The organism is Variovorax multivorans (assembly GCF_051216835.1).
Lineage (GTDB): Bacteria > Pseudomonadota > Gammaproteobacteria > Burkholderiales > Burkholderiaceae_C > Variovorax.
Genome location: NZ_JBPJZL010000004.1, coordinates 445433 through 499806, shown reverse-complemented (window position 1 = coordinate 499806; position 54374 = coordinate 445433). Strand labels below are relative to the sequence as shown.

General features: G+C 63.9%; 60 protein-coding genes and 2 tRNA genes (2 of these 62 running past the window's edge). 14 read left to right on the top strand and 48 right to left on the bottom strand.

Annotation, left to right across the window (positions count from 1 at the left end; all coding sequences use genetic code 11):
* Together ACSFCA_RS12740 and ACSFCA_RS12735 are read right to left on the bottom strand one after the other, a co-directional pair.
* Positions 1 to 232, bottom strand: partial view of a UvrD-helicase domain-containing protein gene (locus ACSFCA_RS12740; protein WP_435459767.1) — the 5' portion only. The gene continues 3029 nt to the left of window position 1, outside the view; only the first 232 of its 3261 coding nucleotides appear in the window; its start codon is at positions 230 to 232; the stop codon falls past the left edge of the window.
* Positions 229 to 2784 (bottom strand): PD-(D/E)XK nuclease family protein, encoded by a 2556-nt coding sequence (locus ACSFCA_RS12735; RefSeq protein ID WP_435459766.1) that lies wholly within the window; start codon positions 2782 to 2784, stop codon positions 229 to 231. The genes ACSFCA_RS12740 and ACSFCA_RS12735 overlap by 4 nt, the downstream gene beginning before the upstream one ends.
* Before the next feature lie 157 nt (positions 2785 to 2941).
* Between ACSFCA_RS12735 and trxA the strand changes: the two genes are divergently transcribed.
* Positions 2942 to 3274, top strand: a complete 333-nt coding sequence (gene trxA, locus ACSFCA_RS12730) for a thioredoxin TrxA (RefSeq protein ID WP_042578306.1) — start codon at positions 2942 to 2944, stop codon at positions 3272 to 3274.
* Positions 3275 to 3459: 185 nt separating this feature from the next.
* Positions 3460 to 4725, top strand: a complete 1266-nt coding sequence (gene rho / locus ACSFCA_RS12725; RefSeq protein WP_013540932.1) for a transcription termination factor Rho — start codon at positions 3460 to 3462, stop codon at positions 4723 to 4725.
* A 54-nt stretch (positions 4726 to 4779) separates the two neighbouring features.
* Here rho and ACSFCA_RS12720 read toward each other — a convergent pair whose 3' ends face one another.
* A complete protein-coding gene (locus tag ACSFCA_RS12720; RefSeq protein WP_435459765.1) occupies positions 4780 to 5847 on the bottom strand; it encodes an oxidoreductase in 1068 nt (355 codons plus the stop codon).
* Between the two features lie 139 nt (positions 5848 to 5986).
* Here ACSFCA_RS12720 and ACSFCA_RS12715 point away from each other — a divergent pair, with 139 nt between their 5' ends.
* The 3 genes from ACSFCA_RS12715 (at position 5987) to ACSFCA_RS12705 (ending at position 9415) form a co-directional block, all read left to right on the top strand.
* Complete coding sequence (locus ACSFCA_RS12715; RefSeq protein WP_019653042.1) at positions 5987 to 6256, top strand: type B 50S ribosomal protein L31; 270 nt, start codon at positions 5987 to 5989, stop codon at positions 6254 to 6256.
* Positions 6257 to 6335: 79 nt separating this feature from the next.
* Complete coding sequence (locus ACSFCA_RS12710; RefSeq protein WP_435459764.1) at positions 6336 to 8075, top strand: DUF2339 domain-containing protein; 1740 nt, start codon at positions 6336 to 6338, stop codon at positions 8073 to 8075.
* On the top strand, positions 8072 to 9415 hold the full coding sequence (locus tag ACSFCA_RS12705) for an MATE family efflux transporter (RefSeq protein WP_435459763.1): 1344 nt from the start codon (positions 8072 to 8074) through the stop codon (positions 9413 to 9415). Before ACSFCA_RS12710 ends, ACSFCA_RS12705 begins: the two co-directional genes overlap by 4 nt.
* 7 nt (positions 9416 to 9422) lie before the next feature.
* Here ACSFCA_RS12705 and phoR read toward each other — a convergent pair whose 3' ends face one another.
* Genes phoR through pstS form a run of 7 tightly spaced genes read right to left on the bottom strand, consistent with a single transcriptional unit; the run spans position 9423 to position 16071 of the window.
* Complete coding sequence (gene phoR / locus ACSFCA_RS12700; protein WP_258349621.1) at positions 9423 to 10760, bottom strand: phosphate regulon sensor histidine kinase PhoR; 1338 nt, start codon at positions 10758 to 10760, stop codon at positions 9423 to 9425.
* Positions 10761 to 10804: 44 nt separating this feature from the next.
* Positions 10805 to 11497, bottom strand: a complete 693-nt coding sequence (gene phoB, locus ACSFCA_RS12695) for a phosphate regulon transcriptional regulator PhoB (RefSeq protein ID WP_007836652.1) — start codon at positions 11495 to 11497, stop codon at positions 10805 to 10807.
* A gap of 27 nt (positions 11498 to 11524) precedes the next feature.
* Positions 11525 to 12226 carry a phosphate signaling complex protein PhoU gene (gene phoU / locus ACSFCA_RS12690; RefSeq protein ID WP_093054321.1) on the bottom strand — a complete coding sequence of 234 codons (702 nt, stop codon included), beginning with the start codon at positions 12224 to 12226 and terminating at the stop codon, positions 11525 to 11527.
* 16 nt (positions 12227 to 12242) lie between these two features.
* Positions 12243 to 13022: a phosphate ABC transporter ATP-binding protein PstB gene (gene pstB / locus ACSFCA_RS12685; protein ID WP_021007056.1), complete on the bottom strand. Its 780-nt coding sequence runs from the start codon at positions 13020 to 13022 to the stop codon at positions 12243 to 12245.
* Between the two features lie 20 nt (positions 13023 to 13042).
* Positions 13043 to 13927 carry a phosphate ABC transporter permease PstA gene (pstA, locus tag ACSFCA_RS12680; RefSeq protein WP_258349622.1) on the bottom strand — a complete coding sequence of 295 codons (885 nt, stop codon included), beginning with the start codon at positions 13925 to 13927 and terminating at the stop codon, positions 13043 to 13045.
* A complete protein-coding gene (gene pstC, locus ACSFCA_RS12675) occupies positions 13924 to 15006 on the bottom strand; it encodes a phosphate ABC transporter permease subunit PstC (RefSeq protein WP_093054317.1) in 1083 nt (360 codons plus the stop codon). The genes pstA and pstC overlap by 4 nt, the downstream gene beginning before the upstream one ends.
* A gap of 30 nt (positions 15007 to 15036) precedes the next feature.
* Complete coding sequence (gene pstS / locus ACSFCA_RS12670; RefSeq protein WP_093054315.1) at positions 15037 to 16071, bottom strand: phosphate ABC transporter substrate-binding protein PstS; 1035 nt, start codon at positions 16069 to 16071, stop codon at positions 15037 to 15039.
* 261 nt (positions 16072 to 16332) lie between these two features.
* On the opposite strand from pstS, the gene ACSFCA_RS12665 reads away from it, so the two are divergent.
* On the top strand, positions 16333 to 17853 hold the full coding sequence (locus tag ACSFCA_RS12665) for a Ppx/GppA phosphatase family protein (RefSeq protein WP_258349623.1): 1521 nt from the start codon (positions 16333 to 16335) through the stop codon (positions 17851 to 17853).
* Positions 17854 to 17870: 17 nt separating this feature from the next.
* Here ACSFCA_RS12665 and ACSFCA_RS12660 read toward each other — a convergent pair whose 3' ends face one another.
* From ACSFCA_RS12660 to ACSFCA_RS12650, 3 genes are read right to left on the bottom strand one after another with little or no spacing between them, the layout of a single operon-like run.
* Positions 17871 to 18332: a SixA phosphatase family protein gene (locus ACSFCA_RS12660; RefSeq protein WP_435459836.1), complete on the bottom strand. Its 462-nt coding sequence runs from the start codon at positions 18330 to 18332 to the stop codon at positions 17871 to 17873.
* A gap of 19 nt (positions 18333 to 18351) precedes the next feature.
* Positions 18352 to 20673 carry a polyphosphate kinase 1 gene (ppk1, locus tag ACSFCA_RS12655; protein WP_435459762.1) on the bottom strand — a complete coding sequence of 774 codons (2322 nt, stop codon included), beginning with the start codon at positions 20671 to 20673 and terminating at the stop codon, positions 18352 to 18354.
* A complete protein-coding gene (locus tag ACSFCA_RS12650) occupies positions 20670 to 21557 on the bottom strand; it encodes a GNAT family N-acetyltransferase (protein WP_093075064.1) in 888 nt (295 codons plus the stop codon). The genes ppk1 and ACSFCA_RS12650 overlap by 4 nt, the downstream gene beginning before the upstream one ends.
* Before the next feature lie 173 nt (positions 21558 to 21730).
* On the opposite strand from ACSFCA_RS12650, the gene ACSFCA_RS12645 reads away from it, so the two are divergent.
* The 6 genes from ACSFCA_RS12645 to ACSFCA_RS12620 all read left to right on the top strand — a co-directional run bounded on the left by ACSFCA_RS12645 (position 21731) and on the right by ACSFCA_RS12620 (position 26320).
* Entirely contained in the window at positions 21731 to 23413 is a 1683-nt protein-coding gene (locus ACSFCA_RS12645; protein WP_258349625.1) for an FAD-dependent oxidoreductase, read from the top strand.
* A 43-nt stretch (positions 23414 to 23456) separates the two neighbouring features.
* On the top strand, positions 23457 to 23729 hold the full coding sequence (locus ACSFCA_RS12640; RefSeq protein WP_375338385.1) for a UBP-type zinc finger domain-containing protein: 273 nt from the start codon (positions 23457 to 23459) through the stop codon (positions 23727 to 23729).
* Positions 23730 to 23833: 104 nt separating this feature from the next.
* A complete protein-coding gene (locus ACSFCA_RS12635; protein ID WP_435459761.1) occupies positions 23834 to 24538 on the top strand; it encodes a glutathione binding-like protein in 705 nt (234 codons plus the stop codon).
* 51 nt (positions 24539 to 24589) lie between these two features.
* Positions 24590 to 24666 (top strand) — tRNA-Pro (locus ACSFCA_RS12630).
* Between the two features lie 164 nt (positions 24667 to 24830).
* Positions 24831 to 24907: transfer RNA gene (locus ACSFCA_RS12625), tRNA-Arg, on the top strand.
* A 174-nt stretch (positions 24908 to 25081) separates the two neighbouring features.
* The gene (locus ACSFCA_RS12620; RefSeq protein ID WP_435459760.1) at positions 25082 to 26320 is read left to right on the top strand and encodes a tyrosine-type recombinase/integrase; all 1239 of its coding nucleotides are present in this window, start codon (positions 25082 to 25084) and stop codon (positions 26318 to 26320) included.
* A gap of 350 nt (positions 26321 to 26670) precedes the next feature.
* Here the strand turns inward: ACSFCA_RS12620 and ACSFCA_RS12615 are convergent, their stop codons facing one another.
* The 28 genes from ACSFCA_RS12615 to ACSFCA_RS12480 form a co-directional block, all read right to left on the bottom strand.
* Positions 26671 to 27438: a hypothetical protein gene (locus ACSFCA_RS12615; RefSeq protein WP_435459759.1), complete on the bottom strand. Its 768-nt coding sequence runs from the start codon at positions 27436 to 27438 to the stop codon at positions 26671 to 26673.
* 167 nt (positions 27439 to 27605) lie between these two features.
* A complete protein-coding gene (locus tag ACSFCA_RS12610; protein ID WP_435459758.1) occupies positions 27606 to 28136 on the bottom strand; it encodes a hypothetical protein in 531 nt (176 codons plus the stop codon).
* Entirely contained in the window at positions 28133 to 28663 is a 531-nt protein-coding gene (locus ACSFCA_RS12605) for a hypothetical protein (RefSeq protein ID WP_435459757.1), read from the bottom strand. The genes ACSFCA_RS12610 and ACSFCA_RS12605 overlap by 4 nt, the downstream gene beginning before the upstream one ends.
* Complete coding sequence (locus ACSFCA_RS12600; protein ID WP_435459756.1) at positions 28660 to 28980, bottom strand: hypothetical protein; 321 nt, start codon at positions 28978 to 28980, stop codon at positions 28660 to 28662. Before ACSFCA_RS12600 ends, ACSFCA_RS12605 begins: the two co-directional genes overlap by 4 nt.
* Positions 28977 to 29390 carry a hypothetical protein gene (locus ACSFCA_RS12595; RefSeq protein WP_435459755.1) on the bottom strand — a complete coding sequence of 138 codons (414 nt, stop codon included), beginning with the start codon at positions 29388 to 29390 and terminating at the stop codon, positions 28977 to 28979. Before ACSFCA_RS12595 ends, ACSFCA_RS12600 begins: the two co-directional genes overlap by 4 nt.
* A 7-nt stretch (positions 29391 to 29397) precedes the next feature.
* Positions 29398 to 29814 (bottom strand): hypothetical protein, encoded by a 417-nt coding sequence (locus ACSFCA_RS12590; RefSeq protein ID WP_258349634.1) that lies wholly within the window; start codon positions 29812 to 29814, stop codon positions 29398 to 29400.
* A gap of 2 nt (positions 29815 to 29816) precedes the next feature.
* Complete coding sequence (locus ACSFCA_RS12585) at positions 29817 to 30683, bottom strand: hypothetical protein (protein ID WP_435459754.1); 867 nt, start codon at positions 30681 to 30683, stop codon at positions 29817 to 29819.
* A 63-nt stretch (positions 30684 to 30746) separates the two neighbouring features.
* Entirely contained in the window at positions 30747 to 33785 is a 3039-nt protein-coding gene (locus ACSFCA_RS12580; protein WP_435459753.1) for a phage tail protein, read from the bottom strand.
* Positions 33785 to 34180: a DUF6950 family protein gene (locus tag ACSFCA_RS12575; protein WP_435459752.1), complete on the bottom strand. Its 396-nt coding sequence runs from the start codon at positions 34178 to 34180 to the stop codon at positions 33785 to 33787. The genes ACSFCA_RS12580 and ACSFCA_RS12575 overlap by 1 nt, the downstream gene beginning before the upstream one ends.
* Positions 34180 to 34731, bottom strand: a complete 552-nt coding sequence (locus ACSFCA_RS12570; RefSeq protein WP_435476800.1) for a hypothetical protein — start codon at positions 34729 to 34731, stop codon at positions 34180 to 34182. The genes ACSFCA_RS12575 and ACSFCA_RS12570 overlap by 1 nt, the downstream gene beginning before the upstream one ends.
* 20 nt (positions 34732 to 34751) lie before the next feature.
* On the bottom strand, positions 34752 to 35291 hold the full coding sequence (locus ACSFCA_RS12565) for a hypothetical protein (RefSeq protein WP_435459750.1): 540 nt from the start codon (positions 35289 to 35291) through the stop codon (positions 34752 to 34754).
* A gap of 44 nt (positions 35292 to 35335) precedes the next feature.
* Entirely contained in the window at positions 35336 to 38200 is a 2865-nt protein-coding gene (locus ACSFCA_RS12560) for a phage tail tape measure protein (protein WP_435459749.1), read from the bottom strand.
* A gap of 36 nt (positions 38201 to 38236) precedes the next feature.
* Positions 38237 to 38461, bottom strand: coding sequence for a DUF1799 domain-containing protein (locus tag ACSFCA_RS12555; RefSeq protein WP_435459748.1), 225 nt, complete (start codon positions 38459 to 38461; stop codon positions 38237 to 38239).
* An 89-nt stretch (positions 38462 to 38550) separates the two neighbouring features.
* A complete protein-coding gene (locus ACSFCA_RS12550) occupies positions 38551 to 38862 on the bottom strand; it encodes a phage tail assembly chaperone (protein ID WP_426391964.1) in 312 nt (103 codons plus the stop codon).
* Position 38863: 1 nt separating this feature from the next.
* Positions 38864 to 39436, bottom strand: a complete 573-nt coding sequence (locus tag ACSFCA_RS12545; protein WP_435459747.1) for a phage tail protein — start codon at positions 39434 to 39436, stop codon at positions 38864 to 38866.
* A gap of 230 nt (positions 39437 to 39666) precedes the next feature.
* The gene (locus ACSFCA_RS12540; protein ID WP_435459746.1) at positions 39667 to 40179 is read right to left on the bottom strand and encodes an HNH endonuclease; all 513 of its coding nucleotides are present in this window, start codon (positions 40177 to 40179) and stop codon (positions 39667 to 39669) included.
* A 15-nt stretch (positions 40180 to 40194) separates the two neighbouring features.
* Positions 40195 to 40551, bottom strand: a complete 357-nt coding sequence (locus ACSFCA_RS12535; protein ID WP_435459745.1) for a DUF3168 domain-containing protein — start codon at positions 40549 to 40551, stop codon at positions 40195 to 40197.
* Positions 40548 to 41027, bottom strand: a complete 480-nt coding sequence (locus ACSFCA_RS12530) for an HK97-gp10 family putative phage morphogenesis protein (protein ID WP_258349646.1) — start codon at positions 41025 to 41027, stop codon at positions 40548 to 40550. The genes ACSFCA_RS12535 and ACSFCA_RS12530 overlap by 4 nt, the downstream gene beginning before the upstream one ends.
* Positions 41020 to 41349, bottom strand: a complete 330-nt coding sequence (locus ACSFCA_RS12525) for a phage head closure protein (protein WP_258349647.1) — start codon at positions 41347 to 41349, stop codon at positions 41020 to 41022. Before ACSFCA_RS12525 ends, ACSFCA_RS12530 begins: the two co-directional genes overlap by 8 nt.
* Positions 41346 to 41825: a head-tail connector protein gene (locus ACSFCA_RS12520; RefSeq protein WP_435459744.1), complete on the bottom strand. Its 480-nt coding sequence runs from the start codon at positions 41823 to 41825 to the stop codon at positions 41346 to 41348. Before ACSFCA_RS12520 ends, ACSFCA_RS12525 begins: the two co-directional genes overlap by 4 nt.
* A 2-nt stretch (positions 41826 to 41827) precedes the next feature.
* Positions 41828 to 41992: a hypothetical protein gene (locus tag ACSFCA_RS12515; RefSeq protein WP_258349649.1), complete on the bottom strand. Its 165-nt coding sequence runs from the start codon at positions 41990 to 41992 to the stop codon at positions 41828 to 41830.
* A gap of 13 nt (positions 41993 to 42005) precedes the next feature.
* Positions 42006 to 43340, bottom strand: a complete 1335-nt coding sequence (locus ACSFCA_RS12510; RefSeq protein ID WP_435459743.1) for a phage major capsid protein — start codon at positions 43338 to 43340, stop codon at positions 42006 to 42008.
* Positions 43337 to 44179: a head maturation protease, ClpP-related gene (locus tag ACSFCA_RS12505; RefSeq protein WP_435459742.1), complete on the bottom strand. Its 843-nt coding sequence runs from the start codon at positions 44177 to 44179 to the stop codon at positions 43337 to 43339. Before ACSFCA_RS12505 ends, ACSFCA_RS12510 begins: the two co-directional genes overlap by 4 nt.
* Positions 44157 to 45431, bottom strand: coding sequence for a phage portal protein (locus ACSFCA_RS12500; RefSeq protein ID WP_258349652.1), 1275 nt, complete (start codon positions 45429 to 45431; stop codon positions 44157 to 44159). The genes ACSFCA_RS12505 and ACSFCA_RS12500 overlap by 23 nt, the downstream gene beginning before the upstream one ends.
* A gap of 11 nt (positions 45432 to 45442) precedes the next feature.
* The gene (locus tag ACSFCA_RS12495) at positions 45443 to 47191 is read right to left on the bottom strand and encodes a terminase large subunit (protein ID WP_435459741.1); all 1749 of its coding nucleotides are present in this window, start codon (positions 47189 to 47191) and stop codon (positions 45443 to 45445) included.
* Positions 47192 to 47194: 3 nt separating this feature from the next.
* Positions 47195 to 47473: a hypothetical protein gene (locus ACSFCA_RS12490; protein ID WP_435459740.1), complete on the bottom strand. Its 279-nt coding sequence runs from the start codon at positions 47471 to 47473 to the stop codon at positions 47195 to 47197.
* A 148-nt stretch (positions 47474 to 47621) separates the two neighbouring features.
* Entirely contained in the window at positions 47622 to 47942 is a 321-nt protein-coding gene (locus ACSFCA_RS12485; RefSeq protein WP_435459739.1) for an HNH endonuclease, read from the bottom strand.
* Positions 47943 to 48150: 208 nt separating this feature from the next.
* Positions 48151 to 48321 carry a YodC family protein gene (locus ACSFCA_RS12480; RefSeq protein WP_435459738.1) on the bottom strand — a complete coding sequence of 57 codons (171 nt, stop codon included), beginning with the start codon at positions 48319 to 48321 and terminating at the stop codon, positions 48151 to 48153.
* A 167-nt stretch (positions 48322 to 48488) separates the two neighbouring features.
* On the opposite strand from ACSFCA_RS12480, the gene ACSFCA_RS12475 reads away from it, so the two are divergent.
* Positions 48489 to 49211 (top strand): hypothetical protein, encoded by a 723-nt coding sequence (locus tag ACSFCA_RS12475; protein WP_435459737.1) that lies wholly within the window; start codon positions 48489 to 48491, stop codon positions 49209 to 49211.
* A 164-nt stretch (positions 49212 to 49375) separates the two neighbouring features.
* On the opposite strand, the gene ACSFCA_RS12470 is transcribed toward ACSFCA_RS12475, so the two are convergent.
* The 7 genes from ACSFCA_RS12470 to ACSFCA_RS12440 all read right to left on the bottom strand — a co-directional run bounded on the left by ACSFCA_RS12470 (position 49376) and on the right by ACSFCA_RS12440 (position 54046).
* On the bottom strand, positions 49376 to 49918 hold the full coding sequence (locus ACSFCA_RS12470) for a hypothetical protein (protein WP_435459736.1): 543 nt from the start codon (positions 49916 to 49918) through the stop codon (positions 49376 to 49378).
* Complete coding sequence (locus ACSFCA_RS12465; RefSeq protein WP_435459735.1) at positions 49915 to 50169, bottom strand: hypothetical protein; 255 nt, start codon at positions 50167 to 50169, stop codon at positions 49915 to 49917. The genes ACSFCA_RS12470 and ACSFCA_RS12465 overlap by 4 nt, the downstream gene beginning before the upstream one ends.
* Positions 50170 to 50208: 39 nt before the next feature.
* Entirely contained in the window at positions 50209 to 51912 is a 1704-nt protein-coding gene (locus ACSFCA_RS12460; protein ID WP_435459734.1) for a DnaB-like helicase C-terminal domain-containing protein, read from the bottom strand.
* Positions 51909 to 52823 carry a helix-turn-helix domain-containing protein gene (locus ACSFCA_RS12455; RefSeq protein WP_435459733.1) on the bottom strand — a complete coding sequence of 305 codons (915 nt, stop codon included), beginning with the start codon at positions 52821 to 52823 and terminating at the stop codon, positions 51909 to 51911. Before ACSFCA_RS12455 ends, ACSFCA_RS12460 begins: the two co-directional genes overlap by 4 nt.
* Positions 52820 to 53203 (bottom strand): hypothetical protein, encoded by a 384-nt coding sequence (locus ACSFCA_RS12450; RefSeq protein WP_435459732.1) that lies wholly within the window; start codon positions 53201 to 53203, stop codon positions 52820 to 52822. The genes ACSFCA_RS12455 and ACSFCA_RS12450 overlap by 4 nt, the downstream gene beginning before the upstream one ends.
* Before the next feature lie 112 nt (positions 53204 to 53315).
* Positions 53316 to 53624 (bottom strand): hypothetical protein, encoded by a 309-nt coding sequence (locus ACSFCA_RS12445; RefSeq protein WP_258349665.1) that lies wholly within the window; start codon positions 53622 to 53624, stop codon positions 53316 to 53318.
* On the bottom strand, positions 53621 to 54046 hold the full coding sequence (locus ACSFCA_RS12440) for a hypothetical protein (protein ID WP_435459731.1): 426 nt from the start codon (positions 54044 to 54046) through the stop codon (positions 53621 to 53623). Before ACSFCA_RS12440 ends, ACSFCA_RS12445 begins: the two co-directional genes overlap by 4 nt.
* On the opposite strand from ACSFCA_RS12440, the gene ACSFCA_RS12435 reads away from it, so the two are divergent.
* Positions 54045 to 54374, top strand: partial view of a hypothetical protein gene (locus ACSFCA_RS12435; RefSeq protein WP_435459730.1) — the 5' portion only. 39 nt of this gene lie beyond the right edge of the window; the window shows 330 of its 369 coding nt (coding positions 1–330); its start codon is at positions 54045 to 54047; its stop codon lies off the right edge, out of view. The two genes, ACSFCA_RS12440 and ACSFCA_RS12435, sit on opposite strands and share 2 nt — an antisense overlap.

The window sequence follows — 54374 nt, the reverse complement described above, 5'->3', positions numbered from 1 at the left end:
GCATTTCGCCGGCCGCCTTCTTCGTGAAGGTGATGGCCAGGATCTCGTGCGGCTCGCAGGCGGATTCGCCCTCTTCGAGCAGCGCGCGCAGGATGCGCGACACCAGCATCCAGGTCTTGCCGGCGCCGGCGCAGGCCTCGACGGCTACCGAGCGGCGCGGGTCGCAGGCGACGGTGTAGAAGGCCTCGCGCGTGACGTGCTGGCCGTTGTGCTCGTAGGCTGCGCCGTTCATTTCGACGCCTCCCAGAAGTCTTTTCGGCAGAGGCCTCTTGCGGCGCAGTAGTCGCAGACAGCGCCCTCTCCCAGTGGCGGTAGCGCCGCCCCCTGCGCGATGCGCGTGAAGTCGTCGATGATGCCGGCCACCAATGCGTCCCTGGCTTCCACAACGGCAGGCTGCTCGACGGTCTGAGTGCCGGAGGATTTCTCGCCCACGTTGACGTAGGCCGCGCGCAAGGTGTCATCGGCCACCAGCGCGGCATAGAAGGCCAGCTGCGTGTCTTCGGTCGGGTCCTTCACACGCTCCTTGCTGACGGCGGCCGACTCGGTCTTGTAGTCGATCACGAAGGCCTGCCCGTCGGGCATGCGGTCGATGCGGTCGAGCCGGCCGATCAGGCGCAAGTCGCCCAGCGATTGCTCCTTCCAGGGCTCGGCTTCGGCGAAGACGGCACCGGCCGCCTCGTGCCCGGTCAGCCAGCCGAGGTAGCCGTCCCGCACCGCGGGCCATGCCGCGGCGAAAGGCAGGAACTCGGCCTCGGAGAGGCTGAGCTCGTGCATCGACCGCCGGGCCGCCTCCTCGATGAGAGCGGTGCGTTCCTCCGCATCCTGCGTCGGCGTTTCGGCCAGTGCTTCGTGGAAGTGGCCGAGCACGGCGTGCAGCCAGTTGCCGAAGTCGCGCTTGTCGATCTCGGCGTCGAGTTCGTCTGCGCTGCGCAGGCCCAGTTGCCGCAGCGCGAAGAAACGATAGGGGCAGCGCCGCAGGTCTTCGTACACGCTGGTGGAGATGTTCTCCAGCGGCAGGAGCGCGCCCGAGGGGGTCGGATATTTTGTTGGCTGCACTGCCACTTCGCGCGGTGTGCGTGGGTCGGCCGAGGGCTGCAGCGCGTGGTCGAGCTGCAGCGCCTGCACGAGGGGGCTGGGCCGCACCGGCTCACCGCTGGCGTCGGATTGGCGCCAGATCAACTCGCACGACGGGTTGTGCAAGGCCGCAGCCCAGGCCGCACGCTGCGCGGCTTCGAGCGTTTCGCGCGACGGCAGGCCCAGTTCGAGGCGCTGGGCCGCACTCCAGTTGCCGGGCGGCTCGGGCGATGCTGGCAGGCGGCGGTCGTCGCAGCCGGGAATGACCACCGCGCCGAACGCGCGACCCAGCAGTTGATACAGCGGCAGCACGACGACCTTCGGGGCCTGATCGCCAGCGGGGGGCACGAAACTCGCATCTTCCAGCACGTCGCGGACCCAGGCGGTGAATTCGGCCAGCGTGTGGCGGCCGCCGGGGAAATCGTCGTCGTCGCCGTGGGCGCCGGCATCGAGCCACAGGGCGCCAATCACCTTGCCGCCGGCCAGGTCTTCGTCGAGCAGCTCCCATTGGCTGCTGGCCTCCAGCAGTTCGCGCAGCGCGTGCAGCCATTCGGCCAAGGGACGCGAGCGGGCCATGGGCGCGCGGCGCTCTTCGATGGCCTCGGTAAAGGACAGCAGCGTGGCGTCTTGTGGTTTCTCGCTGCGCGCCATGAATGCACACCACGCAGACCAGTCGCGCTGGCCTTCGCGGCGCAGACGGGCTTCGAGCAGTTGTACGGTCGGTGCATCGCCGTCGGCGCCGCTCTTGAGCCATTCGAGCACCTGGTCGCTGGCGGCGTCGTGGGCGCAGGCGCGCAGCGCGCTCATCAGCGTGGCGGCGGCGCGCGTGGTCGAAAGCTTCCAGCCGGTTTCGTCGTGCGTGACGACGCCTTGCGCGCTCAACTGGGCGCTGATGCGGCGCGTGAGGGCGCGGTCGGTCGCGACCAAGGCGACCGGTGCGCGGTCTTCGGCGAGGTGGCGCAGCACGCAGGCGGCGGCGAGCTCGGCTTCGTCTTCGGGATCGAGGGCGACGTGCGAGGCACAGGTCTGCGCCGCTACGCCGGAAGGCACGAGCGAGAGATGAAGGGCATGGTCGCCCCACAGTTTGCAGAGAGATTGCGTGAGCGGATCGGTCTGGAAGCCCTCGAGCACGATCAGCGCATCGACCTGCGCGCGGGTGCCGTCGCGCTGAAGCACGTCGGTTGCGTAGCCCGAGGTCGAGGTCCACGCGACGGCGATGCGGATCAGCGCGCTTTCGATGCGGAACCACTCCGATTCGCTGCCCGCCTCGGCCACGCCTGCCGCGCGCTGCGCCCAATCACCGCCCCGTTCTTCGGGCGTCACGGCAGCCGCAAGAGGCGCCAGTTGATACGCCAGCTCGACGACGCGGCCGGCCAAGGCAAAGCGCTCGGCGTTGAAACCGGCCTGCGACAGCAGCGCCTGCGCCGTGACGAGATCGCGCGCCATGTCGTGCGCGATGTCGTAGCCAGTCGGCACGAAGCCGCCCGCGCTGCGGGCCCAGTTGTGGGTGGTTTCGAAGCGCGGCACGAAGCCGGGGCTGCCGCATCGCGCCCACATGGCGCGCGCCACGCCCATCAGCTGCGCATAGGGCACCAGCACCACGGTGCGGGCGGCATGCAGCTGGCGCTCGGCGAGCGCGCGGACGATCCGCGCGACGACGCCGTCGGCGGGATCGCACCACAGAGCCTGGACAGGGTGGCCTTCGTTCATGTTCTATCGAGGGGTTGGAGAGCGCGTGGACGTGACGCGCAAGGGCTTTGGCTATCGCCGCCATAGCGGCCCTGCAAGGCACGCCACCCCTTGGTTTCTGTCACAATGACCAGCACTTTAGCTGCACCGAAACTCTCTGCGCACAAGGATCCATCACATGGCCAGCGAACTCATCAAACACATCTCCGATTCCTCCTTCGAGGCCGACGTGCTCAAGTCCAGCCAGCCCGTGCTGGTCGACTACTGGGCCGAATGGTGCGGCCCCTGCAAGATGATCGCCCCCATCCTCGACGAAGTGTCGGCTACCTATGAAGGCAAGCTGCAGATCGCCAAGCTGAATGTGGACGAGAACCGCGACATCCCCGCCAAGTTCGGCATTCGCGGCATCCCCACGCTGATGCTATTCAAGGACGGCCAGCTGGCCGCCACCAAGGTCGGCGCCATGAGCAAGGCGCAACTCACGGCCTTCATCGACCAGCAACTCGCTTAAGCGACATTTCAACCGGCCAGCGCGCAATGCGTTGGCCGGCGCGTTTTTCCTGTCATAATCTCTCTCAGTTCACCGGCCCTTTCATTCAGGCAACCGGTTCGAGTTCCCCGGTTGGTGAGGCAGTTCTCGCTTCACATCCAACCTCCCCCCGTTTTCCGTTCGATTACCCCGCGAGGGGTCATTCCATGCACTTAAACGAACTCAAGGCACTCCACGTGTCTGAAGTCCTCAAGCAGGCTGAAGCGCTTGAGATCGAAAACGTCGGCCGCATGCGCAAGCAGGAGCTGATGTTCGCGATCATCAAGAAGCGCGCAAAAGCCGGCGAGCAGGTCTTCGCCGACGGTGTGCTCGAAATACTGCCCGACGGCTTCGGCTTCCTGCGCAGCCCCGACACCAGCTTCACGGCCAGCACGGACGACATCTACATCTCGCCCAGCCAGGTGCGCCGCTTCAACCTGCACACCGGCGACATGATCGAAGGCGAAGTGCGCACGCCCAAGGACGGCGAGCGCTACTTCGCGCTGACCAAGCTCGACAAGGTCAACGACGGTCCGCCGGAGCAGAACAAGCACAAGGTGATGTTCGAAAACCTGACGCCGCTGTTCCCCAAGGAACAGATGAAGCTGGAACGCGACGGCGTCAAGGGCGAAGAGAACATCACGGGCCGCATCATCGACATCATCGCCCCCATCGGCAAAGGCCAGCGCGCCCTGCTCGTGGCACCGCCCAAGAGCGGCAAGACGGTGATGATGCAGCACATCGCCCACGCGATCAGCGCCAACTACCCCGACGTTCACATGATGGTGCTGCTCGTCGACGAGCGCCCTGAAGAAGTGACCGAAATGCAGCGCACGGTGAAGGGCGAAGTCATTGCTTCGACCTTCGACGAGCCCGCAGCGCGCCACGTGCACGTCGCCGAAATGGTGATCGAGCGCGCCAAGCGCCTGGTCGAACTCAAGAAGGACGTGGTGATCCTGCTCGACTCGATCACCCGCCTGGCCCGCGCCTACAACAACGTCGTGCCCTCGTCGGGCAAGGTGCTGACGGGCGGTGTCGATTCCAACGCCCTGCAGCGTCCCAAGCGCTTCCTGGGCGCTGCGCGGAACGTGGAAGAAGGCGGCTCGCTGACCATCATCGGCACCGCGCTGATCGATACCGGCAGCCGCATGGACGAAGTGATCTTCGAAGAGTTCAAGGGCACCGGCAACTCCGAAATCCACCTCGACCGCCGCCTGTACGAAAAGCGCGTGTTTCCGTCGATCCAGCTCAACCGCAGCGGCACGCGCCGCGAAGAACTGCTGCTGGCTCCCGAGATCCTGCAGAAGACCCGCATCCTGCGTCAGCTCATGTACAACATGGATGAGATCGAGTCGATGGAGCTGATGCTCAAGAACATGAAGGCGACGAAGACCAATGTCGAATTTTTCGACATGATGCGTCGCGGCGGCTGAGCATCACGCTCTTCCGCAAAAGCGCGTTGGCCCTACCGGGTCAACGCGCTTTTTTCATGGGCGCCCTGTGCGCAGGGCGCGGCCTTCGAGGGCGCTCTGGCGGCCGATGTCGAGCAGTTCCATCAGCGCAACCGCCTGCTCAGGCGGCACGGGGTTCGGGCCGCGGCCCAGGATGGCGTCGCGCACTGCGGCGTAGTAGTCGACGTAGTTGCCGGCGCGCGTGGGAACGTTGCGCTTGCTGGACACGCCGTTGCTACCGATCAGTGTGAGCTCACCATCGAGCGGATCAGCGCCCCACCCTTCGGCCGGCGGCCGCAGCCCGGCACGCAGCGCATCCTCCTGCGTATCGACGCCGTGCTTGACGTAGCTGCCGCGCGTGCCGTGGACGACGTAGCGCGGCGCCGCATGCGCCGCCAGCGTCGTCGAATGCAGCACTACGCGCAGCGGCGCGTGCGGTCCGCTGTCGTACCGCAGCACGGCGTGAAAGTAGTCCTCGACCACGGCGCCGTCGCGCAACACGGCGGTGTCGAGTTGAAGCGTGTCAGGGAGGCCAAACAGCTGCACCGCCTGATCGACCAGATGAGCACCCAGGTCCACCCAAAGGCCCGAACCCGGCACGGCCTGCTCGCGCCAGCGCTCCTTCACCTCGGGCCGGAAGCGGTCGAAATGCGACTCCAGGTACACAGGCCGGCCCAGTTCGCCGGACGCCAGAACATCCTTGAGGGTCAGGAAATCGGCATCGAAACGCCGGTTCTGGTAGACCGCCAGGACACGATTGTTGCGTATTGACAACAACTCAAGCGCCCTCGCCTCGGCCACATCGAGCGTGAAAGGCTTGTCCACCACCACGTGCTTGCCAGCCTCCAGCGCCGCCCTGGCGACTGGATGGTGCTGGGCGTTGGGGGTTGCCACCACGACCAAATCGATGTCGGAGCAGGCCATGAGCGCCGCAACGTCTGGCACCACGGCCACACCGGGCCAGTCGGCGTGCACCTTGTGCGGCTGCGAACTCGCCACAGCCGCCAGTTCAAGCCCCGGAACGGCCGAAAGCACGGGCGCGTGGAAGGTCTGGCCGGCAAAACCATAGCCAACGAGACCGACGCGCAGAGATACAGAGGTCATGGGAAGGCCCGGTTTGCTCGGAAATGGGGCAGTATGCGATAATCATGGGCTCCGCGAAAAGTGCGGCTGGGCAGCTTCGTCCGGCACGTGGCTCTCGCATCGACCGCGCATTGATTCCAACAGCGCAAAAGGAAAGACCATGGCAAAAGAAGGCATCCACCCGAATTACCGCGAAGTCCTGTTCGTCGACATGTCGAACGGCTTCAAGTTCGTGACCCGTTCGTGCGCGAACACCAAGGAAATGGGCAAGACCGACGACGGTCGCGAACTGCCGCTGTTCAAGCTCGACACCACGAGCGAATCGCACCCGTTCTACACCGGCACACAGAAGTCGGTCGACAACATGGGCGGCCGCGTCGAGAAGTTCCGCAACCGCTTCGGCAAGACCACCGGCGCTGCTTCGAAGTAAGGCACGCGCTTTTGCGTCGAGGGCAGCCCGGTTTACCGCGCTGCCCTTTTTCTTTCTGAATCCTGCCTTTTTCCGCCACTTGAACCAGCCCACTCCCGCGATCGTTGCCCAGAGCGCCGTGCGCCGGCTGCCGCGCATCGCATTGCTTCTGCTGTGTGCGGCTTATCTGCTGCCAGGCCTGGTCGGCCGGGGCCCCTGGAAGAGCGCCGACATCACGGCCTTCGGCTACATGTCCGAACTGGCCCGCAGCACCGAAGGCATTGCGCGCTGGTTCGACCCCATGCTGCTGGGCCTGCGCCCGGAAACACCCGCCCTGATCCCTTACTGGATCGGCGCCCTGGCCATCAAGATCGCCCCGTCGTGGCTGAACCCCGACCTGGCCGTGCGCGTTGCCTTCGCGTTCCTGCTCTGGGGCGCCTTCACCGCCACCTGGTATGCCGTGTACTACCTGGCCCGCACAGCGCGCGCCCAGCCCGTGGCTTTTGCCTTCGGCGGCGAGGCCCGGCCCACTGACTACGCACGCGCCATCGCCGACGGTGGCTTGCTGGCGCTGATTGCCTGCCTCGGCCTCGCCCAGCTCGGCCACGAAACCACGCCCGCACTGGCGCAGCTGTTCTTCGCCTCGCACCTGTTCTATGGCGTGGCCGCACTGCCCTACCGCCGCACCGGCCCGGTGATCGCATTGACCGTCGGCACCATCTGCATCACGCTGAGCGGCGCCCCCACCGTCGGCCTTGCGCTGGCCATCGGCAGCGCGCTGTACATCGCGTATGAACGCCAGCTTGCCGCGCAGTCCGAGCGCGAAAACGCCGACAACAACGAAGACAACGGCCCCGGCTACACACGAGGCGCCCTCCTCACGATGATCGGCATCACGGTGCTGGCGGCGGTGCTCGTATTCAGCCTGAAGCTGCCGACATGGAAGATCACCGTGGTCGGCGGTTCGCTGCTCGGCGACGTGCGCAGCCAGGGCAAGCTGCTGCTGTGGTTCACTTGGCCGGTCTGGCCGCTCGCCATCTGGACGCTGTGGCGCTGGCGGCGACAGCTCACGGCGCGCCACGTCGCGCTGCCCTTCTGGTTCGCCCTGGTGCCGCTGGCCGCCACCTGGACCACCGACTACTCCGACCGCTCGCTGCTGCTGGCTCTGCCCGCCTTCGCCACGCTCGCCGCGTTCGCCCTGCCCACCTTCCGGCGCAGCGCCGCGGCGCTGATCGACTGGTTCAACGTGCTGTTCTTCAGCGGCCTCGCGGTGCTGGGCTGGATCTACTGGATCGCCATGCAGACCGGCGTTCCACCCAAGCCCGCCGCCAGCGTCACACGACTGGTGCCCGGCTTCGTACCCGAGCTCTCGCCCATTGCCGTAGCGCTCGCCGTGGCTGCGACCATTGCCTGGTGCTGGCTGGTGCGCTGGCGCACGGGGCGGCACCGCGCCGCACTCTGGAAGACGCTGGTGCTGCCAGCCGGCGGCACCGCTCTTTGCTGGATGCTGCTGATGACGCTGTGGCTGCCGCCTATCGACTACGCACGCAGCTTCGCGCCGCAAGTGCGCGCCGTGGCTGAACGCGTGGGCCAGCCGCGCTGCATCGCCGAGCTCGCGCTCAGCCGCCCACACATTGCAGCGCTGCGCCACCACGGCAACTTCAACGTGCAGCCGCTGCTGCTGGGCACCGACTGCCCGTGGCTGCTCGCAAGCCCGGACACCATCGAGCGCCTGCACACCATCATTCCCTTCGACCAGTGGCGCTTTGCCGGCACGCTGCGCCGCCCCAGCAGCGCGGCCGACGACCTCTTGCTCTACCAGAAGATCACGCCGCAGTGAGGAGCGAACGGGCTCTGATCGCGCGGCACGCGGGCACGGTGCTCGTCGGCCAATTGGCCGTGATGGCCTTCGGCGTGACCGACACCATCATCGCGGGCCGCTACTCCGAGCACGCACTGGCCGCCCTCTCGGTCGGCGCTGCCATCTTCGTCAGCGTGTATGTCTCGTTGATGGGTGTGCTGCAGGCACTGCTGCCGGTCTGGGCCGAACTGCACGGCGGCGGCCGCAGCAGCGAAGTGGGCCGCTCGGTGCGGCAATCGCTCTACCTCGCGGCCATTGCCATTGTGGTCGGCATGGCGATCCTGCTGCTGCCGGGCGCGGCCCTGCGATGGACCCAAGTGCCGGCGGAAATGCGCGGCGAAGTCGAGGCCTATCTGGCCGTGCTGGCCTTTGCGCTGGCGCCAGCCCTGCTCTTCCGTCTGTTCAGCACCCTCAACCAGAGCCTGGGCAAGCCCCAGCTCGTGACGTGGCTGCAGTTGGGTTCGCTGGGCGTGAAGCTGCCGTTGTCGATCTGGTTCACTTTCGGCGGCGCGGGCCTGCCGGCCATGGGCCTCGTGGGCTGCGGCTGGGCGACGCTGTGCGTGAACTGGGCCATGCTCGGCTGCGCCATCTGGCTGCTGCGCAGTCGCCCGTTCTACCGCGACTACGGACTCTGGAAGCGCATCGAGGCGCCCGACTGGCAGCAGATCCGCAAGTTCGCGCGGCTTGGCGTGCCAGGCGGCTTGGCGGTGCTGGTCGAAGTGACCTCGTTCACGCTGATGGCCCTGTTCATCGCTCGCCTCGGCACCGCAGCCGCAGCGGCTCACCAGATCGCGTCGAACCTGCTGGCCGTGGCCTACATGACCCCACTGTCGCTGGCCATCGCAACCAGCGCGCGTGTGAGTTTCTGGCTCGGCGCCGGGGACGCTGCCAAGGCCCGGCACGCCTGCCGCCTGGGCTTCGAACTGACGGCCCTGTGCGCGCTGTTCTATGCCACCGCCATGGCCGTGTTGCGCTACGAGCTCGCCAACGTGTATTCCGACAACCCGGCGGTGATCGCGATGGCCGGCGCGCTGTTGCTGGCCGTGGCGCTGTATCACTTCGCGGATGCGGTGCAGACCTTCTGCGTGTTCGTATTGCGGTGCTACCGCGTCACGCTGGCGCCGCTGGTGATCTATTGCGCGATGCTGTGGGGACTGGGTTTGGGCGGGAGCTATCTGCTGGCGTACCACGGTCTGGGCCCCTGGGCGGCCATGCAGTCGCCGCTGGCGTTCTGGATCATGAGCGCCGCCGCGCTGGCCGTGACGGCCCTACTGTTCGGTGCACTGCTGCGCTGGACGATGCACCAGCGCGCGAGATAGGCCGCGTCTACTTGGCCAGCACGCGCGCTTCCCGCACGCGCGCTGCGGGAAACAGCAGCGCAAAGCGGGAGCCCTTGCCCACCGTGCTTTCGATGCGCAGCTCGGCACCATGCCGCTGGGCGATGTGCTTGACGATCGCCAGCCCCAATCCCGTACCGCCAGTCTCGCGCGAGCGACTGCGGTCGATGCGATAGAAGCGCTCGGTCAGCCGCGGGATGTGCTCGGCGGCAATGCCTGGACCGGTGTCCTTCACGGCGTATTCGCCGCGCCCGTCGGGCAGCACCCGCCAGCTCACGGCCACCTCGCCACCGCCCGGCGTGTAGCGGATGGCGTTGCTCAGCAGGTTCGACATCGCGCTCTGCAGTTCGGTTGGCGCACCCGACAGTTCGGACTCCGCGTCGACCGTGAACGACAGTCGGTGCCCCTGCGGCGTCAGGCGCCCCGACAGCCCTCGTCCTTCGTCTTCGCACTGCGCGAGCAGCGCACGAGTGCGGATCCACTGGTTTCCCGAAGGCGCCGCGCTCCCCTCCAGCCGCGACAGCGTCAGCAGGTCGTTCACCAGCGTCTCCATGCGGTGCGATTGCTGCCCCATCAGCGACAGATAGCGCGTGCGCTCGTCCGCATCGAGCGGCAGGTTCTGTAGTGTCTCGACGAAGCCGGCCAGTACCGTCAGCGGCGTGCGGATTTCATGCGACACGTTGGCAACAAAATCGCGCCGCATCGCCTCGGCCTGCTCCAGCGCCGTGATGTCGCGCGTCAGCAGCATGCGGCGATTGCCGGCATAGGGATGCACCTGCACCGACAACCGCACCGGATGGCCGCGCTGATGCCCATGGCCGAGTCCGGAGGCATCGATGACCACGTCGCGGCTGTAATTCCAGGACGCGAGGTAAGCAACGAAAGCCGGATCTCGCACGAGGTTGGCGAGGTGCTGCGCCAGATCGCGTTCGGCGTCGATACCGAACTGGCTGGCCGCCGTCTGGTTGCACCATTCGATGCGGCCCTGCTCGTCGAGCAACACCACGCCATTGGGCGACGCCTGGATGGCCGCCAGGAATTCCTGCAGCCGGTCTTCGGCCTGCCGGGTCTGCTGCTCGCGGTCGCGCAGCAGCTTGCGGATGCGCTCGGACAACTCGCCCCACACGCCGGACCCGCGCGACGGCAGGCCGGCGGCATCGTTGCGCAACACCCGCATCAGTCGCTCGGCGCGCCAAGCGTCGAGCCCCAGCCAGAGTACCGCACCCAGCCAGGCGCCCAGCCACCCGAACTTCCATCCAAAAATGACGATAGCGCCCGCTCCTATTAAGAGGGACGCTATTAAAAATGTAGCAATTCGAAAAGGCATGGCGGGCGATTATCCGCGCCCGCGGCCAAAGGGTGCCACGGCGGTCAAACCGTGACTTGGGCGGTCAGGCGGTAGCCCGCTCCGCGGACGGTTTCGACCATCGGCGCGGCCGCACCCAGCGATTCGCGCAGGCGCTTGACGTGCACGTCGACCGTGCGCTCTTCGATGTAGACGTGGTCGCCCCATACCTTGTCGAGCAGCTGAGCACGGCTGTGCACACGCTCGGCATGCTGCATCAGGTAAGCCAGCAGCTTGAACTCGGTTGGGCCGACCTTCAGGGCGCCGCCCTGCCAGGTCACGCGGTGCGTGGAGGTGTCGAGTGCCAGCTCGCCAATTTCGACGCGCTCCGTGACCACTTCCGGAGCCCGGCGGCGCAGCACCGCACGGATGCGGGCCAGCATTTCCTGGGTCGAGAACGGCTTGGTGATGTAGTCGTCGGCACCGGCGTCGAGGCCGGCAACCTTGTCGGGTTCGTCACCGCGCGCAGTCAGCATCAGGATGGGGATGGCCTTGGTGCGCGGGTCCTTGCGCCACTGGCGCGCGAGCTGCAGGCCGCTTTGGCCCGGCAGCATCCAGTCGAGCAGGATCAGATCCGGCAGGAAGGCGTCGATCTCACGCTGGGCCGCAGCGCCATCCTCCGACCAGATCGGCTCGAAGCCGTTATGGCGCAGGTTGACGGCGATCAGCTCGGCGATCGAGGACTCGTCTTCGACGATGAGGACACGGGGTTTCTTCATGCTTTCTTGGGAGTCTTGCCGCTGTTGTTACTGCAGCGCGGACTCGATTTCCTGCATCGAAGTGTGCCGGACATCGGCGCCCTTGACGATGTAGATGATGAATTCGGCAATGTTCTTGGCGTGGTCGCCAATGCGTTCGATGGCCTTGGCCAGGAACAGCAGGTCCAGGCTGGCGGAGATCGTGCGCGGGTCTTCCATCATGTAGGTGACCAGCTTGCGCACGAACCCGTCGAACTCCTTGTCGATAAGGTCGTCGTCCTTCAGGATGGACAACGCTGCGGAGGTGTCGAGCCGCGCGAATGCGTCCAGCGCCTTGCGCAGCAGGCCCGAGGCCAGGTCGGCCGCGATACGCAGCTCGGTCGTGGGCAGTTGCCGGGCCGAACCGCTTTCGATGATCGACTTGACCATGCGCGCGATCTTGTTGGCCTCGTCGCCCACGCGCTCGAGGTTGGCGGTGGTCTTGCTGATGGCGATCAGCAGGCGCAGGTCGCGTGCGGTAGGCTGGCGACGCGCGATGATCGACGACAGCTCGCGGTCGATGTCGATTTCCATCGCGTTGACGCGCTGCTCGGTTTCCATCACGCGGTCGGCCGCTTCGACGTCGAACTGCAGCAACGCGTACACGGCTTGGTGAATCTGCGACTCGACCATGCCGCCGAGCTCCATCACGCGCGACGAGACGCCGTTGAGTTCGCTGTCGAACTGGCTGGAAAGGTGTTTCTCGGTCATGTTGTCTCCTTTGACTTCAACCGAAGCGGCCGGTGATGTAGTCCTCGGTCTCCTTGCGCTGCGGCTTGAAGAACATCTGCTCGGTGGCGCCGAACTCGATCAGATCGCCGAGGTACATGTAGGCGGTGTAGTCGCTGCAGCGGGCGGCCTGCTGCATGTTATGCGTCACGATGACCACCGTGTACTCATTCTTGAGTTCGGCGATCAGTTCCTCGATCTTCGCGGTCGAGATCGGGTCGAGCGCCGAGCAGGGTTCGTCCAGCAGCAGCACTTCAGGCTTGATCGCGATGCCGCGCGCAATGCACAGGCGCTGCTGCTGGCCGCCGGACAGGCCCGAGCCGCTTTGCTGCAGCTTGTCGCGCACTTCGGTCCACAGAGCAGCCTTCTTCAGGGCCCACTCGACGCGGTCGTCCATTTCGCTGGCCGAGAGGTTCTCGAACAGCTTCACGCCGAAGGCGATGTTGTCGTAGATCGACATCGGGAACGGCGTGGGCTTCTGGAACACCATGCCGACCTTGGCGCGAATCAGCGCCACGTCTTGCTTCGACGTGAGCAGGTTTTCGCCGTCGAGGGCGATGGTGCCTTCGGCGCGCTGCTCTGGATAGAGCTCGAACATGCGGTTGAAGGTGCGCAGCAGGGTCGACTTGCCGCAGCCCGACGGGCCGATGAAAGCCGTGACCTTGTTCTCGGGAATCTCGAGGTTGATGCCCTTGAGCGCGTGGAACTTGCCGTAGTAGAAATTCAGGTCCTTGACCGAGATCTTCGAGCGCGACGGTTGTGCAACGGTATTTGGCATGTTGTCTTCTTCTGCTGGGTTCAGTGTTTGTTGCGCGTCAGGACCCGCGCCAGGATGTTGAGGGCGAGCACGGCAATGGTGATCAGGAACACGCCGGCCCATGCCAGCTGTTGCCAGTTCTCGTAAGGGCTCATCGCGAACTTGAAGATCGTGACCGGCAGGCTGGCCATTGGCTGGCTCACGTCGGCGGTCCAGAACTGGTTGTTCAGCGCGGTGAAGAGCAGCGGCGCGGTTTCGCCGGCAATGCGCGCCACGGCCAGCAGCACACCGGTGACCACGCCGGCGCGGGCAGCGCGCAGCGTGATGCTGAGGATGACCTTCCACTTCGGCGTGCCCAGCGCGTAGGCCGCTTCGCGCAGGCCCGGTGGCACCAGCTGCAGCATGTTCTCGGTGGTGCGGATCACCACCGGAATCACGATCAGCGCCAAGGCGATCGCACCGGCCAGACCCGAGAAGGTCTTGAAATAGGCCACCACCACGGCATACACGAACAGGCCGATCACGATCGACGGCGCCGACAGCAGGATGTCGTTGACGAAGCGCGTGACCGAGGCGAGCCAGCCCTTGGGGTTGTATTCGGCCAGATAGATGCCGGCCATGATGCCGATGGGCGTACCCACGAAGGTGGCCAACGCCACCATCACGAACGAGCCGAAGATCGCATTCGCGATACCGCCTGCCTCGTTTGGCGGCGGCGTCATTTCGGTGAAGGTGGCGAGGGCGAGGCCGCCCACGCCCTGACGCAGCGTTTCCCAAAGGATCCAGACCAGCCAGAACACGCCGAAGGCCATCGCGGCGAGCGACAGCGTGAGCGCGATCTTGTTGACGCGGTTGCGCGAGGCAAACTTGGCCTGGCGCGTTTCGGCCAATGCCTTGGCCGCGAGAAGATTCTGAGCGGTGCTCACGATTTGGTTCCTTCGCTCTTCTTCATCTTGGCCAGCAGCATCTTGGAGAGCGACAGCACGACGAAGGTGATGAAGAACAGCACGAGGCCGAGGTACATCAGCGCGGCCTGATGCAGGCCCGCGCCGGCTTCGGCGAATTCGTTGGCGAGTGCCGAGGTAATGCTGTTGGCAGCCTCGAACACGGAAAGGGAGTTGAGCTGGTTCATGTTGCCGATCACGAACGTGACCGCCATCGTTTCACCCAGCGCCCGGCCGAGGCCGAGCATGATGCCGCCGATCACGCCAGCCTTGGTGTAGGGCAACACGACCTTGGAAACGACTTCCCAGGTGGTGGAGCCGAGGCCGTAGGCCGACTCTTTCAGCAGCGGCGGCGTCACTTCGAACACGTCGCGCATCACCGAAGCGATGAACGGAATGATCATGATCGCGAGGATGATGCCGGCGGACAGGATACCGATGCCCACTGGTGGGCCGGACACCAGCGCGCCGAGGTACGGCACGCCGCTGAGCAGCTTCTGCAGCGGCTGCTGCACCCAGGTGGAAAGAATCGGGCCGAACACCAGCAGGCCCCACATGCCGTAGACGATGGAAGGCACCGCCGCCAGCAGTTCAATGGCCGTGCCCAGCGGGCGCTTGAGCCAGTTGGGCGAGAGTTCCGTCAGGAAGAGCGCAATGCCGAAGCTCACCGGCACCGCGATCACCAGCGCGATGATCGAGGTGGCCAGCGTGCCGTAGATCATGACCAGGCCGCCGTACTCCTCCTTGACCGGATCCCACACGCTGCTCGTGAGAAAGCCAAGGCCGTACTTCGAAATGGCGGGCCAGGCGCCGACAACCAGCGACAACAGGATGCCGATGAGCATCGCGAGCGTCAGCAGCGCGGCGCCCTTGGCGGCCCAGCCGAACAGCCGGTCGGCCATCGGGCCGGAACGCGGAGCTTTCACGGGCGGCGGGGGTGCAGTAGCACGACCGCGCTCGGCCGCGAGGTCGAGAGAGGTGGTGGCGGCGGGAAAGGTGGATGACACGGGTCGCTCCGGCAAAGACGAAAGCGGCGCGTCCTGGAGCGAAGAATTGCTCATGGGCGCGCCGTCCTGGACTGAGGGGTGGATTTACTTGAACGCGACGGCCTTGCCCGACGCGTCCTTCACATCACCCCATGCCTTGGCGATGGTGGCCTTCACGGCGTCAGGCATCGGCACATAGTCGAGATCGTCGGCCGTCTTGTCGCCGCTCTTGTAGGCCCAGTCGAAGAACTTGAGCACGGTGGTCGCGTTGGCGGGCTTGTCCTGCACCTTGTGCATCAGGATGAAGGTGGCGCCAGTGATGGGCCATGCGTCCTTGCCGGCCTGGTTGGTCAGCACCTGGTAGAAGCTCTTGCTCCATTCAGCACCGGCGGCGGCGGCCTTGAATGCCGAGTCGTCGGGCGACACGAAGGTGCCGGCGGCGTTCTGCAGCTGGGCGTACGTCATCTTGTTCTGCTTGACGTAGGCGTATTCGACGTAGCCGATCGAGTTGGGCAGGCGGTTCACGAAAGCGGCGACGCCTTCGTTGCCCTTGCCACCCGCGCCGGTGGGCCAGTTCACGGCCGTGCCTTCACCGACCTTGGTCTTCCACTCGGCGTTGACCTTGCTCAGGTAGTTGGTGAACAGGAAGCTGGTGCCCGAGCCGTCGGCGCGGCGAACCGGGGCGATGGCGGCGTCAGGCAGGGCCAGCGAACCGTTCAGCGCCTTGATGGCTGGGTCGTTCCACTTGGTGATCTTGCCGAGGTAGATGTCGCCCAGAACCTGACCGTTGAGCTTCAGTTCGCCGGGCTTGATGCCCTGGATGTTGACCACAGGGATCACGCCACCGATGACTGTGGGGAACTGCATCAGGCCCTTGGCCTGCAGTTCATCGTCCTTCAGGGGGGCGTCCGATGCGCCGAAGTCGACTGTCTTGGCTTCGATCTGCTTGATGCCGGCGCCCGAGCCAACCGACTGGTAGTTGATCTTGACGCCGGTGGCCTTGTTGAAGTCGGAGGCCCACTTGGCGTACAGCGGTGCCGGGAAGCTGGCGCCAGCGCCGGTCACGTCTTGTGCGAAAGCGGGAATGGAGAACACCGCGGCCACAAGGCCGGCTGTTGCAAATTTGAACGTCGTTTTCATGAAGCTTCCTTTAGAAGTAAGAAGTAGTCCCTTTTTCGGGCTTGGACGGACTCTAAAAAGCTTGTGTGACATCGGTGTGACACCCCTCTGTCGAGGGAAAATGCCTTTATTCCCCCGGTGGTTCGTGTGACGCTGTCACATAACCGTCATGCGCCGCGCCTAGCCTTCCAAACCTCGCCATTGCGCGATCCGAGAGGTGGCGCGCCCTGTCACGGCGCTACGATCAAACACAAAGACACCCGCCTTCTTCTTCAGAACCACATGCAAAACGGCACCCGCCTCGCAGCAGTCGACCTGGGCTCGAACAGCTTCAGGCTTGAAATCGGACAGGTCGACCACGGCCAGATCCACCGCACTGAATATCTCAAGGAGACGGTTCGCCAGGGCAACGGCCTGGACAGCGCGCGCAACCTCACGGCCGAGGCCATGCAGCGCGGCTGGGACGCGCTCGCGCGCTTCGGTGAGCGCTTGGCCGGCTTCAAGCGTTCGCAGGTGCGGGCCGTGGCCACGCAAACGCTGCGCGAAGCGCGCAACCGTGAAGAATTCCTGCTGCGCGCACGCACCATTCTGGGCTTCGGCATCGACGTGATCCCGGGCCGGGAAGAGGCCCGCCTCATATATCAGGGCGTAGCGCACATGCTGCCGCACACCGACGCCTCCGACAGCGAGCGCCGGCTGGTAGTCGACATCGGCGGGCGCTCCACCGAAATGATCATCGGCCACGCCCTCGAGGCCGACCGCATGGAGTCGTACCGGGTCGGCAGCGTCGCCTGGTCGATGAAGCACTTCGGCGAAGGCCTGTTCACCGCCAGCGCCTTCCGCGCCGCTGAAGTGGCCGCCAAGGCCGTGCTCGACGACGCCCTCGCCACATACACCCGAGATCAATGGGATGTGGCCTACGGCGCCTCCGGCACCATCGGCGCCGTCGGCGACGTGCTGGCTGCGGCGGGTGGCGAGTCCGGCCTCGTTACGCGTGAAGGCCTCGACTGGCTGCTCGACCGCCTGCTCAAGGCCGGTAGCGCCGACAAGCTGCGCATCGACGGCATGCGGGAAGACCGCAAGGCCGTCATCGGCGGCGGTGTGAGCGTGCTGCGCGCGGTGTTCGACCTGCTCGGCATCCAGGAAATGAAAGTCGCCCAGGGCGCCCTGCGCCACGGCGTGCTCTATGAGTTGCTGGAACGCGACGAAAGCGTGGCCGACATGCGCACCGCCACGGTGGCGCGGCTGGCCAATCGCTTCACCGTCGACACGGCCCAGGCCAAGCGCGTGGGCGAAACGGCCGCTGCGCTGTTCGTGCAGCTCTCCCCCGCCGCGCGTGGCGGCAGTACGTCGAGCCGGGCCGGCCGGGCGTTGCGCAAGCTGGGCTGGGCAGCGCAGTTGCACGAAATCGGCACGTTGATCTCGCACAGCGACTACCACAAGCACGGCGCCTACATCCTCGACAACACCGACGCGCCCGGCTTCGCGGTGAACGAAATGCATGCGCTCGGCCAGTTGGTGCTGGGCCAGCGTGGCAAGCTGCGCAAGCTCGAAGCAGCACTGGACGATGAAACCTTCGTGATGCAGTTGCTGTCTCTTCGGCTCGCGGTGATCCTGTGCCACGCGCGCCGCGACCCCGACCCGCAGGCACTGCACCTCGCAGCGTTGGGCGCACGGGCTTTCACCATTGCCTGCGCGCCAGACTGGGCCGAGGCATTCCCACAATCGGCACACCTGCTGCGTGAAGAAGTGCTGGCCTGGCAGAAGACCAGCAGCTGGCGCGTCGAGCTCAGCGGCTGCTGAGCAGCCTCGGTAGTTAGTTAGAGCAGTTCCGGCGACTGCACCGTCACCACGACGGTCTGCACGTCGCCGTCGCGCTCGCGCGTGCGAATCCACCACAGCGCACCCTTGCGCACCGGGCAGCTGTCCTGCTTGAGGCCCAGGAGCAGGGAGATAGCCTGCCCCACCGATGGCTGGTGGCCAATCATCAGCACCACCGACTTGCCGTTGGGCCAACCGGCTGCGCCAAGCAGTGCCTCGGCCGTTGTGTCGAGCGCGAGCTCCGAGCGCAGCTTGTACTTGCGGCCCAGTGCCAGCGCAGTCTGTTCGCAACGCCGCGCGGGGCTGCAGATGATGCGCGTGCCGTCCGGCAGCTGACGGTCCAGCCAAGTGGCCATCCGCTTGGCCTGCTTTTCGCCGCGCGCGGTGAGGGAGCGCTGCATGTCGTCGCAACCCTCGGTCCAGTCCTCGGCTTCGGCATGACGCCAGAAGATCAAGTCCATGGTCATCGTCTTTCGATCGTCAGTTGCTGGATGCATCTCTGAGATGCCCTCTGGATGCGTAGCGGTTCATGAGCGCGGCCTGCGCACCGTGGGCCTCGACGACGGGCGATGCGCCCGCTTCGCCCGAATGCGTGTCGTGATCGACGCGCGTGTAGATGCCGTCCGCGCCCAGATCCCAGGCGTCGCGTCCGTCGTGCAGGTAAGCCACCAGGCACTCGTCGATCAGGCGCTGGCGCAGTCCTGGATCGGTCACGGGCCACGCAAGCTCGATGCGCCGCATCATGTTGCGGTTCATCCAGTCGGCGCTCGACAGGTACAGCGATTCGTCCTCGCCATTGCGGAAATAGAAGACCCGCGAATGCTCGAGGAAACGGCCGATTACCGAGCGCACGCGGATGTTGTCGGTGAGACCTGGCACCTGTGCGGGCAGCGTGCAGGCGCCGCGCACGATCAGGTCAATCTTCACGCCCTTCTGCCCCGCGCGGACCAGCGAGGCGATGATTTCGTCGTCGGTCAGCGCGTTCATCTTGGCGACGATGCGCGTCGACTGGCCGGCCGCCGCGGCCAAACCCAGCGCATCGATCTGCGCCACGATGTTCTTGTGCAGGTCGAACGGCGCCAGCCACATGCGGTTGAGCTTGGGCAAGCGGCTCTGGCTCGCCAGATGCACGAACACGGCCTCCATATCGGCAGTCAGCATCGGATCGGCCGTGAGGTGGCTGATGTCGGTGTAGAGCCTGGCGGTGCGCGGGTTGTAGTTACCCGTGGACAGATGGCCGTAGCGGCGCAATTGCTTGCCCTCGCGCCGCGTCACCAGCAGCATCTTGGCGTGGGTCTTCAGGCCGACCACGCCGTACACCACCTGCGCGCCGATCGATTCAAGCATCTCGGCCCAGTTGATGTTGGCCTCTTCGTCGAAGCGCGCCTTCAGCTCCACCACCACTGTGACTTCCTTGCCACGGCGTACGGCTTCGCGCAGCAGGTCCATCATTTCCGAATCGGCGCCGGTGCGGTAGATGGTCTGCTTGATCGCCAGCACCTGCGGGTCGAGCACCGCTTCGCGCAGGAAGGCCAGCACGCCCTCGAAGCTTTCGAAGGGCTGGTGAATCAGCACATCGCCGCGCTGCAGCTGCTCGAAGAACGACTGCCCGAGCGACAGCGCGACGGGGTAGGAAGCCGGATACGGCGGAAAGCGCAGTTGCGGCTCGTCGAGCAGGTCGGCCAGTTGCGTGAGCCGGGCCAGGTTGACCGGGCCATGCACGCGGTACAGCGCCTCGGGCGGCAGGTTGAACTGCGCCAGCAGGAAACTCGCAAGAGACTCGGCGCAGCTCGCGGACACTTCCAGCCGCACGGCCTGGCCATAGTGCCTGTGCTGCAGCCCCTGGCGCAACGCGGTGCGCAGGTTCTTGACGTCTTCCTCGTCCACCGCAAGGTCGGAATGCCGGGTAACGCGGAACTGCGAGAAATCGCCCACCTCGCGCCCCGGGAACATGCTCGCCAGATGCGCGCGCACCACGCTCGACAGCGCCACGAACAGCGTCTTGCCATCCGACACCTTGGCCGGCATCTTGATCAGGCGCGGCAGCACGCGCGGCAGCTTGACGATCTGGATCGGGTTTTCGCGCCCGAAAGCATCCTTGCCACCCAGTCTCACGATGAAGTTGAGCGACTTGTTGGCCACCTGCGGGAACGGATGCGCCGGGTCGAGCCCGACCGGAATCAGCAGCGGGCGCACTTCGCGCTCGAAATACTCGCTGACCCACTTGCGCTGCGCCGGATTGCGCTCGCCATGCGAAATGATGCGGATGCCGTGCGTCGCAAAAGTCGGCATCAGCTCGTCGTTGTACAGCGCGTACTGGCGCGCCACGAGCTTGTGGGCCGCCTCGGCCAGCCGTTCGAACGACTCGACCGTGTAAGTGCCCTTGTGGTCCCCAGCGCTGCCCGCGATCAGGTGCGGCGCGGCGCGGACCTCGAAGAATTCATCGAGGTTCGACGAAACGATGCACAGATAGCGCAACCGCTCGATCAGCGGCACCTCTTTGCGATGCGCCCAGTCGAGCACACGCTCGTTGAACGAAAGAATGCTGTGGTCGCGGTCCAGCAATGTGAACGTGGGTGCCGCAACGTCAAGCGACGGATCTGCGGAGGCGGGTGACATGGGCACTGATTCTGGAGCAAGCGGCACAGGAGAACACGTAGGCTGAAATATGACAGTGTCAGCCCCTCTTGTGACAGTTCCATGACTATCCCGTGACGCCTCTGAGCCAGTCGCATGCCGGCTGGCAGCGCCAAGCGTAGAAGCGGGCGGCCCGGTTTCGGGCCGGTCGGCCGCCGGCTTCATGCGCCCAGAAAGTGCTTGCGGTAGCGCGCCGGCAGATCGTCGATGCGCATCAGCATCGGCAGGTCGGCGGCGTTGAAATCCGGATCCCAGGCGGGCGCCCCAAGCACCTTTGCGCCCAGGCGCAGGTAGCCCTTGATGAGCGCCGGCGGCTCCACGTCGAGCGTGCTGTCGAGTCGCTCGACTGGCAAGGGCAGGCGGGGCTGCACCTGATACTGGATCGGTGCCATGTGCTTGGCCGACACCTGGCGCCAGATGCTGGCTGCGGCGTCACCATTCGTGACTCCGTTGTGTGACATCGGAATGCTCGCGCAACCGATCATCGTGTCCAGTTTGTTGCGGTGCATGAAGCCAGCTAGAGCACCCCAGAGTGCGAGGATCACGCCGCCCTGGCGGTGGTCGGGATGCACGCAGCTGCGGCCCAGCTCGACCATGCGCTCGCGCAGGTCGCGCAGGCGGGTGAGGTCGAATTCAGTATCGCTGTAGGTGCTGCCGACGCGGCGGGCCTGGGCAGGCGTGAGTACGCGATAGGTGCCGATGACCTGCTGGGTCAGTTCGTCGCGCACGAGCAGGTGCTCGCAGAAGTCGTCGAACAGGTCAATGTCGTGGCCGGCCAGCGGCGACGAGACCCGGGCACCCATTTCGCCGACGAACACGTCGTAGCGAAGGCGTTGGGCGGCACGCACATCGTCAAGGTGGCGGGCCCAGCCCACGGTGATGCCTTGTTTGGACTCGACGGCCGGCGGCAGGATGACAGCGGGCGCCTGGGGCACCGATGTGCGGGCAGCAGCAACAACGGTAGACACACCGGTTGCAGGAGCGGGCCACAAGGCCGCGCGCAGCCCGATCTGCGAAAGCGGAAACGTCGGGTTGGGCAGTTCTTTCATGGGGAACCCTTTCTGCCGAGGGAGTCTCCGCACCTGCGATGAAGCGGGCATGTCAGGAACATTGCAGGCACGTGACGTTGTTACAGCCCAAAGCCGCCCGTGAAACGCCTGCAAACCGCTTGGCGCCGCTTCGTCGTCTAATGCGGTGGATTCGCGAAATGGAGCTTCCACACATGGCCACCACCAACGCAACCGGCACCGACAGCAGCCGCCTTCACCAGACTTTTCCAGTCCTCAGTGACACCGAGATTGCGCGCATTGCACGCTTTGGCAGTGTTCAGCAGTTCGCACGGGGCACCAGGCTATTTACAGCAGGCGAAACCGGCCCCGGCATGTTCGTGCTGCTGAAAGGCGTTGTCGCTGTAACGCAACGCGACGGCCTCGGCCATGTGGTGCCGATCGTGCGGCAGGGTCCAGGCGAATTCCTGGCCGAAGTCGGCCAGCTGAGCGGCCGCCCTGCCCTGGTCGACGGCCACGCCGACGAAGACGTCGAAGCGCTGCTCGTATCACCCGCGCAACTGCGCGCGCTGCTGGTGGCCGAAGCCGACTTGGGCGAGCGCATCACCCGCGCGCTGATCTTGCGGCGCGTGGCGCTGATCGAGTCCGGCGCCAGCGGCCCGGTGCTGATCGGCCAGCCGCAGTCGCCCGACATGGCGCGGCTGGAAAACTTCCTTCGCCGCAACGGCTATCCATATCACTTGGTCGACGCCGCCGAAGACCCCGATGCGGCTGCGTTGCTCGCGCAGTACGGCGCCAGCAAACTGCTGGCCGTGTGCCCCGACGGCTCGGTGCTGGTCAACCCGGCCGACGAGGCGCTGGCGCGCTGCCTCGGCATGGTCGACACCGCCGAGCGCAACGAGCTGTTCGACGTGGCCGTTGTCGGCGCCGGGCCGGCCGGCTTGGCAACTGCGGTCTACGCTGCCTCGGAAGGCCTGCGCGTGATCGTGCTCGACTGCCGCGCCTTCGGCGGCCAAGCCGGCGCCAGCGCGCGCATTGAAAACTATCTGGGCTTTCCGACCGGCATTTCGGGGCAGGCGCTCGCGGGGCGCGCATTCGTGCAGGCGCAGAAGTTCGGTGTCGAGATGCTGATTCCGGCCAAGGTCGTGTCGCTCGATTGCTCGCGCGAAAACCCGCTCGAAAGCCTGGCCATTGCGCTGGCCGATGGCCGCACGATCCACGCGCGCACGGTGGTCATCGCCAGCGGTGCACGCTACCGCCGCCCCGATGTTCCACGCCTCGCCGAATTCGAAGGCCGCGGTGTCTGGTACTGGGCGTCGGCCATCGAGGCGAAGATCTGCTCGCAGCAAGAAGTGGCGCTGGTCGGCGGCGGCAACTCGGCCGGCCAGGCCGCTGTGTTCCTGTCGCGCCACGCGGCCAAGGTCAACGTGCTGGTGCGCGGGCCGTCGCTGGCGGCCAGCATGTCGCGCTACCTGATCGACCGCATCGAGGCCACACCGAACATCTCGCTGCAGCCGCACACCGAGCTCGTGCGCCTGCATGGCGGCTCGGACGAAGGCCTCACCGGCGCGACATGGCGCTGTCACACCTCAGGCAACGAACACGACTGCGCGGCGCGCAACATCTTCCTGTTCGTGGGTGCGGAGCCTGAGACTTCATGGCTCGACGGCTGCGGCGTGGCGGTCGACAAGCACGGCTTCGTGCTGACCGGCGCCGCAGCCAGCAGCGGCTTTCCGGCGCGGCCGTCCACGGCGCTCGAATCGAGCGTATCGGGCGTGTTCGCCGTGGGCGATGTGCGCTCGGGCTCGGTCAAGCGTGTGGGCGGGGCCATTGGTGAAGGAGCGGCCGCGGTCGCGCTGATTCATCAGCACCTGTCGCAGGCCTCGGCGGTAGCCTGAGGCGCGCTCAATCAATCCATCGTCAAGACAAAGGAGCCCCACGTTGCCCATCAAACCCTGCGACCACGTGCCCGCCGAGATCGCGCAGCCCCATGACCAGCACGGCCAACGCGGCTGCGAAGACTGCCTGAAGACCGGCGACACCTGGGTCCACCTTCGCCTGTGCGTGCACTGCGGCCATGTGGGCTGCTGCGATTCGTCGAAGAACCGTCACGCAACAAGGCATTCGCACGCCGAAGGCCACCCCGTCATCCAGTCGCTCGAGCCTGGCGAAGACTGGATGTGGTGCAACGTGCACGAGAAGCAGGTCGGCTGAGGTCCCGCCGAGCAGATTGCTGCGAATTCCCGCGCCTGCACGCGTTTGAACTCGCACGTATAAGCTGCCGGGCTCGCATCACATCCACAGGAGTGCCAGACAACATGCCTGCATCGCCCATCGAGGTCTATTCGTGGCCCACGCCGAACGGCCACAAGGTTCACATCATGCTGGAGGAGTGCGGCCTGCCCTACCACGCGCACCCCGTGAACATCGGCAAGGGCGACCAGTTCGCGCCCGACTTCCTGCAGATCAGCCCCAACAACAAGATCCCCGCCATCACCGACCCCGACGGTCCGGACGGCAAGCCGATCTCGCTCTTCGAGTCAGGCGCCATCCTCGTCTACCTCGCGGGCAAGACCGGCAAGTTTCTGCCCACCGGCGACCGTGAGCGCTACGACGTGCTGCAGTGGCTCATGTTCCAGATGGGTGGCGTCGGCCCGATGCTCGGTCAGGCGCACCACTTCCGCCTGTACGCGCCCGAGAAGGTCGCCTATGCGATCGACCGGTACAGCAACGAGGCCAAGCGCCTCTACGGCGTGATCGACAAGCAGTTGTCGAAGAACAAGTTCATTGCCGGCAAGAGCTATTCGATTGCCGATATCGCCATCTTCCCGTGGCTGCGCAGCTGGGAAAACCAGGGCATCACCCTCACCGACTTTCCGCGCCTGAAGGACTGGTTCGACGGCATCGCTGCACGTCCGGCCGTGCAGCGCGGCGTGAAGGTGCTGGCCGATCTGCGCCAGCCGATCACCGGCGATAAAGAACGCGAGATTCTTTTCGGCAAAACGCAGTACGAGAAACGCTGACTGAGAAACTTCGGAAACCGGCCAATATCCGGGCTAGAATAGAAGGCTTGTCGGGGTGTAGCGCAGCCTGGTAGCGCATCTGGTTTGGGACCAGAGGGTCGAAGGTTCGAATCCTTTCGCCCCGACCATAAAAATGAAATGCACACAGTCACCAGCGGGCTGTGTGCATTTTTCGTTTTGGATCGTGGAGTGCAGCGAGCCAAGGTGTGGAACTCGGTAGAATCCGCCGCTGCTGCTTAAGAGAAAAAGCTCCTAAGTCATTGATTTTCTTGGCTTCTCTCCAGCCTGAAATCTGCCCGTAGCTCAGTTGGATAGAGCACCTGCCTTCTAAGCAGGTTGTCGGGGGTTCGATCCCCTCCGGGCAGGCCAATCCAGTCCTCCACGAAGCCCCACAAGGCTCCACGAGCACCCACTATCCCTCTGCAGAAGCCCTTCCTTTTGCTCCACGAGCAACCACGATGAACCGGTGAGATTCATCAATCTTGGGGGAACAAACGGGGGAACGAGTACAGTTTCGACCCCTGTCGTCGAATCTGTTCCCCCATGCTTACCGACACCGCCTGCAAGAAGACCATTTGCCCCGCCGATAAGCTGCGGTTGCGCCTCGCCGACTCCGGAGGCCTCTACCTGCAAATCGAGCCGGGCGGCTCGAGGCGTTGGTTCTGGAAGTACCGCTTCGACGGCAAGGAAAAGCGTCTCGCGCTGGGCAGCTACCCCGCAGTGACGCTCAAAGCTGCACGCACCGGCCGTGACGACGCACGCAAGATCCAGCAGCAAGGCATCGATCCCGCACAGCGCCGACAGCTCGAAAAGCTTGAACGCAAGGTCGATACCGACGCCAGCTTTGAAGCTGTGGCGCGCGAATATCACAAGACCAAGAGTTCGTCATGGAGCCCGCGCTACGCCGAGCGCTGGATTTCGATCATGGAGAAGGACGCGTTCCCCTGGCTCGGCAGCCTGCCCCTGTCCATCATCACGGCCCCCATGCTGCTGCAGGTCCTGCGCCGCATCGAGGCCCGCGGCGCGCACGAGACAGCGCACACGCTACGCCAGTGGTCTGGCCAAGTATTCCGCCATGGCATCGCCACCGGCCGGTGCACCACCAACCCGGCACCCGACCTGCAGGGCGCGCTGGTGCCGGTGCAGGTCAAGCACATGGCCGCGGTGCTGGAGCCGGTGAAGGCCGGCGAGCTGATGCGCGCGATCGCCGCCTACGCTGGCCAGCCTGCCACGCGCGCAGCGCTGCACCTCTCCGCCCTGCTCTTCCAGCGGCCCGGCAACATCCGTCAGATGCGCTGGGCGAATGTCGACCTCGAGAAGGCGATGTGGACGATTCCGGCGGCCGACATGAAGCGAACCAAGACAGCGAAGCTCAATGGCCGGCCGCACCTGGTGCCGCTGCCGACGCAAGCAGTCGAGATCCTGGAAGACCTCAAGCCGCTCACCGGCCATGGTCAGTATGTGTTCCCGAGCTTGCTCACCGGCGAGCGTCCAATGAGCGACAACACGGTTAACACGGCGCTGCGCCGCATGGGCTTCGACAACACCGAGATGACAGCTCACGGCTTCCGCGCGATGGCGCGCACCATCATGGTCGAGCAGATGGACATCGAGCCTGATGTGATCGAAGCGCAACTCGCCCACGGGAAGAGCGGGCCGCTGGGAGCGGCATACGATCGCGCAGAGTTCGTGGTGAAACGCCGAAAGATGATGCAGCTATGGGCCGACCACCTGGACGAGTTACGCCAGGGCGCCAAGATCATCGCCTTCAAGGCTGCTTAGCCTCCCTGATCGAAGCCTTTGCGCTAGCGATAAGTGCTGTCTTGTGGCATTGACATGCTGCTGATCGCAAAACCCCGTGTCAGAGACGAAGTTTGTGGGGGAACAAAGCCTCTTACGGACTTGAGGTCCAGCCGAGGGCAACCATCGTTGCACCGAAGCCGATGGTCCTCGACTCGTCCACACCTACCCCGTCGAAAATCTACGTCGGGAGGCCAGAAGAATAATCTTAAATCTCGATCCTGTACAAACCAGTCGAGTGCCTGAGGCAGCCGAAAATGCAATTCCTTTGCGCCGTTCGTAAGAGCCGCTTGGAGCCTTTATCGCAGAGGTCATGATTCTTTTGATTGATCTCACGGCTTGACGCGCCCAGCTTGAATATCTGCCGTCTCAACAAGCACCGCTTCCTGCTCTTCCACCCGATGCAACCAGGTCATAAATGTGTCCGACATGACTTGATACCTGATTTTATTATTTGCATCTAATGAAGCAGACATATCTGGAAGCGAAACCTCTGGACGCTCTCCTTTTTCCCACGGAGCCTGCAACGCATAAGATGAAGAGGAGTTAGCCAACTCGGAATAAATCTCATACTTTCTGCGAAGCGCAGTTAAGGTAACCCGCTCGCCAGTACCAACCAGCCCCCTGAGCTCGTGTAGCAAAGAGCGAAATGATCTCCCAAAGTAATTTGGATTGTTAACCCCCGAATCCAATTCTTTAACTGCATCAGCATACTGCCTTGCGGCAGATCGGAATTCCCTTCGATCTGTGAACAGCTTTCGGTACTGGTAACTTGCATCACGAGCTCTCATCAGACGATCTACAACTTCCCAACTGAGTTGCTCGCGCGTCTCCGCGCGCTTTGATTCAATTTTCGCGGCCTCCTGCATTCTGGTAAACCACCAAGATCCTGATGCCACCAGAACGCTGGAAAGAAACCAAATCCCTAGCGACGTATTGAAAAAGCTCCACACTCCTGCCCAGAATGAAGTCGGTTTCTTCTTTGCGTCTGTAAGTGACGTGCGAACTTCCTCTCTGTAAATCTCCTCGAGACGGATTCGTTCTTTGGCATCGTCACTAAGCACGGGTGATGACGCGGCCCGTTCTGGCTCACTGGGCATGCAATCCCTCCTAATGGTTGGACACGCAGCAAACGCAGACTGCTCGCTGCTACCGTATTCCAACACCAACGTTGCCACTCGCCAATGCGGTAATTACCTTGCGATTGGAGCGTAAGAGGAGGCGCCAACGCTAAGGATCAAACCCTACTAGGTGGAATCCGATTTCCTCAGGGCGCGAGAAGCGCCCTATCGTTCTCAACGGTATCGAGCAGAAGCTGCAATTCGTTGTCTCGCCCTTCAACAACGAGTCGACCTCGTTCAAGAAGCTCTCGACTTCGTGCAGCCATGGCTGCGAGGACTGCGGATCGATCTGCAACACGCTGGCAGGCAATGGCGTCGGTTGCGGCTTGGTCCCGATCAAGGGCGGCGAAGTCGTCGTATTGCTTGCGCAACCGGTCACGCTCAGCAGCAACAGTGCGGCGGCGATCATCCAAAGTCTTGAGGCGGGTTTCGAATGCATTTACGTTCTCCTGTTGGGTCTTGGCGTGGCTCGCGACGAGCGCCACAACGCGCTGCAGATCGGCGAGAGCGGCCAGTGCGCGCGCCGTGTTTTCTTTGGCGCGATCGGCCTTCTCCGAAGCCAGATCTGCACGCGCACCGGCGGCACGCGTGCGCTCAATGCCGGCTGTGGCCAGCGCCGCCACGAGGCCCAGGCCAAGGACCCAGAGCAGAGGGGTTTTCAGGTCAGGGAAGATCATGGCAACCCCAGGAAGGCGCGGGCGGCCTGGTGGTGGTCTTCCCACTCAGCCCGGAGTTGGGCGCGCTTGGCCGGCGTGCCGCGAGCGTAGGCGCCAGGTCGCCAGGCGCGCAGGTACAGCTGCCATGCGGCCTCGGTGTCGGTCACGGGCGGCAGCGAACCAGGCTCAGTCCACAGCAGCAGACGCGCCAGGATCGCCGCCAGCACATCATCGTTCTCGATGGCCGTCCAGATCGCCCAGGCGGTGAAGGCCACGCCGTGGGCCGTGCACGCCGCGCGCGCGAGGTCCTTGCTGGCCGGGTGGGTCATGGCGCCCGTCACCATGCCGCCGCCCTGCTCGCCCTGCCAGAACGACCGCGCCGGCCCCTTCTTCTTCGGATCATTCAGCACTTGCCACCGGTACTCGAACTTGGACTCCTGCAGGCCGATAGTCAGCAGCTCGGCGCACGCCTCGATGGTGTTCATCTTGGCGGGGAGCCACGCTAGCGCAGGGTCAATCGCCGTGCGGGTGATTTCGTCGAGGGTCATGGGGTGATCTCCGGGAAGTCGGAAAGCGGCGCTGGCGCGGTGGCCGAGGCCGGCGGCTTGTCCTTGCGCCAGGCGTGGCCACTGAAGATGAGGCCCAGCAGCAGTGCCGCCGCGATGGCGAGCGAACCCCATTGCGGCCACTCGTTCCACCAGGGCTGTGCGGCCGAGGCGATAGCACCGCCGATGTAGCCGGCGTACTCGCTCTGAACGTGCAGCAGGACGGAGCCCTGCATCGTGTTGAGACGGCACACCGAGATGACCACGATGGCGACGCACAGCCCCACGTTGACCAAGGCCATCAGGTAGAGGTCGGTCATGGCGTGTCCTTTCCACTGCCGGGCGTGGCGCCGCGCGCGAGATCCATCAGGCCGTACAGCAACTGAACAGCCTTTGCGAGCAGCCTTGGCCAGCCGTCCCCGATGAAGCCGATCAGCAGTGCGATCGGCGCCAATAGAACGCGAGGCGCAAGATCAGGCCGGAAGACGTTGACGGCAGCCGCAGCGCCGACGGTCAAGATGACAGCCAAGCCCACGACGCGAGTGAAGAACCACAAGGCCCGACCCCGGGTAGATTTCTCACGTCGCGCAAGCGCGAACGAAGCACCGATGGCCGATGCCACCACGATGACCAGATAAGGCCCAATCACCTCGGCAGCCTCCCGCGAGAAAACGGTTGCAGCGATCAGGACACCTAGGGCGACGATGTCGGCAAGAGGTTGCTGATTCATCGGCGCCTCACTCGGGCAATTGCAGAACGGGTAGCAGCGCGATCAGCTCGTCCTTGGTCGGCTCGTCGAGGGTGCCGGCCTCCACCTGCGCCAGCACCAGGTAGCACTTCGCATAGACCGCGTCCATCCACGTCCCGAAGGCCACGCCCTCGGCGTGGAAGGCGCTGTTGGGTAGCGCCGCGCGCAGCGAGGCCGACAGGATGCTGTCGTAGCCCTTGGCGTTCGCTGCGGCGTTCAGGTGCCGGTCGACCTCCGCCAGCAGCAAGGACTTGCGCCGCTCGAACGGCGGCGCTGCCGGCGTGCCAGGAATGCCGCCGGCGGCCTTCCATTCCTTGAACCGCTGGTAGTCGGGGTTGTCATCGACCAGGGGGATTTCGGCGTTGTCGGCCTCGCGCAGGATGTAGGTGGTGTGTTGGGTGTACATGGTCAGAGCTCGCAGGAAGCCATCCAGGAACCAATCCAGGCGACAGTGCCGGTCGTGGTGGGGGTGCAGTACCAGGTGACGCCGTCAGGCGTCGGCGTGCGCGCGTCGAACACGGTGCAATTCGTGTTCGCGGCGATGGTGTAGGTCATGGTGGGCGTCGTCCACTTCGTGGCCTTGAAGGGGATGCGCACGGCAGTGCCGTTGCTCGCGGTGTTGTAGGCCTGCAGTTCGCCGCTACCGGTCTCGAGGTACTTCTGGCACTCGAACAGCTCAATGGCAGGAGTCCGCCGATCAAACGTCGTCACTGCCGTGCCCTGCTCGACCTGCACGCGCGTGAAGGTGCCGGGGCCCATCTCGATCGGGAGGTTCGAGCCGGCCCCCACGCCCGACGCGGTGACGCCGGACGCCGCGTAGGCGGCACCGTTCAGCTTCGCCTGCGAGGTGCCAGACCACGAGGCCACATACGCGCCGCCTTCGACCTTCGGGCCGTGGATCACATGCACCAGCGAGCCCGACGTGATCGTGATGACAACGTCGATGCCGACCGTGGCGAACGTGTACGTACAGCCGGCCGCGCCGGCCTTCCACTGGTCGTGGCCGTACACCCCGGCCGCCAGCACCACAGTGCCCGCCTTGGACCGGGTGTTGATGGTCAGCGTGCGGTTGTTGACCAAGTTGCGATTGCTGAACGGCCCGGCAGTCCCGAATCCCAGCGCCGCGCGCGCCGCTGCGACTGTGCCATTCGCGCCCAGCAAGCCGCTGGTGCCGAACAGGCATTCCCAGAGCTTCGCGAAGCCGCTGCGCGCAGTCGCGTTACTGGGGGTCGAGCCGCTGCCTACGATCTCGTCTTTGTTGGGTGGTGCTGGCATGGTTGGCCTTTCAGAAATGAAAAAGGCCGCCCGAAGGCGGCCAGAAGGTCGAAGTGAAGAGGACTAGTAGCCCTTGAGGGTCACGTCGACGGTTGCGCCGCCGACCAGGACATGAGACGAGTTGTAGGCACCGATGTAGACGGTGCGGTCATCCGTCCGTTCGAACTCGGCGGTGACGGCGCTGCTGCCGCCTGATTGCAACGTGATTTGCACGTTCGTGATCTTGGTGAACATCTTCGTGTACTCCACCAGCGTGCCGCCGGCATCGATCGGGAGATCCGAGATCACCTCCTCGATGTCGGGCGCGTCGATGGTCAGCACCAGCTGCTTCAGGATGCCGCGCGTCGCGCCGGCGCCGATCTTCACGCGGAACTGGTAGACATCGTTCGCGGCCACAAGCTGGCCAGGCCATGGGCTCCAGCTGCCGGCGGCGCCGTAGAAGGCATCCGCGTCGTCGCCGTAGAAGGAGTCGCTGTCCGGGCCGTAGAAGACGCCGGGCCCGGCCAGGCGGTAGTCGATGCGCAGGTCAACACCTTCGACCTCGGCGGCAATGGTCATCTTCGAGCCGGCGAGCGCCGAACTGATCGGCACGTCGTTGGTGACGTAGACCATCTCGCTGTAGGCCTCGGCCTTGTAGAACGGATCGGTGTCGCCGCCGTAGAACGTCTGGTCGTCCGAGCCATAGAAGGAGTCGAGCGGATTGGCGGTGGGGTCACCCGACACCAAGGTCCAACCGCTTTGCTCGCCCAGCGCGGCCGGCCAGCCCAGGGCCTTGAAGTCGAACAACTCGACGACGTTGGCGATCGGCGGGTCGCCCAGGTCCGTCACGACCACACCGGGCGCGAAAGACTGGTTGCCGCTGGTGTCCTGCGCTTTCACCATGATGGTGGCCACGCCGCCCGGCCGCATCTCTGGCTCCCATGGGCTTTCGGTGACCAGCCCCGAGTGCAACGGCGCGGCGCTGTTCCAGTCGAGGTTCTGCCCGTAGTGGAAGCGGAACACGAAGCCGGCCAGGTCGGGCACGCGCCGCGACAGGCTCCACGAGAGCACATTGCCCGAGATCGTCAGATTCTCGATGTCTGGCGGAGGCTCGGTCTTGCCGATAACTTGGTGCATCTGCTGCACGCCCCAGTCGCTCGATGCCAGGCCGTTCTTCACGCGCACTTTCACCAGGATCAATGCACTGTCATCGACACCCGTGAACTTGGCTTGCGTGGCATCACCAGGCGACTCGATGCTGACCCACGGGCCGTCCGGCAATACCCGGTATCGCAATTCAACCGTGCCTCCATTCAAAACGGAGTTGTCCAAGATCGGCGACCAGGTGACACGCACACCGTTGACGATGGTCCCGTCCGTCTGGACGATCAACTCATCCTCGCCGCTACTGATCGATAGGATCTGCGGCGGGTAGATCTCCCACGGCTTGGGCAGCCCGGTATTCGGCGCGTAGCCGCCGGGCAGGAAGCCACCCCCGACTGCAAAGATTGCTGAAGTCGTCTCTTTCAGCGTCAAGACGACTCGACCGTCCGGATTGAATGTCCTGCCCATCACACGGAACTCTTTCGCGTTCCAGCCGTAGCGCGCGATCGTGAGCGTCACCCCATCGAACAACTCGAGCGGGTATGCCTTCATCTTGAACGAGAGCGTGACCGTCAGCGGATCTCGGCTGTCGCGGAGCATCACTTCTGCGATGTGGAAGGCCTGCGGCGCGTAGAACACGGCCGGCATGGTCACTTCCTGCGAGAGTTCAGCGCCGTCCGCCGCGACCAACGCGTCTGCGCGGTAGGGCGTGATCGGGGTCTCGACATAGTTCGCGGCCTGGTCCCAGATGCGGATCGCCACCGTGTTGAACTTCTCGTTGCGCGGGCGATGCGGACTGATCGTTGTCGAGTTCTGCGACACCGATCCGTCATTGCTGCGCTGCACCGTCGCCAGGTCGTGCTCGTAGAGGTGAAACACCGGAAGCTGGTAGACGCCTGCCCGCACGAAGTACTCACCAGCCGCATATGCCCACTCACCGCCCATCGATTGGGCCAGGTCGTCGAGGACATCGCGCGCCGGCGAGCCGAAAGGAACAACGATGGCTGCGCGGTACAGGTTTACCAGGTCAGTCCCGGTGTAACTCACGGCCTGCGCGCATGCGTTGGTCGCGGCGATGATCCGCGCGTCCTCGGCCGTGGTCAGCGACGTGCGCTTTCCGAACTGTGGATGAAGCATGACGTGCCGCATCAGCAGCGGAGGCATCTCTGTCCACTGCGTCACACCAGTGCGCGGGTCGTACACCTTGGCGCCTCGTACCCTCGCCGTCACGGTCGGAATGCCAGACGGCAATGCGCCATCGTTGTAGGCGAAGTGGCATACCAGGTAGGCAACGCCTGCAGCCCGATGAGCCTCAGTCCAGATGCCACCAAGCATCGCGACGAGCTCACCGTCAGCAGGTTGGTCTGGCGAACCAAGGTGCTTGATGATTCGAACGAATGACTGGAATCCGGAATACTGGTAATTGACCGTGTACACCCAGCCAGCCAGCGGATTGACGATCGTCACGTTCCGACCGTCAACGGTAACCCCCACTTCGTGAAAGCCAAGCGCGAAAGGCGGAGCCTCGACCGCAGAAACAGAGCCTGGGATCGGGTCATGATCCAGCGTGAAGGTCGTAGACGTTGATGTCTTAGACCCATCGAGTGTCGCGCTGCGCCCGTATGGCGCCGTGATGACCTGCCCCAGATCGTTGATCTCGACGGGTTGATCGTTCAGGTAGATCTGTTCGTAGGCGTCGATCTCGTGCGAGGCCATGGCCACGCACATGATGAACAGCTCTTTGTACTGACCAACGCTTGTCTTGAAGAAGACGTGGCCGCCCTTTCGCACCGTTCCTAGCACCAGTTCGCGCTGCGCTACCGTGCTGGGCACGTTGGCCAAGCGGTCTACCTGAGCCGCATCGAACTGCGCGCGGGCTGTCCGCTCCGCCTTGCGTTTCTGGTAGCTGCTCAGAGCTAGCGTACCGACCAGCGTGATGGCGTAGGCCGCCACCAGAATGCCAGTGGTCACGCCCGTCCCCAGGATCGCAGCGATCCCGTATGCGATTGCCTGTGGCATTAGATTTTCCAGGCCGCGAGCGCGGTGTCCATGCCAAGGCCGACCATCCCAAACTCGCCCGGCGCCATGACGTTGACGCCGTTGCAGACCCCGAGCATTTCCCGGCCTTCATTCATCACCAGCACCACATCTCCAATGCCTGCCAACAGCGGGGACACTGGATCTCCGAGGTACGTGGCGGCGAGCGTCTTCAGATCGCCGGCTTCAGCGATGCGACGAAGCGCCCCCACCTCGGTGCTGTATCGCTCGACACCGGCCATCGGGTTGACACCGCTGATCGCCTCCACCGCGGCGGCAGCGAACGTGCAGCAGTCATTCGAGCCCCATGCAAAGGGCATGTTTGCGCGCGCCTTGCCGAAGTCGGAAAAGCGCTGTTGCCAGTCTTTGAGTCTCATCAGCGGCTATCTATGTAGTACTGCTTGGTGGGCCATACGATCGGCACGTTGGCCTGCGAGACCACGAATTCGAAAGCCCGATCACCGGGATAGAGATATTGCTGGTCCGCGTTGCTGGTCGTGAGTGCGTTGCCACGAAGCAGGTCAACCGCCGAACTCTCGGCAGTGACTGTGATCGTGCAGGTGTCGCCGTCTTCCTCGATGGATAGGGTGTCCACACGCCCGTCCCAGTCGATCGGCGCATCCAACACAGTGCCCCCATCCATGATCGCCAGCCTGATGGTCAGCGGAGCCCCCTGCACGATGCTCGAATCAGCGAGCGCCAATGCAATGGCCTCCGTCGAAACACCGGACATGGTCAACTGAAGGCCGCGCACCTCGTCCGGGCCGTCATCGATCGGGCTGACACTGCCAAGCCCTGCCGCCCCGAGATATGTCACTCCGCCGAAGTCGATTGGGCTATTCGACGAATTGAGCGCAATCGGCAACCCCGCAAACTGGAAATAGATCAACTGAACAATCGTCAACTCAGGGGCGGCCAGCGCAGCCACCGCGGGTGCCGGAAGCGATCTCATCCAATGGCCTCGACGAAGTCCAGGGAAACGCCTTCCGCATATCCGAAGAAGTATTGAAAGGCAGGCTTCGCGACCTTGCGAAAGGGCGCTGTTGGCCGGTCCCAGATCACCGACTCACCGCCCACCAGTGCGACGCGCAGACGGTTGACCAAGGGGACGACAAGGCCTACTCCATCGGCCACGCAATCCTCGCGAACCATCAACAGCATGCCGCCCACTCCGATCATGTCGCCGGCGAGCAGTGTTGACCCGGCAGGTGTGCCAATCAAGATTGAGTCCGCTCCAATGGAGGCGGCGCCGGCAACCGGGCTGCCGCGCATCGTGCCCAGCGGCTGCTTGCGCACCCAGTGATACAACGCCACGGTGTTGGTCTGGCCGCGCAGGGCGTTGAGAAATGCCTCGTTCCTGGCTGCGTTCTCTTGTGTGCCACGTGGCAGCGTGAGCGAAATCGTCCAGCGATCGTTCAACAGATCGACCACCTGTTCGCTGCCGCCGAACGGTGACGCAAACGCGCGTTGTATCGTCTCCAGCCTCATTGAGAATGACTCAGGCCGAAAGCTGCTCGGAAGCGCAAGAAGCGTCATGCGTCGCCCCCGTAGCTGCGGCTGCGCCCGTATCGTGCCGCCGTCTGCCGTTGCACGGTCTGCATGGCTTCAACGACCATGCTCTTTGTCGCCACATCGCCGACCGTGAGGTTGTAGATGGTGGTCTCGCCGCCAGCACTACCGTTGAGCGCGTGGTTCGGGATGATGGTGCCAGGCACACTCGGCACGAACATCTCGGGGCCGTTCTCGCCGACCAGGCTAGCCTTGCCAACCGGTGGAACACCGCCCTCCGCGAACTTCAAGCCGCTGAACCATCCACCGACACTGCTGAAGAGCTTGCTCCAGTCCATACCGCCCCCCGTGATCGCGAGTCCAGAGCTTCCGGAAAGACCGATCTGATTGAGGTAGCCGGCGTCCCCGCTGAGTGCCGATCCACCTCCCGGCCCGTTCAGAGCACTGAGCAGCCCTTTCGCAAGGGGCCCGGTGATGGTCTGCTGAACCGAGATGCGGGCGAGATCCGCAATGACGGAGTTCGCCAGGCTGCTGACACTCAGCTTGCCGGTGGTCACGAACTGCACCAGCGCATCCTCGGCCCCCTTAAATCCATCCGTGAATGCGCGCTCGGTCGTGGCGGCCACGTTGCGAATTGCGTCTGTGTAGTTGGCAAGCGCCGTCGTGGCGCCGTTCTGCCAATCCGTCTCTTTGGACTTCAGCGCATCGAAGTAGCTGGACTGCGCAGCCAGTGCGTCGTCGAGCGCCTTCTTGATGCGCACGACTTCTTCCTGATATGCCGGAGAACCTAGTTGACCAGTCTTTCCGGCCTCCTTGTTCGCGCTGGTCAGATAGCGCTGGAACTCTGCCCGAATCGAGCGCTGCGCCTCGACTTCCTGCCGGGCCCGATCGCCAAGGCCGAATGCAGCAAGACTGCGGTCACTCTGTTCATTCCGAGAATCCTGGCCACCCGCGATCGACACATTGATCGCGTCCATTTGCTGGCGGAACTGCTTAGCGTCCTCAGCCGATTTCTTGGTGATTTCGGCAATCTTCTTTTCGAACTCCAGCTGATTGGACAGTGCGACGTTCTTCTTGAGCTGCTCGTCGATCGCATCCTTGTTCGCGAGCAGGCTCTGCTGCTCCGCCGTGAGGATCTTCTTGCCCTTGAGATCAGCGATCAGCTGCTGGAACTCGACCTGCTTCTTCTGCGTATCGGTGATCTTGAGCTCGCCGTCGAGTTGGTCCTTCAGCGCCGCTTCCGTCTGCCGCAGGGTCTCCAGCATCTTGGTGGCCGCGTCGTCCTGGAAGGCCTTCTCCTTCGGCCCCTTGCTGCCGGCGAACTCCTTCCGAATCGCCGCCTCACCCGCCTTGATGGCATCGGGCGTCAGCAGTTCGCTGTTCGGGTTGACCTTGCGGATGGCCTCAAGCCCGTCGCGGTACTTCTTCAGCTCGCGCGTGACCGCATCGACGCCCTTGGCCTTGTCCTGCCATTTGTTGACATCGTCGGTCGCGGCGGCGCCTGCTTGTTCCGCCTTGGCGCGCTCAGACGCCATCTTCGCGAACCCGTTCTCGAAGCCGATAGCGGCCTGCATCACAGCCTGCTGCGTATTGAGGCGCTTCAGCAGCGGTTCGTAGAACGACGCAGTGACGCTGTTGCCGCTGGACGCTTTCTGCGCCTCAGTGATCTTGCGCTGCACTTCCGCGAGCTGCACCTGCATCGTGGCGCTGCGCCCGACGCCGAGGATCGCGTCCCAGCCCTGGCTGGCGGCGAGCGTCACGGCTTTCCACGCGCGCTCGATGCTGCCGAGGTTCTCGGTCACCTGACCGGTACGTTGCTTCATCGCAGACGCATAGCTCGACTGAGCCAGAGCCGCCGCCTCTTCCTTGCGCCCCTGATCCTCCAGCGTCTTGATTCGCTCATAGGTCGATTGGGTCAGGTAGTGCATCGACTCGTTCAGCTTGGCCGACGCCTTGGTGGGCTCATCGCCGAGCTTGATGTACTGATCGACCGCGTCCTTGACCGAAGTCCCCAGAACGCGGTTCACCCCCACTACGGCCTCGGCTGCCTGCTTCAGGGCATCGCCCGTCACGCGACCAGTACTTGCCAGTGCTGCAAGCGCCTCGGCCGCCTTGCCCTGCGTGCTGGTGGTGCCGGCCACCTCCTTGGCCATCTCCTGCAACTGCCCTGCAGTCTGCCCCGCGTAGTTGCCCGTGAGGATCAGCGCCCTGTTGTACGCAATTGCCTCCTGGCTGCCCTGGTAGTAGGCCAGCGCCAATGCACCGGCGGCGGCTGCAGCCACAGTGAACGGATTGATGAGCCCAAGCACATAGCCACCAAGAGCCTTGGCTGCGGGCCCGATGCCGCCGAACATGTCCTTCAACTGGCCACCCTGCTGTAGGAACACCGTCAGCGGCGCTTGACCGCCCTGCAGGCTGGTGACGATGTCGGTGAACTGCGCCGGCACGCCACGAAGCGCGGCGGCGGTTTGTGCGGCCGACACGCCTACCCTGCCGAGTGCCGGCGCCGTCGCGTTCAACGCCTCCTGTGCGGCCTTCTGCTTGGCCAGCGCCTGATCGAGTTGCGCCAGATATGGCTTCAGCACCTCGGTGCTGACACCCCGCTGGTTGGCCAGCGCAGCGTAGAACTCCGAGCCCGACTTCTTGCCAGCCTCAGCCGCGGCGGTCGCTCGCTGGATGGAGTTGATCAGGTTCCTGGTGTTGGTGTCGACCTTGGCCGCGGCCTGCTGGCTTCCTTCGCCGATGGCAGCAACGCCCTCGGCCGCCTTCTTGCCTTCCTTGGCAGCGGTCACGCCCAGATCGGCGAGCGAGCGCTTGGCTTGGCCAACACCGGCCTCAACGCCTGACGCGTCGGCCGTGAACACCATCTGTGCGGTTAGATCGGCCATCGGTATCCCAGAAAAAGAGAAGCCACCCGAAGGTGGCTATTGAGAGTTCTGCTCGCGCATGTAGTGAAGTGCTCCGCGCTCCATGACGCGGATGTCTTCGAAGAGAGCCGACCAGTCCGCCCGAGGCACACCGGCCAGCCGGAAGACCGTCGGCAGCGCCCCATAGTCCAGCCCAGTTGCGCCGGTAAAGCCGGTGCGCCACTGAGTGGTCAGCTTGTAGAAAACCGACAGGGCTGCCTGGTGCTCGGGCCAACATTCCACCGAAAAGCTGGCCTCCTCTACCGTCAGCCCGAGCTCGGCCGCTTCATACGGCGTTGCGTCGGGCGTATAGATGGCCCTGGCCAGCTCGATCAGTTTTTTTCTTTGGCCTTGATGAGCTCGCTGATGTACTTGTCGCGGATCGCCATGGGCGCCGTGATGTAGTTCTGCGCGAGCAGCTTCACGTTCTCCAGGTTAAACGGATCGACCAGTTCCCAGCCAGTGGCCACGGCCATCACCTGGTCTTCGATCGACATCTCGGCCATCTGCTTGATGAACTCGTCCATTTCATCGCGGGTGCGATGCTTGAACGTGATTTCGACCTTCTCGGCCTCGAGGCCAGGCCGGCAGATCTCGACCATCGCCTTGAAGGTCGGGTTGGGGTTGAGGCTGATTCGTGCCATATCAGCTCGCGTAGCGGATGAAGCGGCCTTGGCTGCGGAAGGTCGCAGTCACGGTCATGATCTGGTTGGCATCCAGCTTCGGCTCGGGGTCGAAACCGACATTGACGTTGTAGTAGATCGAACCACCGCTCGGCAGTTGGGCGCGCAGGATGCGGTTCTTGCCGTCCTGGTCGGCGGCCAGCAGCACGGCGTTCCAGGCCTGCGCGGCGTCGTCGGCGAGCGTGAGCGTCAGCACCTTGGCCTTCCTGAAGGTGTTCTTGCTGCGCTCGATGCCGTCTTCCAGGTAGACCCACTCGACCGACTGCTGTTCGCCGCCGGACGATGCGTTCTGCATCACCTGCGAGATCTGTTGCCAGGTCAGCACCTTGCGCACTGAGCCAAGGCCACTGCCCGCAGGGAAGCGCGTCAGATCAGTGGAGTCGTGGCCTTCGAGGTTGAAGGTATTTGCGGTCGAACCGGCGACGCGTGCGGGACGGTCATTCAGCAGCGGCCAGCCCGAGGTCACCTCCAGGATGTCGCCGTTGGTCAGGCCGTGGGCAGTTGCTGTCGCCTGCGGGGGCGCGGCATTGCTCAAGATGGTGAACGGAATCGCAGCGGCGTAGCTGGCGGCGAGCGAGAAGATCGTGCCGTTAGGGAGTGATGCAGAAATGATAGTTCCTTTCCGACCGTTGTACGGTCGACTGCTTTCGCCCTTGGAGGGGCATAAAAAACCGCCATGACGGCGGCTTGCTGCTGAGGCCCCAAGGGGCAGGACACAAGGAAGAACCACCGAGTACAGCGAGACTTCGTTGTCTTGTTAGCTGCTTAGATCGTGCAGCCTTCGTGATATTTGCGCTTCGCCACCAAATACGCTTGGTGAGCTTCCTCTGGCGTGACGAATAGACCGAGGTGAATGCCCCTGCGCTTGACCTGAATGCGGGCGCGCCACTTGCGGGTTTGCGCGTGATAGAAAACGCCCAAGAGCCCACAGCGATTGGAGGACATCGGGCCACGGATGTTCTGCCTGTTCACCTCGTTTGAGACATCTCGCAAATTGGCAATTCGATTGTTTCCTCTATTGGAATCACGATGATCAATGTCTTGTTTTGGCCACTCACCGTGCACATACAGCCACGCCAGCCTGTGGGCAAGAAATCGCCGTGAATCGATGGATACACGGTAGTAGCCCTTTTGATTGCCGCTCTTGATGAGGAAGTCCGCTCGATCACCAGCATGATGTCTTTGTGCAGTCCGCACCTTGCGAACGAACATGCCAGTTTCCGGGTCGTAGTCCAGGAGCTCACGCAGACGCGCTGCCGTCAAGATTGATCCGTTCATCTACCTTTGCCTCCATTAACGATCACTCCAGATGCTGAAGTCCTGGCGCGAGCCGCGCAGCTTTGTCTCGGAGTCGTAGTCGGCGATCTGGCCGCCGACGACCTCGACCTGGAATGCGGTTGCGAGCAGCATCGCGTTCTCGATCTGCAGGCCGATTGCTGCAGCTTCCTTGCGCGTCGCGGCCCACACTGCAGCCTGAAAACGGCCGTTCCTCTTCGAAGGCAAGGCGCGCTCGACGAATGAGATCGGTGTGCCGCCGACCTGCTGGTACACGATGTAGGGCGTCGCGGCGTCTTCCGGCGCGACATCGGGATATGCACGGCCGTCAACCAGGGCGGCGAGCACGTTGTGAAGATCTGCCTCGACCGTCATATCGCCTTCTTCACTTCCTGGACTAGATAGGCCCGAGCCACTTCCATCGCGAAGTCACGACGCGCCGCGTAGGCCGGGCGCAGAAACGGGTGTGCCGGAGCCCGGCTCGTACCGAACTCGACCATGAAGCCATAAGGCACCTTCTGGTGATTCCACGCGATGTGATACGTCGCCCTCGCCTTTCCGCTGTTGTCCTTCGAATAGACCTGGTAGATCGCGTTGCGCAGGCTGCCGGGCTCGAAGTAGTAGCGGACTCCCGTTGACTTGCTGTTCTTGCCGTAGAAGTAATGCGGCTCCGCGGACTGCGGCACCCTCAGTCGGGCTTCAAGGTAGAGTTCTTCGGCCCCTGCTTGGGCAGCGGGGCGAATCGATTCCTCTGTGGCTCGCTGGATGCCGTCCAGCCATGCATCGGCGCCCGACGTGTCGAAGCCGATGTGAAAAGCACTGCCGTCCGGGTTGCCTCGACCGTTAGCCATTGTTGGCACCCGTCTCGCAGACCAGGTCGATGTACTGGCGGCTTTGCTTGTTCGGCAGGACGGCCTTGATGTCGTAGATCCGGCCTTCGTCATCGACAACACGCATGCTCGCGAGCACGTCCGTGCGTCGGCGAATGCGAATGCTGGCCTTGACGATGCTCACGGGCGAATCTGCGCGCGCCGATTCGAGCCCCGACAGAAAGCGTATGTCTGCCCACACTGAATCAAGTACAGGCCATCCAGGAATCGGCTGACCGAGTTCGTCCTGCACGGTGCCAGCCTGCTGGATGGTGATCCAGTCCTTGAGCGTGCCGGCTCTCACGGCATCATCATCCGGCGGTAGGGGCGAAGCAGCGCGCGAGCGCCGTGCGGGAGTTCAACCGCGGTCGCGGCGATCACCACGTCTTCCCGGCTTTCGAACAGATGCCCCAGGATCAGCAGCACCGCCGAGATGATGCTCGGATTGACGACGATGCCATTGAGCGCCCGCGCCGTGCCTGCCCGGGCAGCACGAAGTAGCGACTCCGCGATGTCCACGGCGTCGCGGCGATCGCTGGCGTTCTCGATCAGCGCCGCCGCAGCGATGGCCTCTTCGTAGGCAACGCGTGCGGCGGTCAACGCTGCAGGCAGTGCCTCGATTGCGGTGTTCATCGCATCGGCATCGGCGTAGATGACTCGGTTCAGATACTGCGAGGCATGGTCTTCCGCGCCCGCCATGTACGGCCCGATCTGCTCCTGTGGGTACGTCGCGCCCACGCGCAGGTGCGCACGAGCCTGATCGAGCGTGATGACGGGCATGGTCAGCCCTTGCCCTTCGCCTTGGGCTGCTTGTCGTCGCCCTGCTCCAAGGCGTCGAGCTCACGCGCACCAGCTTCGAGTTCGGGCGGGCATTCGTCGCCCGCCTGGTACTCGACCGGGTAAATCTCCCCGTCGGGGACACCCTTGAACGGCTTGCTTAGCTTCATGGTGTCCCCCTGCTTACGCCGAGATCTTCAGCGCGCGCATCGGCTCGGGGTTGTGAACGCCGCCACCAACGCGCTTGGTCGTGTAGAACAGCACGTAGGGCTTCGCAGTGAACGGGTCGCGCAGGACGCGCACGCCGACACGGTCGTACACCGTATAGGTGCGCTTGAAGTCACCGAACAGGGCCGGCACCGAATTGGCGGCGATGTCGGGCATGTCCGGCACCTCGGTAATCGGGAAGCCGGCCAGGGTGGCAGGCTGGCCTGCCACATAGGACGGCTGCCAGAGGTAGTTGCCCTGACCGTCTTTCAGCTTGCGGATCGTGCCCTGTGACTTGCGGTTCATCGCAAATCCAGCGTTCGCGGTGAATGCCGAAGGCAGGTCATAGATGAGATCGACGATCCCGTCCGAGGTGATCGCAGCCGCGGCGCCGCTGTTCACGGTCTTGATCGCGCCGAAGGGATGCTTCGCTGCGTTGGCGCCGCCGGTGACGTAGGTGAGGATGCCGAACGGCTTGTTCGTGCCGTCGCCGGAGAAGAATGCGGCGCCCTCCTGCTTGGAGAACTCAGTCTCCACTTCGCCCGCGAGCCAGGCTTCGAGATTAATGGCCGAGTCGTCCAGGATCTGCTGGGTGGCTGCCGGGTTCGCATAGATCTCGCCCCAGCCGAAGCCGAGCGAAGCGAAGGTGCCGGTAGCAGTCTGCGGACGCGCTGCGGTCTCGCCAACCCAGCCCGATGCGGTGCCGCCCAGGTTGAACAGCTTGGTCAGGCCAGCCCCCGACACCGGCTGCACCGTGGCCAGCTGACGCATCGAAGAAACGAGCACGAGCTTGTCGGTGATGGTGCGATCCCACTCCACCGGGGCGAGGTAGCCGCCTTCGCCGTCCGCGCCCTTGTTGAGCGCCGCCTGGACATCGCCCTTCTTGAAGTGCGCGCGGAACGCACCGGTGTATTCGGCATCCGCCACGGCCTTGCCGCCGGTGCCCGCACCCATCTGGGCCGCAGCCAACTTCACGTTGGTGTCGTCAACCTCCCTCTGCAAGCGGGCGATGTCCGCGTTGATGTTCTCGACTTTCAGGGCCTGCAGCGCATCGGCGTTGCCCTTCTTGATGTCTTCGAGCTGCTTGGTGTGCTCCTCCTTGAAGGTGGCGAAGGCCCTGTTGAGTGCTTCGACCGTGGCCTTGATGTCGCTTGGAGGGCCACCGTCTGCGCGAACGGCAATGAGGCCGCGCGGGACGGGATTCGCGGAAGCCTTGGCAGCGACTGCATCGACGGCGGACGCATAGGCAGCGCTGGCAGCCAGGACGGAGAGCGCGGCAACAGCCGCGAGAGAGATGAGAGTGCGTTTCATGGTTGGACCTTGAGGGAGTTGGTGAGAGAAAGCAGCAAAGCTGCGGTTTCGCCAGCGCCCGGCATGGCGGCTTCAGCGGCAGCGCCCGGCGTGCCAGTGAAAAGGGACTTGAAGGCATCACGGCGAGCAGTTCGGGAATGCCCCGCACGCGCCATCGATGCTTCGATCAGCGCGAGGGCTTTCTTGCCGCCCTGCGCCTTGGTGTCTTGGGTGATGTCGGACCGCTCGATCAGCCCGGTGGCGAAGCCATCCTCGACCGCTTGTGCCGCGCCGATCCAGGTTTCCTTGTCCATCAAAGTGGCGGTCTCGGCCTTCGACAGGCCGGTGCGCGAGGCGTAAACCTGTGCCATCGCGTCGTCGAACGGTGCCAGCCGCGCGGCTGCGTCGGCCATGTCGTGGCGGTTGCCGATGGCGACGGCCCATGCGTTGTGAACCATCAGGAACGCGCCGTCCCCCATCAGGATCTCGTCGCCAGCCATCGCAATGACGGACGCCGCCGAAGCAGCAAGCCCCATAACCCGCACAGTGACCTTGGCCTTGTGCTCGCGCAGCATGTTGTAGATGGCGACGCCTTCGAAGAAGTCGCCGCCGGGCGAATTGACGTTGACGGTCACGTCCCGGGCGCCAATGCTGCGCAAGGCGGCACTCATCCGCTTGGCCGTGAAGCCTTGGCCGTCCCACGATTCGCCGATGGCGTCGTAGATGGAAATAGAAGCCTCGCCTTCCACCGCGGCGCGCACCTCCGGCTGCCAGCGCTCAAGCGCATCGGGGCGAACGTCGAACTGTGCGACGCCCAGGCGGTGATCGGCCCGGATCTCAGGCAGGTTCAGGAGGCTCATCGTTGTTCCTTGATGCCGGCTTGCCCGGCTGGGTCATCGGGTTGCGCAGTGCGTCGGTTTGTGGGTCGGCAGATTTCGGAAGGTCGGACAGTTCACGCACTTCGTTCTGCGACATCCAGGGCGCTTGACCGCCAGCGCCGAGCGCCTTGGAGAAGAAGGCAGCCTGGTCGGCGAGCGTGCCGCGCAGCAATGCGCCCTCGTTGAACTTGTATTGCAGGCGACCGAGTTGCTCATCTGGAAGAAGGCAGCGCGCGGCTGCCTGCTCCCAAGACACGAACCAATGCGAGAGCCCGTACTGGATGAAGAAGATCGCCAGCTGCTGGATGCCACTGCCCCAGCTCGTGTCATCCATCATCAGAAGCGGCCTGGGCACGCCGTACATGCGCGCGGCTTCCTCGATCTGGTGGTTTCGGTTCTCGATCTGCTGCGACTCGGACGCCGTGCTGGCGAACTTGTTTGCCTTCGCGTTCTCCTCCAGCAGCATCCAGCGGCCGGCGTTCTCCGCGCCCGTGTAGTCGGTGTCGAGCGACGACTTCATCCGGTTGTAGGCGTTCTCGGAAAGCTCCTTGGGCACCTCGATGGCACCGCCCGCCATGACACCGGTCTTGAACGTCCGCGATGCTGCACGCTCCGCCTGTTCGGCCAATTCCAGGGCATCACGGCCCAGCTTGACGCGCGAGATGCCGTTGATGCCGTCGAGAGAGAGATCGCGCAGGTGGAACACCTCTTTCGCTGGCAGGCTGATCTGATTGCCGTCCGGCGTCGTGTAGTCGTACTGCATCTGCCAAGCGCCATTCAGACGCGGCTTGGTCGAACCACGGTCCATCGGGATCAAGCGGATCGGCCGGCTGCCTGACCAGATCACGCGCGCAAAGGACTGCCCGTCGAGCAGGGCCCGAAGTTGCAAGAGGCTCTTGAACTCGATGGGCGTCTGCCAGTCGTTCGGCTTGTACTTCAGCAGCCGGTGTGCCGGGTTGTCGCTTTGCACCTGCTTCTTGTCGTCGCTGCTTTGCAGATTCACCGGCAGCATGCCGATCGATTCGGAGATCAGCGTCACGCAACGCAGCACCGCCATGTTCCGAAGGCTGCGGTCACGGGCCGTATCCACGCCGGCCGTGGTTCCGCCGCGGATGTACTCCAACAGCGCCGGATCGTCGAGGCCGCTGAACTGATGCCCCTGCGAGGCCTCCGCGCGCGGACGCGACTGCACCTCCGACGCATTCGAGCGCCGGAAGAAGTCGAGAATCTTCATTCAGTCGGTCCTTACAGGAAGCGGATGCCCCGGGTTTCGTAGACGGAGTTGCCTCGCGCCTCGGGGTTGAGCGACAGAAGCGTCACTGCGTTGAATGTGGCCATCAACGGGTCGATCTTTGCGGTGCCGGAGGCCTGCTTCGTGATCACGATGGCGTTGCCCCTCAGCTCGACCTTCGCGTTGCCGACCGACCAGGCCATCAGGGGCTGACCGCCATGGATCAGCGCGCCCTCGGCGAGTTTTCGTTCGGTCGTCTTGATCGCGCCGGTCATCTTCCAGCCCTGGCTGATGCCGATCACCTTCTCTTCCGGCACCTCGGCCTCGACAAGAGCATCCAGAATGCCGCCCAACCCTGCCGGGTCGCAACCGATCTTGTCCAGCAGACCCGATGCCTCGCACTGGGCGGCGACATCAGCCACTCCCGCCACGTCTTCACCGATTGCGCTCACCAGGATGAGGTCGCCATCCTTGGCGAAGTCCTGCAGGCGTGGAGCAATCTCCTTCCGCCGCTCGAGGACCGAGGGATGAGCCCACGCACGAGTCCACAAGAGCCAGCGCTTGCGCAGTACGGTCTTCGCCGGAACAACGGCTTTCGTGTCCTCGTCGAAGTGCTCCGGGATGAGGAACTCTTCAGCCTTCCTGCGCCGTCCAGCGACCGCAGCGCCCAGCAAGTCGTCCAGGCCGCCGCCGTCGATTCCCATGTCCACCACTTCGCATTCTTCGAGCAGTTGCTCGAGCGTCAGCCCGGGAACCTCGGCACGCGGCACCCAGAAGTCGGCACCTGCCCACCGGTCTGAGCGCAGGTTCATGCCGATCTCGACATTCAGGTGCTTGGCCAGGAACTCCTTGAAGTCCTTCTCGCCGCCCTCCAGCGCCTGGCTGTGCAGTTGCGTGATGCGCGCGATGTCCACCGACGCGCCCCAGTTCGGGTTCGTCGCGTAGGCATTCGCCAGATCCTTGTGCGCTCCCGCATCCAGCATGGACTGCGGGAACTCGTAGATCACCGGCAGGAAGCGCGGATCCTTGATAAGCCCGTCGCGCACCTTGCGCGCGTAGCTCAGTTTGTCCTTGAACACACCGGCCGGTGGCTCGGCCGACTGTGTGGTGGCGTAGATCACGAACCCATCGGGCCGCGATGTCAGGCCACCCGTGGCCTCCAGCAGCATGTTCGAGGCCTTGGCTTGCTTGCCGAACTCGTGCAGCTCGTCAACGAAGACGAACGAGGCCTTCTTGCCCGAAACCGTGTCGCTGTCTGCGGCCACGACCTTCAGAGTCGCCGCGTTGTCGCGGTGGGTGATGGTGCGGAAGTAGTCCTGCACCTTCAGCATGGCTGCCAGGTCGTCGTCCGCCTTGATCATGTCGCGGATCGGCTTGTAGCTGTTGTCCGCGATCTCCTTCGTCGGCGACAGGATCAGCAGTTCCGCCGAAGGCCGCCAGTTCAGCACCAGGGCGGTCAGCATGATTCCCGCCGCGGCTGTCGATTTCATGTTCTTCTTGCTGACCATGAAGAAGAACTCATTGATCAGTCGGCGCCCTTGGTCGGCGTCATAGGATCCAAAGATCGCGCGTACCCAATCCTTCACCCAAGGCAGGCAGGCTTCGCGCATGGTCGGCTGACCAGCCACATCCACCAGGACCAGGCCGCCAAAAACATCCCACGCCTCATCCGCCTGCGCCTTGAAGAGCGGCGGCGAGGTGATAAGGCTCTCGCGCGCCACGATCCTGCGTTCCCAATCGACGCAGGCGGTGGACCACTCCACGAGTTACTTGCTCGCGACCAGGCGCGGGCCCTGCCGCACTGCGTACTTGCCGCCAGCGGGGCGCTCAGGCACCGCCGGCTTGGGCGCTTCAGTCTTCTTGGCGTGCTGGACACCCAGCAGTGCGATTGCGGCCTTCAACTGAGCCGGGCTTGGGTCCAAAAACCCCTGCATGGCCAACGTCAGGAACTCTTTCGAGTCTTCGGTGGCTGCCGGATCTGCGGTTTTCGGCTTGCGGCCGGCGCCCGGACGGGCACCACCGCTGCGTCCTTTGACACCTGCCATTTGATTTCCTTTTGATTCCGGGGCGTGTTTTGCGCGTGAGGAACCGAGTGGTTTCCTGCACATCGGGTCGGCAGGCTTTCGATGCCCCCTCCCCCTCCTCGACACCCCTGCGCCGCGTCAGGCGGCCCGTGGCTGCACGATCTCGACCTCAGTAGCCTCTTGCCCTTGCTCTCGCCTGCGCGTCCGTCTTGGCCTTGTGGCACGGGACATCGCACAGAGGCTGCAGGTTGCTGTCGTCGTTGGTGCCGCCGTCGGCCAGCTCCACGATGTGGTCGATGTGGTCCCGGCTCGGCACCCAGGTCGCCCCGCACTTCGCGCAGCGGTAACCGTGGGCCAGCGCCACGCGCTCCCGGGTTGCCATCCATGCTCGGCCGCGCTGACGCTCTACCGTGCCCGCCTTGACCTGCAGCACCGGAGTGCGATCCAGGCTGGCCGTTCCTAGTCTGGGCTTGAGGGTTGCGAGAGCCATGTGTTCCACGCGAAACGAGCCCGGCACAAAAGCCGAGCCCCAGAGCAAGAAAGCCCGCACGAGGCGGGCAAGAATCGATCACTCGGATGGGACTTGGTGATGCTCGGAGTCGAACCGGGCCTGCCGGCGCGAGCGGCAGGAGTTCACTCGCCGATGGAATCGGCTAGCCCAGTACGGGGCTAGGGCTCGATCAAAGGCTTACCGCAGCTCAGGTGAGGGGCTTAAGTGTCTCCGCATGGAAGGAGAACCCCGATGGAGTCGAGGCATCAACCGTAGCAAACCAAATGCAATGCACCGTGCCGTTGTTGTTTAGGTTTGAGACCGTCATCACTGGACCGCCACTTTTCAGTTCAACTCGATCGCCAACTTTGAAATTCATACATGTCTCCTCGCACGCCAAATCGGCGCGAAGAGATTGTGAGGCTTCAACGAGAAAGCGCCTCGAACGGCCCCCTCAGAAACTGAGAATCGCAAGCGATGGGGTTCGCCGGGCCAGACGCGCAGAAAAGGACAAGCAGCGCGGCATACTCCTGCCGAGGAGAACGTATGGGAAAACTATTTACCTGGCTGGGCAGCTTGGGCACGCTCGCCTATTCCTCAGTGCTCGCCTATCTGATTTACCGTCGGTGGGATGCGCTCACCAAACTTCCGTTGAACGAGTTGGGCGACTTCCTAGCGGGAGCGTTTGGGCCTCTGGCCATCCTATGGCTTGTCCTTGGCTACTTCCAGCAAGGAATTGAGCTCCGCATCAACAGTGATGCACTAAAGCTTCAGGCGAAAGAACTCGCGAACTCGGTAGAGCAGCAAAGGGAGCTCGTGGCTGTCGCGCAACGCCAGCATGAGACAGACCTCCAAGCTCTTCTATCTCAGCAGGAGCGACATCGGCAAGAACGCGAGGAACTTCACCGCACCATGCAGCCGAACATCGCGATCAGTGTCCGGCGAGTCGCTGCAAGTCTAAGAAGCACAAGGTTCATCGTAACCGCGACCAACGCGGGAGCAACCTGTACACAAGTGCAGATGGAACTTGCGACTGCGGACGGCGAGCGCGACCGCCGCTCACTTGACGTCATGAGTCAAGGAAAGTCTATCGAATCGGAGTTCACCGTCGCTGCCGCGACTGAGGTACGGCCACTCTTGCTCACGCTCGAATACGTGTCGCTACATGGCGAGAAACAGAAGCTAGTTCGGACGATCGAAATCGTCTTCCCAACTGACGGAATAATGACGGCTCAGATTGTCAAGCCCATCAGCCTTGAAGATGTGTAATTTGGCACAAGGGACAAAATCTCAGATTGGCCAAAACGGGATGGGGATATTGAAGAGGCAGCTCCGCCATCAACGGCTGAGCTGCTCTTATTGTTCCCGGCTCACCCGGGATTTGTACAGGCCACGCCATTTTAAAGCGGAAACGGCAGTCGTGTAAATTGTTTTTACTTTGCCGCCTCGGCTGCAGCGATCTTCAGGTCCAGATACCCCGCAATCTGCTTCATCGCCTCCGGCCCGGCCATCGCCTGGTGCTTCTCCATGTGAGCAACGAGCCAGTCGGCGATCTCCGCGTGCTCCTTGAACAGCTTGGCCAACGAAGTGCGCCCGGTGCCCTTGCAGGGCTTGCACTTCACACCCAGCGTCGTACTGCCTGGGATGACCGTTGCCCCATGGCCGCCGCAGCTGTCGCATGTCGGGTTGCGATGCCATGCGACGCAGCCTTGCGCCAGGTCATAGGCCTGAACTCGGTTGAGCTTCACCTTCATCGCCCTCGCCTGCCGCCAGGCGTCGTCGGCCAGGATCTCGACCAGCTCACGCGCCGCGGTGCTGTCACCCAGGAACAGCCGCTGCAGCGCCACGGCCAAGGGAAACTCACGGGCAGCGAGCCCCATCGCTCCCAGCACGTCTGAGTCTGAGCGAGTCGTGCGCTCGTTGATCTCCAGGTTCGTCGAACGAACTGCGCCGGCGTAGCGCTCGATCACGTTCATGCGCGACCTTTCACGGTGTCTTCGATCCGGGCGACGAGGATGCGGCGGCTGCCATCCACCGAAGGGCGTCCGGTGGCGTCAGCGAGCCGGCGGAGCAGCCGATCCAGCTGGGCGTCAGTGACCTTGCCGTCCTGCTTCAGCAACAGCGCAAAGCTGGCAATCACCTCGGCCGTCGCGGTGCGGTGCGTGTTCATCGCGTCGTGGAAGAAGTCCGACGCCTTCAGGTACTGCTCGAATTCCTTCATGCTCATTGGGGAACCTCCTGGTCTTGGGTTAGATATTCCGATTGGTCATCCGCGCGTCCGGGCGTAGGGCCCGGTGCTTTCGACGTAGTTGCCCGTGAGCCGCAGGTACTGCAGCTTCACTAACCCCACGCGGCCGACCGACTTCTTCCGAATCTTCTGAACGTGGATCTCCACGAAGTCGGTCTGAGTGGTCTGGTCCCTCCACACCGTGACGCAGTTGTCCGCCTTGTTGCGCCAGTGCGCGGAGCCCGCCACGTCGTAGGGCGTGGGCACCGGATAGCCGCCGTCCTGCTTCTTCTCCAACTTGGTCGGGTGCGCAACGATCCAGAGGTGGACGCCATGCGAGCGCGCGAACGCGCGGAACTTCGACAGGCTCTGGCTGATGTATTCCGTCTCGCTCATGCCGCTCGGCCGGGTGTGGTCGATCTCGTTCCATGGATCGAGCAGCACACCTTGCACCCCATGCCGCTTGACGATGGAGCGCAGGCGCTCGATCAGAGCGTCGACGGTTGGCAGTTCCGGAAGGATGAAAACGAAGTGCTGGTCCAGGAAGTCGATCGCATCGTCTTTGTCCTTAGGCGTCATGCGTTCGGTGGGACCGTCCGCGAACGGCTTGTCCATGTACTTCTCGGCCAACTTCGACAGGTGGTACTCCGTCGGTTGGTTCTCCGGCGAGAACACAGCAAACCGCCAGCCGTGCTGGTGTGCGAGTTGCACCATGAGCGCATCCAGCCACTCGGATTTGCCGTGCCCAGGAATGCCTGTCACCAGCGTCCACTCGCCTGGCATGACCGTGTAGCACTCGTCCACGCTGTACCAGCCCGTGCGCAGTCCCTTGGGCATGCCGAAGCGATACAGGCGGTCCATGCTCTCCCTGAACTCGCGCACGGTGTGCTCGCCTTCGACTGGAACCCATGTCGCCGCGTCGATGCACTCGCGTAGCGTGATGGCACCGTAGATCGCCAGCACGTCGTTCGCGTCCTTGCAACCCTCTGGCCAGCGCACCACCATGCATGAGTCACGGCCAAGGCGGCGCAGCAGCTCGTCCTCGAGACGCACGCCCGGCTCGTCGTTATCCACCGCGATGATGTGGACCTTCGCGCGCTCGAGCTCCGGCGCGTCGAGAAAGTCGAATTTGCTGGAGTAGTTCTTGGTGTTCGGCGTCGGCGCACCGTCAGGCACGCTGACGCAGGATGCGAAGCCGGCCACCTCCACCGAGAGCTTGTCCATCTCACCCTCAACCCAGATCAGCTTTTCGCCGATGTCGTTCAGGCCGTACAGCACTCGCTCGGCGCCCGCCTCCATGCGGAACAACTTGTCCTTGGTCCGGTACTTGACGTTGATGACCTCCTCGCCGCGGTAGTACGGGAACATCACCGCGCCACGCCGCTCTTCGACCTGGGGGATATAGGCCGTCCCGGACCCGACGCGATTGCGCCGCAGCACCTCCTGCGTGATGCCGCGCCCTGCGAACCACGTCAGCGCTTCATCCGACAGCTCGGTGTTGTTCGCGATGTACGCGGGCCGGCGCCAGGTCTTGACGATGACCGGCCGTTGCTGCTCGCCGCTGCCCAAGCCGCCCGACCAGCCGCAGTGGTGGCACGTCCAAACGCCCTTGTCGATGTTCACCGACAGGCAGCGCGCGCGCTTGTTGCGCCGGGCTTCGGAGCACTGCGGGCAGGTGGTGTCCTCTTCGCCCGAGGTATGGCGCACCTCGATGCCGAAGTCGAGAAAGGTCTTCTGCGTCACAGCACCACCGCCTGACTCCCGCCGCCCGCTTGCGCGAACTTCGTGCTGCCGTCCTTCGGCAGGTAGAGGCCTTGCCAGCGGTTTTCGATCACGGCCTCGATCACACGCACCGGGTCGTGTCCTTCGTCGCGGAATTTCGCCAGCTTGCCGAGATGCAGTCGAGGGCCGTCTTCCGTGATGGGCTTTTTGATCTCCTGGCGGTAGCGGACCCACATGTCCCAGGTTTCCGCCGGCATCCAGTCGGGCAGCTCGACGGTCATCGGATCGAACGACGAAGTTTTCTCGCGCGCTCTCTTTGTCTTATCTGATGTCTTATTGATGGATATTGATGTATCGGGTCCCGCTGCGGGACGGGGTGGTATCAGAGCGGGACGGGTAGGTGTGCCGCTGCGGGACGGGTGGGTGTCTCGCTGCGGGACGGGTATCGCTGCGGGACGGGACCCGCTCTGGGACTGGTTGGTCACGAAATCGTCGGGTTCACCAGTCCCGATACGGGACAGGTCAGGCTCACCAGAATTCGCTTCGACCAGTTCCGCTGCGGGACGGGTAGGCGTACCGCGGAGAGACGGGTTGTCCTCCTCCAGATCTCCATCGACCGGTTCCGCATCGGGACGGGTATGCGTGTCGCTGCGGGACGGGTCAGACACCAACGCAACCACGTTTCCGATCACGATCGTGCACCGGCTGGTGCGCCCCTCGGCCCGCGCCATGGCGATCAGTTGCTGCGATTCCAATGCATTGACAGCCCGGATAACCGTGGATCGGCCCAGGCAGGTCCACTCGCTCACCCACGCAACCGACGGCCATGCAACGCCGTCATCGTCTGCGCGGTCTGCCAGTGCCATCAGCACGGCCTTCTGCGCTGGCGATACCTGCAGCGGCCTGCATAGGTTGGTGATGACGTTGCTCAAAATGGCAATACCTCACCATGCAGGTGCAGTGGCGGCGGAAACCAAGCCGCTGTCAACCTGTCGACCGAGATCGCAATCTCTGGGATCGGGACCACCCAGAGCGTCCCGGGCTCGTACAGTTCGACGTACCAGCCCCGAGCATTCACCCACGCCTCGAAGCCTTGGTGGATGTAGCCGTCGTATTCGTCGGTTTCAAGCGCGATGTAAGGGCCGATCTCCAGCCCGTCGGGCATCAAAGCCTCACCCGACACGACCGCACCGATGTGATCGGGATGGCGTGACCACTGGCGCAGCGAAGTTGCGTCCACACCAGGAAATGTGGCGTTCAGATCAGAGATCACTTGGGCCTCATCGGCCTCGTTCTTTCGGTTGAGGCTCATTGGCGCCAAGCTCCCATTTCGTGATCGGTCGCCCAGCGGGCGTTGCTGAAGTTGCCGCGGTGTACCCGCAGCCAGTAGAGGAAGTGGGCGAACCACAAGATCGCGCGGCGCATCAGTCCTCCCACTCCAGGCTGCGGACCGACTGCAGCGACGACATGTGCTGACGCGCGAGGGTCAGGACGGCATCGATGTATGTAGGGTCGAAGCACCGGGCATCACTCGACACGACGCGGAGTCCCGCATGGGCCAGCACCAGCGCGAGCTTTTCAAGGTGATCGGACAGCAGCCGCGAAAGCGTGCTCTCGGGCATGCCGATGGCCGTGGCAATGGCCGTCTGCTTCGTCTCCCGTTGGGTGGCCTTGAGCACCGTCGAGACGATCTTCTGGGCCAATTCCGCGGGGCTGTGTGTGCTCTCGCTCATGCAGCACCTTCCGGAGTGTTGCAGCGCGGCGCCAGGTCGTTCCAGAACATGCCGATCGCTGCATGCGGTCTTGCTGGTTCTTGCAGGGGCACGCTCCGAGACTTCGTTCCCATGACCTCACACATCGCCCCAAGACGAGCTCCGGCACACGATCCGGACCTGATCCACCAAAGCACGCGAACCAGCATCGCGACTAATGCGGATCCGAGCGGCCTGATGCCGGCGCGCATCACCTTGCGCACGTCGAGGCTCGATGTGCGATGGATCGACGGCGACGTCGTTTTGCGGTTCAGTGCAACCGTCGTCGACGTGACGCCGCGCAGCAGCTCATGGCCAGCGCGGAGGCCGCGATGAATGGGTGCCCGCCCACTTCCAAAGGAAAATCCGAGTTCCACAACACGGCCTTCGAAAGGGGCGAACATGAAACAGTTGCTCAAGATCGAGCTCAACGAGAACGACGACGGAACGAAGGGATTCACGCTCGTCACCTCAGAGGATTGCAAGGTTGCAGAAGCGCTTCAGCTAGTGATGCAACAACTTTGGCTGATGCATGCAGCCAACGAGCCAGATGCCGTGCCGATGAACCCGTCAGTTGGCGCGCCCATGCTGGCGATCGACGACCCGCGGTGGTATACGGAACTCGACTTATCTGGGAAAACGACTCTCGCGATTCGACATCCTGGGATTGGGTGGCTTGCGTTTGGGCTTCCGCAAGAGTCGGCCCAACTCCTCCGCCAGCGCCTAGAGGCG

What these genes read in the sequence shown, in the direction of transcription:
- ACSFCA_RS12735 (WP_435459766.1), bottom strand. Translation starts at nt 2,784, where the DNA reads ATGAACGAAGGCCACCCTGTCCAGGCTCTGTGGTGCGATCCCGCCGAC.
- ACSFCA_RS12530 (WP_258349646.1), bottom strand. Translation starts at nt 41,027, where the DNA reads ATGGCTAACGGTCGAGGCAACCCGGACGGCAGTGCTTTTCACATCGGC.
- ACSFCA_RS12595 (WP_435459755.1), bottom strand. Translation starts at nt 29,390, where the DNA reads ATGAATCAGCAACCTCTTGCCGACATCGTCGCCCTAGGTGTCCTGATC.
- ACSFCA_RS12620 (WP_435459760.1), top strand. Translation starts at nt 25,082, where the DNA reads ATGCTTACCGACACCGCCTGCAAGAAGACCATTTGCCCCGCCGATAAG.
- ACSFCA_RS12565 (WP_435459750.1), bottom strand. Translation starts at nt 35,291, where the DNA reads ATGAGGCTGGAGACGATACAACGCGCGTTTGCGTCACCGTTCGGCGGC.
- ACSFCA_RS12610 (WP_435459758.1), bottom strand. Translation starts at nt 28,136, where the DNA reads ATGATCTTCCCTGACCTGAAAACCCCTCTGCTCTGGGTCCTTGGCCTG.
- ACSFCA_RS12490 (WP_435459740.1), bottom strand. Translation starts at nt 47,473, where the DNA reads ATGGCAGGTGTCAAAGGACGCAGCGGTGGTGCCCGTCCGGGCGCCGGC.
- ACSFCA_RS12665 (WP_258349623.1), top strand. Translation starts at nt 16,333, where the DNA reads ATGCAAAACGGCACCCGCCTCGCAGCAGTCGACCTGGGCTCGAACAGC.
- ACSFCA_RS12480 (WP_435459738.1), bottom strand. Translation starts at nt 48,321, where the DNA reads ATGAATTTCAAAGTTGGCGATCGAGTTGAACTGAAAAGTGGCGGTCCA.
- pstB (WP_021007056.1), bottom strand. Translation starts at nt 13,022, where the DNA reads ATGCCAAATACCGTTGCACAACCGTCGCGCTCGAAGATCTCGGTCAAG.
- ACSFCA_RS12605 (WP_435459757.1), bottom strand. Translation starts at nt 28,663, where the DNA reads ATGACCCTCGACGAAATCACCCGCACGGCGATTGACCCTGCGCTAGCG.
- ACSFCA_RS12560 (WP_435459749.1), bottom strand. Translation starts at nt 38,200, where the DNA reads ATGGCCGATCTAACCGCACAGATGGTGTTCACGGCCGACGCGTCAGGC.
- ACSFCA_RS12470 (WP_435459736.1), bottom strand. Translation starts at nt 49,918, where the DNA reads ATGAACGTGATCGAGCGCTACGCCGGCGCAGTTCGTTCGACGAACCTG.
- ACSFCA_RS12590 (WP_258349634.1), bottom strand. Translation starts at nt 29,814, where the DNA reads ATGTACACCCAACACACCACCTACATCCTGCGCGAGGCCGACAACGCC.
- pstC (WP_093054317.1), bottom strand. Translation starts at nt 15,006, where the DNA reads ATGAGCAATTCTTCGCTCCAGGACGCGCCGCTTTCGTCTTTGCCGGAG.
- ACSFCA_RS12440 (WP_435459731.1), bottom strand. Translation starts at nt 54,046, where the DNA reads ATGTTCGCCCCTTTCGAAGGCCGTGTTGTGGAACTCGGATTTTCCTTT.
- ACSFCA_RS12450 (WP_435459732.1), bottom strand. Translation starts at nt 53,203, where the DNA reads ATGAGCCTCAACCGAAAGAACGAGGCCGATGAGGCCCAAGTGATCTCT.
- ACSFCA_RS12520 (WP_435459744.1), bottom strand. Translation starts at nt 41,825, where the DNA reads ATGCCCGTCATCACGCTCGATCAGGCTCGTGCGCACCTGCGCGTGGGC.
- phoB (WP_007836652.1), bottom strand. Translation starts at nt 11,497, where the DNA reads ATGAAGAAACCCCGTGTCCTCATCGTCGAAGACGAGTCCTCGATCGCC.
- pstS (WP_093054315.1), bottom strand. Translation starts at nt 16,071, where the DNA reads ATGAAAACGACGTTCAAATTTGCAACAGCCGGCCTTGTGGCCGCGGTG.
- ACSFCA_RS12660 (WP_435459836.1), bottom strand. Translation starts at nt 18,332, where the DNA reads ATGGACTTGATCTTCTGGCGTCATGCCGAAGCCGAGGACTGGACCGAG.
- rho (WP_013540932.1), top strand. Translation starts at nt 3,460, where the DNA reads ATGCACTTAAACGAACTCAAGGCACTCCACGTGTCTGAAGTCCTCAAG.
- ACSFCA_RS12615 (WP_435459759.1), bottom strand. Translation starts at nt 27,438, where the DNA reads ATGCCCAGTGAGCCAGAACGGGCCGCGTCATCACCCGTGCTTAGTGAC.
- ACSFCA_RS12550 (WP_426391964.1), bottom strand. Translation starts at nt 38,862, where the DNA reads ATGGCACGAATCAGCCTCAACCCCAACCCGACCTTCAAGGCGATGGTC.
- ACSFCA_RS12510 (WP_435459743.1), bottom strand. Translation starts at nt 43,340, where the DNA reads ATGAAACGCACTCTCATCTCTCTCGCGGCTGTTGCCGCGCTCTCCGTC.
- ACSFCA_RS12500 (WP_258349652.1), bottom strand. Translation starts at nt 45,431, where the DNA reads ATGAAGATTCTCGACTTCTTCCGGCGCTCGAATGCGTCGGAGGTGCAG.
- ACSFCA_RS12540 (WP_435459746.1), bottom strand. Translation starts at nt 40,179, where the DNA reads ATGAACGGATCAATCTTGACGGCAGCGCGTCTGCGTGAGCTCCTGGAC.
- ACSFCA_RS12445 (WP_258349665.1), bottom strand. Translation starts at nt 53,624, where the DNA reads ATGAGCGAGAGCACACACAGCCCCGCGGAATTGGCCCAGAAGATCGTC.
- ACSFCA_RS12580 (WP_435459753.1), bottom strand. Translation starts at nt 33,785, where the DNA reads ATGCCACAGGCAATCGCATACGGGATCGCTGCGATCCTGGGGACGGGC.
- ACSFCA_RS12535 (WP_435459745.1), bottom strand. Translation starts at nt 40,551, where the DNA reads ATGACGGTCGAGGCAGATCTTCACAACGTGCTCGCCGCCCTGGTTGAC.
- ACSFCA_RS12575 (WP_435459752.1), bottom strand. Translation starts at nt 34,180, where the DNA reads ATGAGACTCAAAGACTGGCAACAGCGCTTTTCCGACTTCGGCAAGGCG.
- ppk1 (WP_435459762.1), bottom strand. Translation starts at nt 20,673, where the DNA reads ATGAAGCCGGCGGCCGACCGGCCCGAAACCGGGCCGCCCGCTTCTACG.
- phoU (WP_093054321.1), bottom strand. Translation starts at nt 12,226, where the DNA reads ATGACCGAGAAACACCTTTCCAGCCAGTTCGACAGCGAACTCAACGGC.
- ACSFCA_RS12645 (WP_258349625.1), top strand. Translation starts at nt 21,731, where the DNA reads ATGGCCACCACCAACGCAACCGGCACCGACAGCAGCCGCCTTCACCAG.
- ACSFCA_RS12585 (WP_435459754.1), bottom strand. Translation starts at nt 30,683, where the DNA reads ATGCCAGCACCACCCAACAAAGACGAGATCGTAGGCAGCGGCTCGACC.
- phoR (WP_258349621.1), bottom strand. Translation starts at nt 10,760, where the DNA reads ATGCCTTTTCGAATTGCTACATTTTTAATAGCGTCCCTCTTAATAGGA.
- ACSFCA_RS12515 (WP_258349649.1), bottom strand. Translation starts at nt 41,992, where the DNA reads ATGAAGCTAAGCAAGCCGTTCAAGGGTGTCCCCGACGGGGAGATTTAC.
- ACSFCA_RS12600 (WP_435459756.1), bottom strand. Translation starts at nt 28,980, where the DNA reads ATGACCGACCTCTACCTGATGGCCTTGGTCAACGTGGGGCTGTGCGTC.
- ACSFCA_RS12635 (WP_435459761.1), top strand. Translation starts at nt 23,834, where the DNA reads ATGCCTGCATCGCCCATCGAGGTCTATTCGTGGCCCACGCCGAACGGC.
- ACSFCA_RS12505 (WP_435459742.1), bottom strand. Translation starts at nt 44,179, where the DNA reads ATGAGCCTCCTGAACCTGCCTGAGATCCGGGCCGATCACCGCCTGGGC.
- ACSFCA_RS12720 (WP_435459765.1), bottom strand. Translation starts at nt 5,847, where the DNA reads ATGACCTCTGTATCTCTGCGCGTCGGTCTCGTTGGCTATGGTTTTGCC.
- ACSFCA_RS12715 (WP_019653042.1), top strand. Translation starts at nt 5,987, where the DNA reads ATGGCAAAAGAAGGCATCCACCCGAATTACCGCGAAGTCCTGTTCGTC.
- ACSFCA_RS12465 (WP_435459735.1), bottom strand. Translation starts at nt 50,169, where the DNA reads ATGAGCATGAAGGAATTCGAGCAGTACCTGAAGGCGTCGGACTTCTTC.
- ACSFCA_RS12485 (WP_435459739.1), bottom strand. Translation starts at nt 47,942, where the DNA reads ATGGCTCTCGCAACCCTCAAGCCCAGACTAGGAACGGCCAGCCTGGAT.
- ACSFCA_RS12650 (WP_093075064.1), bottom strand. Translation starts at nt 21,557, where the DNA reads ATGAAAGAACTGCCCAACCCGACGTTTCCGCTTTCGCAGATCGGGCTG.
- ACSFCA_RS12475 (WP_435459737.1), top strand. Translation starts at nt 48,489, where the DNA reads ATGGGAAAACTATTTACCTGGCTGGGCAGCTTGGGCACGCTCGCCTAT.
- trxA (WP_042578306.1), top strand. Translation starts at nt 2,942, where the DNA reads ATGGCCAGCGAACTCATCAAACACATCTCCGATTCCTCCTTCGAGGCC.